The 43,092-nt window shown below is 54.7% G+C and carries 40 protein-coding genes, 3 tRNA genes and 1 pseudogene; 12 read left to right on the forward strand and 32 right to left on the reverse strand.

Annotation, left to right across the window (positions count from 1 at the left end; all coding sequences use genetic code 11):
- Window positions 1–893: 893 nt before the first annotated feature.
- Together IM300_RS21105 and IM300_RS22735 are read left to right on the forward strand one after the other, a co-directional pair.
- A complete protein-coding gene (locus IM300_RS21105) occupies window positions 894–1,454 on the forward strand; it encodes a tyrosine-type recombinase/integrase (RefSeq protein WP_193038208.1) in 561 nt (186 codons plus the stop codon).
- 5 nt (window positions 1,455–1,459) lie between these two features.
- Window positions 1,460–1,663, forward strand: a complete 204-nt coding sequence (locus IM300_RS22735) for a hypothetical protein (RefSeq protein ID WP_226842397.1) — start codon at window positions 1,460–1,462, stop codon at window positions 1,661–1,663.
- 659 nt (window positions 1,664–2,322) lie between these two features.
- Here the strand turns inward: IM300_RS22735 and IM300_RS21110 are convergent.
- From IM300_RS21110 to proB, 4 genes are all read right to left on the reverse strand, one after another.
- Complete coding sequence (locus IM300_RS21110; protein WP_193038210.1) at window positions 2,323–2,481, reverse strand: hypothetical protein; 159 nt, start codon at window positions 2,479–2,481, stop codon at window positions 2,323–2,325.
- Between the two features lie 568 nt (window positions 2,482–3,049).
- Window positions 3,050–3,125 (reverse strand) — tRNA-Thr (locus IM300_RS21115).
- A 111-nt stretch (window positions 3,126–3,236) separates the two neighbouring features.
- Complete coding sequence (proA, locus tag IM300_RS21120) at window positions 3,237–4,490, reverse strand: glutamate-5-semialdehyde dehydrogenase (protein ID WP_193038212.1); 1,254 nt, start codon at window positions 4,488–4,490, stop codon at window positions 3,237–3,239.
- Window positions 4,491–4,501: 11 nt separating this feature from the next.
- Window positions 4,502–5,605, reverse strand: coding sequence for a glutamate 5-kinase (gene proB, locus IM300_RS21125; protein WP_063451759.1), 1,104 nt, complete (start codon window positions 5,603–5,605; stop codon window positions 4,502–4,504).
- Window positions 5,606–5,910: 305 nt separating this feature from the next.
- On the opposite strand from proB, the gene phoE reads away from it, so the two are divergent.
- Window positions 5,911–6,963: a phosphoporin PhoE gene (phoE, locus tag IM300_RS21130; protein WP_063869149.1), complete on the forward strand. Its 1,053-nt coding sequence runs from the start codon at window positions 5,911–5,913 to the stop codon at window positions 6,961–6,963.
- 132 nt (window positions 6,964–7,095) lie between these two features.
- On the opposite strand, the gene crl is transcribed toward phoE, so the two are convergent.
- From crl to gpt, 3 genes are all read right to left on the reverse strand, one after another.
- On the reverse strand, window positions 7,096–7,497 hold the full coding sequence (gene crl, locus IM300_RS21135; protein WP_063451761.1) for a sigma factor-binding protein Crl: 402 nt from the start codon (window positions 7,495–7,497) through the stop codon (window positions 7,096–7,098).
- A 56-nt stretch (window positions 7,498–7,553) separates the two neighbouring features.
- Window positions 7,554–8,798: an esterase FrsA gene (frsA, locus tag IM300_RS21140; protein WP_063869152.1), complete on the reverse strand. Its 1,245-nt coding sequence runs from the start codon at window positions 8,796–8,798 to the stop codon at window positions 7,554–7,556.
- Window positions 8,799–8,902: 104 nt separating this feature from the next.
- Window positions 8,903–9,361, reverse strand: a complete 459-nt coding sequence (gene gpt / locus IM300_RS21145) for a xanthine phosphoribosyltransferase (protein WP_003863205.1) — start codon at window positions 9,359–9,361, stop codon at window positions 8,903–8,905.
- Between the two features lie 259 nt (window positions 9,362–9,620).
- Between gpt and pepD the strand changes: the two genes are divergently transcribed.
- Window positions 9,621–11,078, forward strand: a complete 1,458-nt coding sequence (gene pepD / locus IM300_RS21150) for a cytosol nonspecific dipeptidase (protein WP_193038214.1) — start codon at window positions 9,621–9,623, stop codon at window positions 11,076–11,078.
- A gap of 55 nt (window positions 11,079–11,133) precedes the next feature.
- Here the strand turns inward: pepD and dinB are convergent, their stop codons facing one another.
- Window positions 11,134–12,192, reverse strand: a complete 1,059-nt coding sequence (dinB, locus tag IM300_RS21155; protein WP_063869155.1) for a DNA polymerase IV — start codon at window positions 12,190–12,192, stop codon at window positions 11,134–11,136.
- 160 nt (window positions 12,193–12,352) lie between these two features.
- Between dinB and IM300_RS21160 the strand changes: the two are divergent.
- Window positions 12,353–13,217, forward strand: a pseudogene (locus tag IM300_RS21160) (glycerophosphodiester phosphodiesterase family protein).
- 30 nt (window positions 13,218–13,247) lie between these two features.
- On the opposite strand, the gene nqrM reads toward IM300_RS21160, so the two are convergent.
- From nqrM to IM300_RS21195, 7 genes are read right to left on the reverse strand one after another with little or no spacing between them, the layout of a single operon-like run.
- On the reverse strand, window positions 13,248–13,448 hold the full coding sequence (nqrM, locus tag IM300_RS21165) for a (Na+)-NQR maturation NqrM (RefSeq protein ID WP_102750182.1): 201 nt from the start codon (window positions 13,446–13,448) through the stop codon (window positions 13,248–13,250).
- 2 nt (window positions 13,449–13,450) lie between these two features.
- Window positions 13,451–14,674, reverse strand: coding sequence for an NADH:ubiquinone reductase (Na(+)-transporting) subunit F (gene nqrF / locus IM300_RS21170; RefSeq protein WP_193038216.1), 1,224 nt, complete (start codon window positions 14,672–14,674; stop codon window positions 13,451–13,453).
- A gap of 10 nt (window positions 14,675–14,684) precedes the next feature.
- Window positions 14,685–15,281 carry an NADH:ubiquinone reductase (Na(+)-transporting) subunit E gene (gene nqrE, locus IM300_RS21175; RefSeq protein WP_003863217.1) on the reverse strand — a complete coding sequence of 199 codons (597 nt, stop codon included), beginning with the start codon at window positions 15,279–15,281 and terminating at the stop codon, window positions 14,685–14,687.
- A gap of 6 nt (window positions 15,282–15,287) precedes the next feature.
- Window positions 15,288–15,926, reverse strand: a complete 639-nt coding sequence (locus tag IM300_RS21180) for an NADH:ubiquinone reductase (Na(+)-transporting) subunit D (RefSeq protein WP_003863219.1) — start codon at window positions 15,924–15,926, stop codon at window positions 15,288–15,290.
- Complete coding sequence (locus IM300_RS21185) at window positions 15,919–16,713, reverse strand: Na(+)-translocating NADH-quinone reductase subunit C (protein ID WP_193038218.1); 795 nt, start codon at window positions 16,711–16,713, stop codon at window positions 15,919–15,921. The genes IM300_RS21180 and IM300_RS21185 overlap by 8 nt, the downstream gene beginning before the upstream one ends.
- Window positions 16,706–17,941: an NADH:ubiquinone reductase (Na(+)-transporting) subunit B gene (locus tag IM300_RS21190; RefSeq protein ID WP_193038220.1), complete on the reverse strand. Its 1,236-nt coding sequence runs from the start codon at window positions 17,939–17,941 to the stop codon at window positions 16,706–16,708. The genes IM300_RS21185 and IM300_RS21190 overlap by 8 nt, the downstream gene beginning before the upstream one ends.
- A gap of 2 nt (window positions 17,942–17,943) precedes the next feature.
- Window positions 17,944–19,287: a Na(+)-translocating NADH-quinone reductase subunit A gene (locus IM300_RS21195; protein ID WP_107534763.1), complete on the reverse strand. Its 1,344-nt coding sequence runs from the start codon at window positions 19,285–19,287 to the stop codon at window positions 17,944–17,946.
- A gap of 300 nt (window positions 19,288–19,587) precedes the next feature.
- On the opposite strand from IM300_RS21195, the gene dpaA reads away from it, so the two are divergent.
- The gene (dpaA, locus tag IM300_RS21200; protein ID WP_063451772.1) at window positions 19,588–20,328 is read left to right on the forward strand and encodes a peptidoglycan meso-diaminopimelic acid protein amidase; all 741 of its coding nucleotides are present in this window, start codon (window positions 19,588–19,590) and stop codon (window positions 20,326–20,328) included.
- On the opposite strand, the gene IM300_RS21205 is transcribed toward dpaA, so the two are convergent.
- The gene (locus tag IM300_RS21205; RefSeq protein ID WP_102750185.1) at window positions 20,299–21,066 is read right to left on the reverse strand and encodes a class II glutamine amidotransferase; all 768 of its coding nucleotides are present in this window, start codon (window positions 21,064–21,066) and stop codon (window positions 20,299–20,301) included. The genes dpaA and IM300_RS21205 overlap by 30 nt on opposite strands.
- A 48-nt stretch (window positions 21,067–21,114) precedes the next feature.
- Window positions 21,115–21,693: a D-sedoheptulose 7-phosphate isomerase gene (gene lpcA / locus IM300_RS21210; RefSeq protein ID WP_063869169.1), complete on the reverse strand. Its 579-nt coding sequence runs from the start codon at window positions 21,691–21,693 to the stop codon at window positions 21,115–21,117.
- A gap of 239 nt (window positions 21,694–21,932) precedes the next feature.
- Here lpcA and fadE point away from each other — a divergent pair, with 239 nt between their 5' ends.
- Both fadE and IM300_RS21220 read left to right on the forward strand, forming a co-directional pair.
- On the forward strand, window positions 21,933–24,377 hold the full coding sequence (gene fadE / locus IM300_RS21215) for an acyl-CoA dehydrogenase FadE (RefSeq protein ID WP_107534761.1): 2,445 nt from the start codon (window positions 21,933–21,935) through the stop codon (window positions 24,375–24,377).
- 107 nt (window positions 24,378–24,484) lie between these two features.
- Window positions 24,485–25,255 (forward strand): amidohydrolase, encoded by a 771-nt coding sequence (locus tag IM300_RS21220; RefSeq protein ID WP_193038222.1) that lies wholly within the window; start codon window positions 24,485–24,487, stop codon window positions 25,253–25,255.
- 41 nt (window positions 25,256–25,296) lie between these two features.
- Here the strand turns inward: IM300_RS21220 and IM300_RS21225 are convergent, their stop codons facing one another.
- The 9 genes from IM300_RS21225 to dnaQ form a co-directional block, all read right to left on the reverse strand.
- On the reverse strand, window positions 25,297–26,898 hold the full coding sequence (locus IM300_RS21225; RefSeq protein WP_193038236.1) for a gamma-glutamyltransferase family protein: 1,602 nt from the start codon (window positions 26,896–26,898) through the stop codon (window positions 25,297–25,299).
- Between the two features lie 9 nt (window positions 26,899–26,907).
- On the reverse strand, window positions 26,908–27,783 hold the full coding sequence (locus IM300_RS21230) for an ABC transporter permease (protein ID WP_193038224.1): 876 nt from the start codon (window positions 27,781–27,783) through the stop codon (window positions 26,908–26,910).
- Between the two features lie 2 nt (window positions 27,784–27,785).
- Window positions 27,786–28,727 carry an ABC transporter permease gene (locus tag IM300_RS21235; protein WP_063451776.1) on the reverse strand — a complete coding sequence of 314 codons (942 nt, stop codon included), beginning with the start codon at window positions 28,725–28,727 and terminating at the stop codon, window positions 27,786–27,788.
- A gap of 18 nt (window positions 28,728–28,745) precedes the next feature.
- A complete protein-coding gene (locus tag IM300_RS21240; RefSeq protein ID WP_193038226.1) occupies window positions 28,746–30,260 on the reverse strand; it encodes an ABC transporter substrate-binding protein in 1,515 nt (504 codons plus the stop codon).
- Window positions 30,261–30,262: 2 nt separating this feature from the next.
- Complete coding sequence (locus IM300_RS21245) at window positions 30,263–31,345, reverse strand: ABC transporter ATP-binding protein (RefSeq protein ID WP_063869182.1); 1,083 nt, start codon at window positions 31,343–31,345, stop codon at window positions 30,263–30,265.
- On the reverse strand, window positions 31,342–32,355 hold the full coding sequence (locus tag IM300_RS21250) for an ABC transporter ATP-binding protein (RefSeq protein WP_193038228.1): 1,014 nt from the start codon (window positions 32,353–32,355) through the stop codon (window positions 31,342–31,344). The genes IM300_RS21245 and IM300_RS21250 overlap by 4 nt, the downstream gene beginning before the upstream one ends.
- Window positions 32,352–33,071, reverse strand: coding sequence for a FadR/GntR family transcriptional regulator (locus IM300_RS21255; RefSeq protein ID WP_063451779.1), 720 nt, complete (start codon window positions 33,069–33,071; stop codon window positions 32,352–32,354). Before IM300_RS21255 ends, IM300_RS21250 begins: the two co-directional genes overlap by 4 nt.
- Before the next feature lie 386 nt (window positions 33,072–33,457).
- Window positions 33,458–33,534, reverse strand: a tRNA-Asp gene (locus IM300_RS21260).
- Window positions 33,535–33,666: 132 nt separating this feature from the next.
- Window positions 33,667–34,398 (reverse strand): DNA polymerase III subunit epsilon, encoded by a 732-nt coding sequence (gene dnaQ, locus IM300_RS21265; protein ID WP_072201000.1) that lies wholly within the window; start codon window positions 34,396–34,398, stop codon window positions 33,667–33,669.
- Here dnaQ and rnhA point away from each other — a divergent pair.
- Window positions 34,352–34,930, forward strand: coding sequence for a ribonuclease HI (rnhA, locus tag IM300_RS21270; RefSeq protein WP_162196835.1), 579 nt, complete (start codon window positions 34,352–34,354; stop codon window positions 34,928–34,930). The two genes, dnaQ and rnhA, sit on opposite strands and share 47 nt — an antisense overlap.
- Here the strand turns inward: rnhA and IM300_RS21275 are convergent, their stop codons facing one another.
- Window positions 34,931–35,647 carry a class I SAM-dependent methyltransferase gene (locus IM300_RS21275; protein WP_193038230.1) on the reverse strand — a complete coding sequence of 239 codons (717 nt, stop codon included), beginning with the start codon at window positions 35,645–35,647 and terminating at the stop codon, window positions 34,931–34,933.
- Window positions 35,648–35,679: 32 nt separating this feature from the next.
- On the opposite strand from IM300_RS21275, the gene gloB reads away from it, so the two are divergent.
- Window positions 35,680–36,438: a hydroxyacylglutathione hydrolase gene (gene gloB, locus IM300_RS21280; RefSeq protein ID WP_107534746.1), complete on the forward strand. Its 759-nt coding sequence runs from the start codon at window positions 35,680–35,682 to the stop codon at window positions 36,436–36,438.
- A gap of 68 nt (window positions 36,439–36,506) precedes the next feature.
- Window positions 36,507–37,871, forward strand: a complete 1,365-nt coding sequence (mltD, locus tag IM300_RS21285) for a murein transglycosylase D (protein ID WP_193038232.1) — start codon at window positions 36,507–36,509, stop codon at window positions 37,869–37,871.
- 52 nt (window positions 37,872–37,923) lie between these two features.
- On the opposite strand, the gene IM300_RS21290 is transcribed toward mltD, so the two are convergent.
- The 3 genes from IM300_RS21290 to IM300_RS21300 form a co-directional block, all read right to left on the reverse strand.
- Entirely contained in the window at window positions 37,924–38,697 is a 774-nt protein-coding gene (locus IM300_RS21290; protein WP_193038234.1) for a class I SAM-dependent methyltransferase, read from the reverse strand.
- A 77-nt stretch (window positions 38,698–38,774) separates the two neighbouring features.
- Window positions 38,775–39,575 (reverse strand): endonuclease/exonuclease/phosphatase family protein, encoded by an 801-nt coding sequence (locus IM300_RS21295; RefSeq protein ID WP_063451802.1) that lies wholly within the window; start codon window positions 39,573–39,575, stop codon window positions 38,775–38,777.
- 137 nt (window positions 39,576–39,712) lie between these two features.
- Window positions 39,713–40,888, reverse strand: coding sequence for an MFS transporter (locus IM300_RS21300; RefSeq protein ID WP_112793276.1), 1,176 nt, complete (start codon window positions 40,886–40,888; stop codon window positions 39,713–39,715).
- A 104-nt stretch (window positions 40,889–40,992) separates the two neighbouring features.
- Between IM300_RS21300 and yafC the strand changes: the two genes are divergently transcribed.
- Window positions 40,993–41,898, forward strand: a complete 906-nt coding sequence (yafC, locus tag IM300_RS21305; protein ID WP_107534741.1) for a DNA-binding transcriptional regulator YafC — start codon at window positions 40,993–40,995, stop codon at window positions 41,896–41,898.
- Between the two features lie 28 nt (window positions 41,899–41,926).
- Here yafC and dkgB read toward each other — a convergent pair whose 3' ends face one another.
- On the reverse strand, window positions 41,927–42,730 hold the full coding sequence (gene dkgB / locus IM300_RS21310) for a 2,5-didehydrogluconate reductase DkgB (protein ID WP_107534740.1): 804 nt from the start codon (window positions 42,728–42,730) through the stop codon (window positions 41,927–41,929).
- A 160-nt stretch (window positions 42,731–42,890) separates the two neighbouring features.
- A tRNA-Asp gene (locus IM300_RS21315) sits at window positions 42,891–42,967 on the reverse strand.
- Window positions 42,968–43,092 lie beyond the last annotated feature (125 nt).

Below are 43,092 nucleotides of genomic sequence, written 5' to 3' on the forward strand. Positions count from 1 at the left end.
ACAAGTTATCTCTACAGGAAAATCTCTTCTCAACAATAACACTCTGTAGAGGTCACTTTCCTGTATAGCTATCTTCCATGCGCGTGATCAGCGCATACCAAATTGTACAGTCCACTTTATGGAGAATTAACCCTCCATCAATCCTGATTACGTGTTAATCGCGAATACTCGCCTCCATAGCGCCGGAAATTTCCCACGTTAAATACATTCTTAATACCCGTTAAACCCCAGGTATAGCAATGCTTAATCTATTCTAAATAACCCGCCTGTAACGCTCTCTGAGCGCCTTTCTCACTTTCAAAGTATCTTTCATCACTTATACGAAAGCCTTGCGCCGTGCGGCTCACAGCGATCATTGTCCACAATGTACACTTTCATGGTAGGTGCAATGCGCTTAACGCCTTTTCCTAAAATTGAAACATCGGTTTATTTTCATGCCGAAACCCACCAATTGGTTAGCATTCTAATCATTTCTTGGTGCAATCAAATCAGGTGAGAATCATTATCATCTACGGTGCAATATCTCTACCTCAAGGTTCTGTAGAAATGTGAGATAGAATGCCTAACCTATTGATTTATTTGACACTCTACGTTTTATCTTCGCCCTTCACCTCTCTGGTATGCAATGAATCTGCATAAACCGTGCATAGCCTCGCCAGGATTTGGCAACGTTCAAATATCTGTTTAGACTTGCCAACATCATGATTTTGTTCAAGATATTTGAAAATTGCTCGAATTTCAAACAGGAGTCCGTGCTTGTTCCTGCTCGATAGTGCTGGAAATGGCGCAACCTTCCACCACCCTTCAATAAAAATGTGAGATTGGATTGTTGTAACTTACTGAAAATGATCATAATCTTATTTCACAGTTACATTATTGATGGAGATAAGTAGATGGCGACCACGAAGATAATCACCCAGGCAGAGGCGTTTAAGCTGATAAGCTGGCTTGAGAGTCATAACAAACAGCTATTCGCAGATGTAGCGATCACTATGGCCTCTTTATGTTTACGGGTAGGTGACACGGTGAATTTGAAATTCAGCCAGTTCAAGGAGGGAAATACGCTGGAAGTGCTGGAGAGTAAGACGGGCAAGAAGAAAGAAATCATCGTCCCTGCGAAGGTGTGGGAGGTTGTAGAACGTCGCCGCCAGGCCTTCCCGAAAGACGATTATGTATTCACGTCACACAGCAACCGAGCATCAGGAAAATCCCCTGTCAGCCGTGAACAGGTGAACCGTGAGATCAAACAGGCTGCTGAGAATGTGGGGATTAAAGGAACAGTAGGCTGTCACAGCTTTAGAAAATTTGCATCCACACAAATTTTTGAGCAATCCAATGGCAACCTTGCTTTAGCAATGAAAGCACTTAACCATTCAGATCCTAAAGTCACCATGAACTATTTGAAGATTGACGTTAAGAGTGTGGGCGCTGCCCTTGCAAACATTTGGGAGTGATCAATATGAAACGCTTACTTTACGTGCTGGTACTGCTGCCGCTGGCGGCTCATGCAGGACAAATTACGATGACTCGCCCACAGGAGGAACGAACGGAGAACGGGAAAACGCTATGCACGTATCAGAACAGCATCTACTTGTTCACCTACGTAACTAAGGGGGATTGTCCCTATACGAAAACGTTCAATACAGAGGATTCGGAAGAGTGAAAAAGGAGGAAGAGCCGCTCATTAGCTTTCAGTGGAACTGACGCTACAGCGCCACCTCTTACCAATGAATTTACGTAACGCAGTGAATAGTGCTGTGCAGGATGCTGAGAACATCCCACACAGCGATCCGACAAACAACAAACCACCACGGAGTGTTAGGAATGCCAGACCATCAGATCATAACAATGAGCCTTCGATTACTGCAAGGGGAAAGCAGGTACGCCAGTACCGGAAAGGCTGACTCTCGTATACGTGTACCAGCGATGAAGGGTAGCCAACTGAAAGCCCTGCTTGATTACATACGGGCATTGAAATCTTGATCTGAGGGGGCGCAATGCCCCCTTTTTGCTACAAACCATAATAGATACAAGTAGTTAGATAATGGTTGACAGAGTATTAGTTTAGTATTATCATTGATATAGTCAAAATTGTTTGCCTAATCTTTTTGGCATGGTTACTATGATCTCGAAATCCACTTTCGGGAGATACTCATGCGCGGCAGCTTGATACTTATCTTATTCTTTTTCCTCAGCGCTTTGATAATCGTTCATTATGCGTTGAAGCCAGAAACTACAGCCAGTTCTCTCGCATTTCTTATCGGGTCTTTGACTACCTTTTTAAAGGTTATAGAAGCTAATTTAGCACCATGACAGCCCAGATCAGAACATCGCATTAGCGGCCCTGGCTAACTTAATCTCTGCCTCTTCTTGCTGCTTCTTAGCAAGCCAGGCTTTCCCTTCCGGCGTTGCCAGGAATTTACGGGCGTGAATCTTACGGTTGTTGCGCTTAGTGGCTGCTGTATTCGTGGCTTTTGACATGGTATCCCCTCCGCTGAATCTGCAAGCGCTCAACGTACAGCAGAGAGACAGTACAACGAAAGTTACAATGGTGCAGATAATAGATGACCATTACGTGCCGTGTTGGGCACATAAGAAAAGGCGGCGCGTAGCGCTTCCGCAGGGTGTAATCCCTTCGCAGGGAGGATAAAGCCTTAGCACGTTCTCTTATCAGGTGATCGTTATACTCCGGTGATCGAAACCGTGGCAGAGCCGGATTCTTTCCCGATCCGGTTAGTCTTCCCAACATTACGCCTGTTTATTCTCTGCGACCTTTCACAAGGTGTAGCATCATTGAGCGCCGCACGAAGCGCGGAACGTATCGCTAAGGGTTCAAGTGATGTGTTTAGAGAGTCCGGCAACTCTTTCAGCTTCAAGGGATGGCAAAATTTCTAATGCTGTTCGGGCTTGAGCCTGGTAACTACCCGCCATTACGTTGTACAATCCTTGAGCCGATACAACGCAAAGGCGTTTACCAAGTGTTATCAAGAATGATAATTGAAGATACAATCCGTTAGATTTTTTACGCTAAGTGATTGATTTTCTTAGATGGTGCCGATAATAGGAGTCGAACCTACGACCTTCGCATTACGAATGCGCTGCTCTACCAACTGAGCTATATCGGCCCTGAGAGGCCGGTTACGAGCGTAACCACGGGGCAAAAGAGTAGATCTAACCGGGTGATGCGTCAATGCCCTTTTGAATCAAACGGCTATTTTTGCATCACCCGTGATTATTTACGCACGAATGGTATCATCACCGAAGCCGATCCACTTGTAGGTGGTCAGCGCTTCCAGCCCCATCGGCCCCCGGGCGTGCAGCTTCTGAGTACTCACAGCCACCTCCGCGCCCAGACCAAACTGGCCGCCATCGGTGAAGCGCGTCGAGGCATTCACGTAAACCGCAGACGAATCCACTTCATTCACAAAACGATCGGCATTGCGCAGGGTGCGCGTCAGGATCGCATCGGAATGCTGGGTGCCGTGTTCACGAATGTGCGCAATGGCGTCATCGAGATCCGCAACCATCTTCACGTTCAGATCCAGCGACAAATACTCATCGTCGTACTGCTCCGCGTTAACCGGAACAACCGTCGCCGGGCCGTCCTTCAGCAGGGCGAAAGCCTTCTCGTCCGCATGCAGCGTGACGCCACTATCCGCCATCTGCTTGCTCAGCGCAGGCAGGAAAGTACTGGCGATGCCCTGATGCACCAGCAGCGTTTCCACCGTATTACAGGTGCTTGGACGCTGGGTTTTGGCGTTGACGATGATCTTAAGCGCAGGTGCGATTTCTGCGGTGTCATCCACCACGATATGGCACACGCCGATACCGCCGGTGATCACCGGGATCGTCGACTGCTCACGACATAGCTTATGCAGGCCCGCGCCGCCGCGTGGGATCAGCATGTCGATGTATTTGTCCATGCGCAGCATCTCGTTCACCAGTGCACGATCGGGACTTTCGATTGCCTGCACGGCACCCGCCGGTAAGCCGCACTCTTCCAGCGCCTGCTGGATGACGTTGACCGTCGCGGCGTTGGTGCGCCAGGTCTCTTTCCCGCCGCGCAGAATGGCGGCGTTACCGGTTTTCAGGCACAGGGTGGCGACATCCACCGTCACGTTTGGACGGGCTTCGTAAATCACGCCGATAACGCCGAGCGGCACGCGACGACGCTCCAGACGTAACCCGCTGTCGAGCACGCCACCGTCAATCACCTGCCCTACCGGATCTGCGAGGTTGCACACCTGACGGACGTCGTCGGCGATACCTTTCAGACGCGCCGGGGTTAGCGCCAGGCGGTCGAGCATCGCTTCGCTCAAGCCGTTGCGGCGCGCTTCCAGCAGATCCTGTTCGTTAGCGAGCAGGATCTCCTGCGACTGAGATTCCAGATAATCAGCGATTTTTTCCAGCACGCGGTTTTTCTCGCGGCTGGAAAGGAGCGCCAGTTTATAAGAGGCGGCTTTCGCAGCTGCGCCCATTTGTTCCAGCATGTTCAGGCTCCTTAACGAATAATCATGTCGTCGCGATGCACAGCAACCGGGCCATATTCATAGCCCAGGATGGCGTCGATCTGCTGGGAGTGATGACCCGCAATCCGACGCAGCGCGTCGCTGTTATAACGACTGACGCCATGAGCGATGTCGCGACCTTCAAGGTTACGGATTCGGATCACTTCACCACGCGAGAAGTTACCTGTCACGCTTTTAATTCCTTTTGGAAGTAATGAGCTTCCTCTTTCCAGAATAGCGGCAGTAGCGCCTTCATCCACAGTCAGTTCGCCAGCCGGAGGCGCGCCAAAGATCCAGCGTTTTCGGTTTTCCAGCGGGGAGGCCTGGGCGTGAAAGCGCGTGCCTACTGAGATGCCTTCCATCACGTCACCGATGACGCCAGGGCGGCTGCCTGCGGCTATAATGGTGTCGATACCGGCCCGGCACGCCACGTCCGCGGCCTGAAGCTTGGTGCCCATACCGCCGGTGCCCAGACCAGAAACGCTGTCACCCGCGATGGCGCGCAGCGCGTCATCAATGCCGTGCACGTCTTTGATCAGTTCTGCCTGTGGATTAGAACGCGGGTCAGCGGTAAACAGCCCCTGCTGATCGGTCAGAAGCAGCAGCTTATCGGCCCCTGCCAATATCGCCGCCAGCGCAGAGAGGTTATCGTTATCGCCTACTTTGATTTCAGCGGTGGCCACTGCGTCGTTTTCGTTGATGACCGGAACGATATTGTTATCCAGCAGCGCGCGCAGCGTATCGCGGGCGTTAAGGAAACGTTCTCTGTCTTCCATATCCGCGCGCGTCAGCAGCATCTGCCCCACGTGAATGCCGTAGATGGAGAACAGTTGTTCCCAGAGCTGGATGAGTCGGCTTTGTCCCACGGCGGCCAGCAGCTGTTTGGAGGCGATCGTCGCGGGGAGTTCGGGGTAGCCCAGGTGCTCACGCCCGGCGGCAATCGCCCCGGAGGTCACAATCACAATACGATGCCCTGCGGCATGCAACTGAGCACACTGACGTACAAGCTCAACAATATGGGCACGATTCAGGCGGCGCGATCCGCCCGTTAACACACTGGTACCGAGTTTTACCACCAGCGTCTGGCTGTCACTCATGATTCTCTGCCGTTCAACAATAAGGGAAAATGATGTCAGTCAGACGTTTTAACAGGTGTCAGCCCCGTTGCCAACTGCCTTAGCACATCACCCGTCACTTTGTTGCGCGGGATCAGGAAGCGTAGCGGCAGATTTTGACAATTTTATTACCGAAAAATTAAAACATACTTTTTTAGACATATTCTTACTTTGTCATAAAAGTTTCACCCACGGACGATAAAACCCTTCCTGTTTTTCACGGGGTAATAAGTTGAATCTCATTGCTCAGCGAATATTAGCGCGTTTGTATAAAATCAGGATTGAAAATGAAAAAGAGCACTCTGGCATTAGTGGTAATGGGCGTAGTTGCTTCCGCATCTGTTCACGCAGCAGAAGTTTATAATAAAAACGGTAATAAACTGGACGTGTACGGCAAAGTAAAAGCAATGCACTACATCAGTGATGATGACGCTAAAGATGGTGACCAGACTTACGTTCGTTTCGGCTTTAAAGGTGAAACGCAGATTAACGATCAGCTGACGGGCTACGGACGTTGGGAAGCAGAATTCGCGGGTAACAAAGCAGAAAGCGATTCTTCTCAAAAAACACGTCTGGCATTTGCTGGCCTGAAACTGAAAGACTTCGGCTCTCTGGATTACGGTCGTAACCTGGGCGCGCTGTATGACGTTGCCGCCTACACCGATATGTTCCCTGAGTTCGGCGGTGACGGCCTGGCACAGACCGATAACTTCATGACCAAACGCGCCTCCGGCCTGGCTACCTACCGCAATACCGACTTCTTTGGCATGGTTGACGGTCTGAATATGACCCTGCAATACCAGGGCAAAAATGAAAACCGCGACGTGAAGAAACAAAACGGAGACGGCTTCGGTACCTCCTTGAGCTATGACTTTGGCGGCAGCGATTTCTCTGTGATTGGTGCATATGCCAGCTCCGATCGCACCAACGAGCAAAACCTTCAGGCGCGCGGCGAAGGTAAAAAAGCAGAAGGCTGGGCCACCGGTCTGAAATACGATGCCAACGATATTTACCTGGCCGCTATCTATTCCGAAACCCGCAACATGGCTCCTATTTCCGGCGGCTTTGCGAATAAAGCACAAAACTTTGAAGTGGCCGCGCAATATCAGTTTGACTTTGGTCTGCGTCCATCTTTGGGCTATGTGCAGTCTAAGGGCAAAGATATCGAAGGTATCGGTGATGAAGATATCGTGAAATACATCGACGTCGGTGCGACGTATTATTTCAACAAAAACATGTCTGCGTTTGTTGATTATAAAATCAACCAGATCGATGACGATAATAAACTGGGCGTAAGCAGCGATGATATCGTTGCGCTGGGCTTGACCTACCAGTTCTGATGCTGTGGTAATAAAAAAACCGGCGTTGAGCCGGTTTTTTTGTGCCCGGTGGCGCTACGCTTACCGGGCCTACGGGAAAATACATTTTGCAGCCCGGGCGAGGCGTAGCCGCTACCCGGTGCGGTGACATCATCAGGCGGTCAACTTCACCGCTTCGCTGGAAAAATCATCCGCAGGTTCCAGCTTCAGATCCAGGGTGGCCAGCAAATCACGCGCCCTGCCGTGGAACTCTTTAAGCGTGTGTTCCAGGCGGTCAATCACCTCCTGATCCTTGATGGACGTCGCCTGCCAGTACCCGTCTTTATTAAACAGGCCAAACTGATAGCTATAGGTAAAACGGTTTTCCTGTGCTTCCATTTCCATCCACCAGCCCCAGAACTCACGTTTTTCGGGTGCAGGCTTCACGTTGACGCAAACAGCCAGGCAGTCGAAAAAAAAGCGATTCTCTTCACACTGCTCTTCTCGAATATACGGGCCAAGAGCCATGAACTTCTTAATCAGTCTACTTTTCGGGTGTCCACTCGGTAACGTCATTGCGATCTCCTTTTGTGAAGCACTGTTTTACCAAACCAACGAAATTTAGCAAACTATTAACACAATCTCTGCGTGATCCAGCGTGTAATCTCTTTCAGCGCTTTGTCAAAATTCTGGTACACCGGGCTGAAGGGTACCTCCAGCAATTTGCCATCCGAAGATGACGACGTGATTAAGCGTGACTCCTCTTCCGGGCTAAACGGATCGTTCTTCCAGAAGCCGGACATCATCGGGGTTGGGCACCGGCGGCCCAGTAAGCCCTGCGTTTTTAATGAGTACCGATTAAGTTCAATGCGTAACGCTTCATCTGAAGCATCATGCATGCCAAGCCGGCTCGCCAGCACGTCCAGATACATCTCAGGAACGTTACCCTGACGCTCGGGATCGCTTAACAGCGCATGCACCACCGGGCCAAGGCAGGCGACGGCCTTCAGGCGGGAAGATTCAAGGTAGGCCAGCCGAACCGCCACGTTAGCGCCGAAGCGGAAACCAAACGCGCCCACCCGTGTGTGGTCCACCCACGGAATATTCTCCAGCGCTTTTAACGCATGCTGGTGCAGCAGACTGGAATCCTGAGTGAGCTTCCACTTGGATGAAAAACCGATCGAAGGCATATCCAGCGTCAGCATGGCGATCCCGTTTGGTGCGAAGTAGCGCTCATAGAGGCTGTAATAATCGATTTGCAACGAATCCAGGCCGCCGCACATCAGAACCGTCGGGAACGGGCCTTCGCCTTCCGGCATATGCAGGAACCCGGTTACCGGGCTGCCGCCGGGAATGGTGAACTCAATTTCACGCATCCGGCCAGGCAAACGCTGGGCGGCCTCTTCATAGGCGCGGTTGGCCAGCGCCTGCGCCTGCTCCGCCAGCTCGTCGCCCTTAAGATGTGGGTAAGCAGCGATGCTGTACAGGTTGGCCGCATGCAGCCAGTGCTTGCCACTGAGCGCCGCGTCCTCTTCCTGGCTCGCTTTCTGCTGCCAGAGCATGGCCTGCTTCGACCATTCGTAGATCCAGTTCCCACCACGGTAGCCCACCACCGTATCGTAGAGATCGCTGTCGGTGCGCTCAGACTCGCTCATCACGATACGCGCCTGTACGTCGAGAATTTCACGCGGATCGATGCCGCGCCAGATCCACATCAGGCGGTTAATCATGCGGTACCAGTGAGGCACGTTCTTACCGTCTAACGCTGACTGGACAGCAGGCATTGTTCCCGGATTAAACCGACGCACCAGCGTCGACGTTTCAGGGTGCTTGAAACGAGGTTTGAAGAGAGTTTCGGTGAGATTCGCCTGCGTCATTGCGTTGCCTCCATGGATACGTCATATGTAGACCATTGTAACGCGTGGCAGGCCAAAAAGAACAACGCCCGGCATAGCCGGGCGTGTAAAGTTACGTACTGAAATTAACGGCCTGAGATAGGCGGTACGAAGACCACGCCCATATCCCATGGCTGTTCAATCCAGGTATCCTGCGGGATATCAATGACGTAATCATCAACCAGTGGGCGGCCCGCTGGCTTCGCGAAGATAGTGACGAAGTGCGCTTTTGGATACATTTCGCGGATGGCTACCGCGGTACCGCCGGTGTCCACCAGATCATCGATAACGATGAAGCCTTCACCGTCGCCTTCCGCGCGTTTCAGCACTTTCAGCTCGCGCTGGTTGTCGTGATCGTAGCTGGAGATACAGACGGTATCGACATGACGAATACCCAGCTCACGTGCCAGCAGCGCCCCCGGTACCAGACCGCCACGGCTGACGGCAATAATGCCTTTCCACTGTTCGGAAGGCATCAGACGCGCAGCCAGTTTGCGTGCGTGAATCTGCAACATGTCCCAGGTGACGACGTATTTTTCGCTCATGTGAAGTGTCCCAGCCTGTTTATATACGGCTTAAAAAAAATGAGGGTGAACCAGGTTGCGCGAGATTATAGAGATCTGACGCACTAAAAACCAGTGTTACGCGCCAACAGCCTGAGTTTTTACATGCTTTATGCTACCAGCCACGGGAGAAAGTGGTATTCTCAGTTGCATCTCGCAAGCCCGTCTTGTGGTAACAATCAACCTGCTAACCCTGTGACCTGCAACATTGTTTTGCAGCGCATCGACAAGGAGACCTATCGTGTCTGAACTGTCTCAATTATCTCCGCAGCCGCTGTGGGATATTTTTGCCAAAATCTGCTCCATTCCGCACCCTTCGTATCACGAAGAACAGCTTGCCGAACATATTATGGGCTGGGCAAAGGAAAAAGGTCTGCACGCCGAGCGTGACCAGGTTGGCAACATTCTTATCCGCAAACCTGCCACCGCAGGAATGGAAAACCGCAAGCCGGTTGTCTTGCAGGCGCACCTGGACATGGTTCCGCAGAAAAACAACGACACCGTTCACGACTTCACCAAAGACCCGATCCAGCCGTATATCGACGGCGAGTGGGTGAAGGCGCGCGGCACAACGCTGGGCGCGGATAATGGTATTGGTATGGCTTCCGCGCTGGCCGTGCTGGCTGACGACAGCGTCGAGCACGGTCCGCTCGAAGTGCTGCTGACCATGACCGAAGAAGCGGGCATGGACGGCGCGTTCGGCCTTCAGGCGAACTGGCTGCAAGCGGACATTCTGATCAATACCGACTCTGAAGAAGAAGGTGAAATCTACATGGGCTGCGCGGGCGGGATCGACTTCATCTCTACCCTGCCGCTGTCCCGCGAAGCGGTTCCTGCTGGCTTCGAAACCTTCAAGCTGACGCTGAAAGGATTGAAAGGCGGCCACTCCGGCGGTGATATTCACCTGGGCCTGGGCAACGCCAACAAACTGCTGGCACGTTTCCTGGCGGGCCACGCGGCTGAGCTGGATCTGCGCCTGGTGGACTTCAACGGCGGTACCCTGCGTAACGCAATCCCTCGCGAAGCCTTCGCGACCGTGACGGTACCCGCGGCGAAAGCGGACGAGCTGAAAAAACTCGCCAGCGCATATCTGAATATCCTGAAAAACGAGCTCTCTGAGAAAGAGAAGAACCTGACCGTGGTGCTGGAGTCCGTTACGTCGGATAAAGCCGCGCTGACCGCGCAGTCTCGTGACTCGTTTGTTCAGCTGCTGAACGCGACGCCAAACGGCGTGATCCGTAACTCTGACGTCGCGAAAGGCGTGGTGGAAACCTCTCTGAACGTGGGCGTGGTGACCATGGGCGACGACAGCGCGGAAATCATCTGCCTGATCCGTTCCCTGATCGACAGCGGTAAAGAGTACGTGGTGAGCATGCTGGAATCTCTGGGTACCCTGGCGGGCGCGAAAACGTCTGCCAAAGGCAGCTACCCGGGCTGGCAGCCGGATGCAAGTTCTCCGGTTATGGCACTGGTGCGTGAAACCTATCAGCGCCTGTTCAACAGCACCCCGAACATTCAGGTTATTCACGCGGGTCTGGAGTGTGGTCTGTTCAAGAAACCGTATCCGGACATGGACATGGTTTCCATTGGGCCAACCATCACCGGGCCACACTCGCCGGATGAGCAGGTTCACATTGAAAGCGTTGGGCATTACTGGACGCTGCTGACTGAACTGCTGAAGGCGATCCCTGCGAAGTAATTTGTCGTCTGTTGCCCGGCGGCGCTACGCTTGCCGGGCCTACGATGAGTGCAATCTACAGTCCCAAAACCAACTGACGCTCCAGCTGCGGATCCAGCAGCGTGACGTGCAGTCCCACCAGCCTCACCCCTCGCCCGCCTCGTCGCTCTTCCCACGCCTTTTTTGCTGTTGCGATAAGATCTTCTTTGTTCAGGCGCGGCCAGACGTGCTCCTGCGTCGTCTGCTGAAAGTCGTTGAATTTCAGCTTGATGCCCTGACGGGCAATCAGTAAATCCGGTTTTACTTTGATCAGCCGTCGCTCCAGCTCTGGATAGAGCTGTTCCGTAATGATGGTTTCACATGCTGACCAGTCATGAATATCTTCGCTTAACGTGCGTTCAACCCCGACCGATTTACGCAGCCGTTCGTTGTTTACATCGCGATCGTCAATGCCCTGACTGCGCTCCCACAGTACGCGGCCAAACTTGCCAAAACGCTTAAGCAGCAGGGCCAGATCGCTTCGCTGAACGTCTTCGCAGGTACGTAGCCCCATACTTTCCAGCTTCGCGGCGGAGACTTTACCCACGCCGGGGATTTTGCTGAGCGGCAGCGTTTTCAAAAACGCCGGCACCTCTTCCGGAGTGATGACGTACTGGCCGTTGGGCTTATTTAAATCGGAGGCGATTTTGGCGAGAAATTTGACCGGCGCGACGCCCGCCGATGCCGTCAGATTCAGCTCGTTAAAGATAGTCTGGCGGATCTCCTGCGCCATCAGGGTGGCGGAGCCGTGGCAGTGCAGGCTGTCGGTGACGTCCAGATAGGCCTCATCCAGCGACAGGGGTTCAATCAGCGAAGTGTAGCGAGAGAAGATCTCACGAATATGGCTCGACGCTTCTTTGTAGGCTTCAAAGCGCCCCGGCAAAAGGGTGAGGTGCGGGCACAGCTTCAGCGCCATCGCCGTCGGCATGGCGCTGCGCACGCCAAATTTGCGTGCAGGATAGTTCGCGGTGCTGATCACACCGCGCTGAACACGACTGCCGCCAATGGCGATAGGGATGTCCCGCAGCGCGGGGTTGTCACGCATCTCCACTGCGGCAAAAAAACAGTCCATATCGACATGGATTATTTTGCGCATTGATTACACCACACATGTATTTATATACAGTATAACAAAAGGCAAAAAATGCGTCAGCTATTTTCCTTTCTCACGATTGTCATAAATCCATGTTACAAATAACCCGAATAAAGTCTTTATATTCATAAACTTAAATAAAATACATAGAGGGTTATCATTGATGAGGAAAATACTTTCGGTGTCGTTACTGTTTCTGGCGAGTGCAGCATCGGCTCATCCCGAGATCGTTGCTCACCGGGGGGGGTACGGCGGATGCCCCTGAAAACACCCTGCCTGCAATTAAGCTCGCGCTCGAAAATAAAGCCGATATCGTCTGGATAACCGTGCAGCTTAGTCGGGATGGCGTGCCGGTTCTGTATCGACCAGCTGACCTGAAAGCGTTAACCCACTTGCAGGGAAAAGTATCACAGTTTACCGCTGAAGAACTGGCAAAGGCGGATGCCAGCGTAAAATGGAAAGATAAGGGCCTGGCGAAAGATATGCTGAATACGTCAGTACCAACGCTGAAGTCGGTACTGACGGCCTGGCCAGACACGCGGTTTTTTATTGATATCAAATCTCCGGACGCCGATCCGGCGACGATGGGCAACGCGCTGCTTAACGTACTGAAAGAGACCGACAGCCTGAATCGTGTTCGCGTTTATTCAACCGAAGATCGCTATATGGCAGCATTGCCCGTCGAAATCCCCCGCTTTGTCACGCGCAGTGAAACCCGTACACGACTGGCCACGGTATCATTGAGCCACGAATGCCTGCCTCCTTCCCAAAAAATGGACGATTACTGGTATGGGCTTGAGTTAAACCGAAAAGTAGAGGTGGTAGAGAAATTCACCTTGGGCGAAGGTGTTTCCCCCGCAACGTTAACGTGGGACAAAGAGGCCGTGGACTGCTTCCGCTCTCAGGGCAATGCCCATCTGATTTTTATCGGCGTGAACTCTGAAGAGGATTACCAGAAGGCGAAAACACTGGGTGCCGAAGGGGTTCTTGTAGACTCACCAGCCAAAGCCAAAAGCTGGGCAAAATAAATGATAAAGGCCGCACGAAGCGGCCTTTTTTTAGATGATCCTCTGCTGGTCCCGGGCCATTCGTTTTTTCCGCGCATCGCACGGTTCCGGACAGTCGCAAACTTTCTCCATTCCGATGGCAGAGATGCCTCCACAGCTGCCCTGAATGCTTTTACGCTTGATGATCCAGCCTAAAGACATCCCGAATATCACCAGCACAAACACCGCAAAGGTCGCCAGAAAGGTCAACATAATCAGCCTCCGAAATCATCGAGCATGATGTTCTCATCTTCCACGCCCAGCTCTTTGAGCATCTTAATCACGGCGGCGTTCATCATTGGCGGACCACACATATAGAACTCGCAGTCTTCCGGTGCCGGATGCTGTTTGAGGTAGTTTTCATACAGCACGTTGTGGATGAAGCCCGTGTAGCCTGTCCAGTTATCTTCCGGCTGCGGATCGGATAGCGCCACGTGGAAGGTAAAGTTAGGGTTATCACGCGCCAGCTGTTCAAACTCATCGTCATAGAACATTTCGCGCAGTGAACGCGCGCCGTACCAGAAGCTGATCTTGCGCTTGCTGCTAAGCCGTTTGAGCTGGTCAAAGATATGCGAACGCATCGGCGCCATACCCGCGCCGCCGCCGATAAAGACCATTTCCGCATCGGTATCTTTGGCGAAGAACTCCCCAAACGGGCCGGAAATCGTCACCTTATCGCCAGGCTTGAGGGACCAGATATACGACGACATCACGCCCGGCGGGGCATCGGGCACATTCGGCGGCGGCGTGGCGATACGCACGTTGAGCATAATGATCCCCTTCTCTTCCGGATAGTTAGCCATGGAATAGGCGCGCAGCGCGGGCTCTTTTACCTCGGAAACAAAGCGGAAGAGATTAAATTTATCCCAGTCGGCCCGGTACTCATCCGGCACGTCGAAGTCAGCGTACGCTACGGTATGTGCCGGACATTCAATCTGGATATAACCACCCGCACGGAACGGGACGCTCTCCCCTTCGGGAACGCGCAGCTTGAGCTCTTTAATGAACGTGGCTTTGTTATCGTTTGAGATAACTTCGCACTCCCATTTTTTCACGCCGAAGATCTCCTCCGGCAGCTCAATCTTCATGTTCTGGCGCACCGCGACCTGACACGCCAGACGGCAGCCCTCTTTCGCTTCACGCTTCGTGATATGCGACAGTTCCGTTGGCAGAATATCACCGCCACCCTCTTTCACCGTCACGCGGCACTGCCCGCATGAGCCGCCTCCACCGCAGGCTGACGAGACAAAAATCCCGTTGCCCGAGAGCGTATTAAGCAGCTTATCCCCTGCCGGAGTGCGGATCTGGTTCTGCGGATCGTCATTGATATCAATGATCACATCCCCGGAATTAACCAGCTTTGCGCGCGCCGCCAGAATCAGCCCTGACAGCACCAGTACTATCAGCGTGAACATCACCACGCCAAGAATAATTTCCATCTGTTAGCCCTTATAGCTGCACACCGGAGAAGGACATAAAGCCCAGCGCCATCAGGCCGGTGGTGATAAAGGTGATCCCTAAGCCACGAAGCCCCGCCGGCACGTTGGCATATTTCATTTTTTCACGGATCCCCGCCATGGTGACAATCGCCAGCATCCAGCCGATACCGGATCCGAAGCCATACACCACCGATTCACTGAAGTTGTAATCGCGCTGAACCATAAATGAAACACCGCCAAAAATGGCGCAGTTCACGGCGATCAGCGGCAGGAAGATCCCCAGCGCGTTGTACAGCGACGGGAAATACTTATCGAGGATCATCTCCAGGATTTGCACCAGCGCCGCAATCACTCCGATAAAGGTGATGAAGTTCAGGAAGCTGAGATCAACGCCCTCCACCAGCGCGCCATCGCGCAGTACGAAGTTGAACACCAGGTTGTTAATCGGAACGGAAAGCCCCAGCACAACGGTGACCGCCACGCCCAGACCAAATGCCGTCGAGACCTTTTTAGAAACGGCAAGGAACGTACACATGCCCAGGAAGAACGCGAGCGCCATGTTTTCAACAAACACCGCGCGCACAAATAAACTCAGGTAATGAGCCATTGTCGGTTACTCCTTTTCCTGCTGCTCAGGCTTCAGCGTACGAATCAGCCAGATCAGCAAACCGATAATGAAAAATGCGCTTGGGGCCAGCAGGAACAGGCCGTTCGGCAGGTACCAGCCGCCGTTCTGTACCGTATCCAGCACCGGAATGCCAAACAGCTTGCCGCTGCCAATAAGCTCGCGCAGGAAACCGACCGTCAGCAGGATCACGCCGTAACCCAGCCCGTTGCCGATACCGTCCATAAAGCTTGCCAGCGGCGGCATTTTCATCGCATAGGCTTCAGCACGCCCCATCACGATGCAGTTGGTGATAATCAGGCCGACAAACACCGAAAGCTGCTTCGAGGTTTCATAAGCAAAGGCGCGCAGGAGCTGATCGACCACAATCACCAGCGAGGCGATGATCGCCATCTGGACGATGATCCTTACGCTGTTGGGTATGTGGTGGCGAATCATTGAGATAAACATGCTGGAGAACGCCGTCACCAGCGTTACCGCCAGCGTCATCACCACCGCCGTTTCCAGCTTGGTGGTCACCGCCAGAGCCGAGCACACGCCCAGCACCTGAAGCGTTATCGGGTTATTGGCTAACAGTGGGCCAATCAGCACCTTTTTAACTTCTTTCAGTTCACCCGTATCAGCCATTGTTCAGCGCTCCTTCACGTACGTTCTTCAGGAAGGGACCAAAGCCCAGTTCACCCATCCAGAAATCAAAGCTGTGCTGCACCCCGTTAGAGGTGAGCGTGGCGCCGGAAAGACCGTCAACGGCGAACTCATCGCCGGGACGTGCGCCCCCTTTCACCACCTTGAGCGCAGGCTGGCCGTTGTCGTCGAGCACTTTTTTACCGACAAACTGCGCGCGCCAGTTAGGGTTTTCAACCTCGCTCCCCAGCCCCGGCGTTTCGCCCTGATCGTAATAAGTAATGCCTTTGACCGTACGGCCATCGGTATCCAGCGCCACAAAGGCGTACATCATTGACCACAAGCCGTTGCCGTAGATGGGCAACACGATTTCCTGTATGCGCTTTTGCTCGTCACGGACGAGGTATATCTCCGCGACATTGCTGCGGCGCTTAATGCCAGCCGGATCCTGCGAGGCGTCAAGCACGGTGCTCATCTGCGGATCCTTTAACGCCAGCGCCTGGTTATATTTCGCCGGGTCTTTATCCATCAGTTCGCCGGTTTTTAAATCCACCAGCCGGGCGGTAATGCGTTCTGCAAACACGGCCGCGACGTCGTCCTTCGTCATGCCTTCCTGCATCAGCCCGGCAACGGCCAGGATGTTACGCTGTTTATCCAGCGCGCGTTGCTCCTGCTGTAGCGGTTTTAACCCTACGGCAGAGCCGGCAACCACGATTGAGCAGACCAGGCACAGTACCAGCACCACCAGCAGCGTTTTGCTGATGCTGTCGTTATTTTTGATTTCAGCCACGCGCCTTCCTCCGCTTAATGTTGGCGCGCACGACCAGGTAGTCGAACAGCGGCGCAAACAGATTGGCAAACAGAATGGCCAACATCATCCCTTCCGGATAGGCCGGGTTGACCACGCGAATCAGTACGCACATCACCCCAATGAGCGCGCCGTAACACCATTTCCCCCTGTCGGTAAACGAAGCCGAGACGGGATCGGTGGCCATGAACATCATGCCAAACGCAAAGCCTCCCAGCACGAGGTGCCAGTACCACGGCATGGAGAACATTGGGTTAGTGTCTGAACCAATGAAATTGAACAGCGTGGCGGTGAGTACCATCCCGAGCATGACGCCTGCGACAATACGCCAGGAGGCCACGCGGCCAAAGAGGATGATGGCCCCGCCGATCACGATCATCAGGGTAGACACTTCACCGATAGAACCTGGAATATTGCCAAGAAACGCATCAAACCAGGTGACAGGCTGGCCGGTGGCATTATTGACCAGCGTTTCGCCGCCGCCTGCCGCCCACTGTGAAAGTGGCGTTGCACCCGAGAATCCGTCCGCAGCCGTCCACACCAGGTCGCCAGAGATTTGCGCCGGGTAGGCAAAGAACAGGAACGCGCGCCCCGCCAGCGCCGGGTTGAGGAAGTTACGTCCGGTCCCGCCGAAGATCTCTTTAGCAATGACCACGCCAAAGCTGATCCCCACCGCCGCCTGCCAGAGCGGTAGCGTGGGCGGAACAATCAGCGCAAACAGAATAGAGGTAACAAAGAAACCTTCGTTGATCTCATGCTTGCGAATGATAGCGAACAGGACTTCCCAGAAACCGCCCACGATAAAGACGGTCATATAGATCGGCAGGAAGAAGACGGCGCCCAGGGTCATCATGCTGACCCAGCCGGCATCTGCCGCAAAGCTTACGCCAAGAGACTGCGCCAGACGGTAGTGCCAGTCAGACTGAATCACCTGCGCCAGCTGCTCTGCATCGTACATATGGTGCAGCGCCGGGATCGTCTGCAATCCAACGTTATACATCCCCCAGAACATCGCCGGGAAGACCGCAAACCAGACCAGAATCATCATTCGCTTGAGGTCGATGGCGTCGCGAACGTGCGCCGCGCCTTTCGTCACCAGCCCAGGGGTGTAGAAAATGGTCGTTGTCGCTTCATACAGCGGGTAGTACTTCTTCAGCTTACCCTCGGTAAAATGCGGCTCAATTTTTTCGAAGAGGTGTTTTAAGCCCATGGTTATCCTTCCTGCTCAATGCGGGTTAACACCTCGCGCAATACGGGTCCGTATTCGTATTTACCTGGACACACATAGGTACACAGCGCCAGATCTTCTTCATCCAGCTCCAGGCAGCCCAGCGCCTGGGCACCGTCGGTATCGCCAGCCAGGAGATCGCGCAGCAGCACGGTAGGCAGAATATCCAGCGGCATAACGCGTTCGTAGTTGCCAATCGGGACCATGGCGCGCTCGCCGCCGTTCGTGCTGGTGGAGAAGTTAAACAGCTTATGACGCAGGAAGTGGCCCAGCGTGGTGCGGGTCACGGAGAATTTTTCCGCGCCAGGCAGCACCCAGCCGAACAGCTCTTTCTCGCGCCCTTCAAGCACTACGCTCACCTGAAGATGGAAACGCCCCAGCCAGGCCTTCGGGCCTGTCGCGTGCCTGCCGCTCAGCACCGAACCGGAAATAATGCGGTTTTCGCCCTCTTTCGTTTCGCCAGCCAGCAGCGCAGTTAAATCTGATCCAAGCAGTGTGCGAACCAGACGCGGCTGGGTTGCCTGAGGGCCACCGATGGCAATAATGCGTTCCGCGCACAGCTCACCCGTGGTGAACAGCTTACCGATAGCAATAACGTCCTGGTAATTGAGATGCCAGACCTGTTTCGTCAGGCTCACCGGCTCCAGGAAGTGAATATGCGTTCCCACCAGCCCGGCTGGATGCGGGCCGGCAAATTCATTAAAAGCGACCTGCCCCTGCGGATGCCCGCCCAGCTTGCCGCCGCTGGCCTGGCAAACATGCACTTTGCCCGGCGTCAGGCGCGTTAACACGGTGAGACCGGCATCGAAAGCTTTTCGTTCGGCCAGGATAATAGGCTGCGGATCCGCGCTGAGCGGGTTGGTGTCGATGGCCGTGACAAAGATAGCGGCGGGTACGGTGCCTGGCACGGGCGTTTTGCTATAGGGACGCGTGCGAAGCGCCGTCCACAGACCGGACTCCAGCAGTTGCGTCTGCACCGCGTCGTGGCTGAGGGTAGCGAGATCGGCGGCGTCAAAACGCGCAAACTCGCGTTTTTCGTCACCTTCAATTTGAATAACGACCGATTGCAGGACGCGACGCTCACCACGATGGATGGCCACGACGGTGCCGCTGGCAGGGGCTGTAAACATAACGCCAGGATTTTTTTTATCCTCGAAAAGCGCCTGTCCTTTTATTACGCGATCGCCTTCCTGTACCAGCATCGCAGGACGCATGCCCACGTAATCATCACCCACAAGAGCGACATGGTGAATACTGGCGCCGGTTGTTACGTGCTGTTCAGGCACGCCAGAGATTGGCAGATCGAGTCCTTTTCTGATTCTAAACATGTGGTTAGCAGGTATCCATGAACAACAATCCAGAGTGGCCGGAGTGTACCATTTCCCGCCCCTGCAAGGGCAGCAAATCCGCCGTCTGGCGCGCCGAAATGCGAGCTATTGCGCAAAGTTCCTGGAGTCACGGCAATTTGAATGGGTTATAAAGTAAAACTAATTTGTAAACGCAAAGGTTGGCTCTTGCGAAAATCTCCATCGGTGCTAATGTGAGCGCTCCTGTCCAGATTAGTCTGATTTCGGGTGTCTTTTGCCGTTCTGGCAAGTTGGTCATTGTTTTATCAAGGAACCAGTAGTATGCGTAAAATCGCATTGTTCATTGCGATGCTTCTGATACCGTGCATGTCGTTTGCCGGGCTGCTCGGCAGTAACAGTTCAACGACGCCGGTCAGCAAAGAATATAAACAGCAGTTGATGGGATCCCCGGTTTATATTCAAATCTTCAAGGAAGAGCGCACACTCGATCTGTTTGTCAAAATGGGCGAGACGTATCAGCTGCTCGATAGCTACAAAATTTGTAACTACTCTGGCGGGCTGGGGCCAAAACAGCGTCAGGGCGACTTCAAAAGTCCGGAAGGGTTTTATAACGTTCAGCGTAATCAGCTAAAACCGGACAGCCGCTTCTATAAAGCGATTAACATCGGTTTCCCTAATGCCTTCGACCGCGCTCACGGTTACGAGGGTAAATACCTGATGATCCACGGCGCCTGCGTGTCTGTCGGCTGTTATGCGATGACGGATTCCGGCATTGATGAGATTTTCCAGTTTGTTACCGGCGCTCTGGTCTTTGGTCAGCCGAATGTTCAGGTCAGCATTTATCCGTTCCGTATGACGGATGCCAACATGGCGCGCCATAAGTACTCTGTGTACACGGATTTCTGGAAACAGCTAAAACCGGGCTATGACTACTTCGAGCAGACCCATAAGCCGCCGGTGGTATCCATCGTCAATGGCCGTTACGTGGTGAGTAAACCGCTCAGCCACGAAGTGGTTCAGCCGCAGCTTGCGTCAAATTACGCGGTCCCCGAGGCAAAATAGCACCCACTCGCCTGGCATGATCTTTTGCCAGGTTTCGTTGCCCGTCAGCGGCTGCGTTGCAATGACGGTGACCACATCGTTCGGTGTGGTCTCCTTCTGAAAATCAATTTCCACATCCTGATCGAGCAACGTGGCGACGCCAAACGGCGCGCGGCGCGTGATCCAGAAAAGATTCGTGGAGCAAAACGCCATCACGTAACGCCCGTCTGACAGCAGCATATTGAAAACGCCCTTCTCGCGTAATTCCGACGCCAGCGATGCAATGTATTTAAAGACGGCGGCCATGTTGCCGGGCGTGCGCGGGTAGCGCTCGGTCAGCTTGTGCAGCAGCCAGCAAAACGCTTTTTCACTGTCGGTTTCGCCAACCGGTCGAAAATTCCCGGTTTCCAGCGATTTATAGCCCGTAAGCTGGCCGTTGTGCGCGTAGGTCCAGTTCCGGCCCCACAGTTCACGGGTAAACGGATGGGTATTTTCCAGCGCCACTTCACCGCGGTTGGCCTGACGAATGTGGGCGATCACCGAACAGGATTTAATGGGGTAGTCCTGCACCAGTTTGGCAATGGGTGAGTTAAAGCTGGGCTGCGGATCTTTAAATGTGCGACAGCCTTTGCCTTCGTAGAAGGTAATGCCCCAGCCGTCTTTATGCGGCCCGGTTCCTCCACCGCGCTGAACCAGCCCGGTGAAGCTAAAGCAGATATCGGTTGGCACATTGGCGCTCATCCCGAGCAGTTCGCACATAGATTACCTCCACAACAGCGGGGGGCACCGGCGCCCCCCAGCGAAGCCTTACTTAACCATCTCTTTTTCGATTAACTGAATCAGGATATGGATCACTTTGATGTGAATTTCCTGAATGCGGTCGGCATAACCGAAGTGTGGAACACGGATTTCAACGTCCGCCGTACCGTCCATCTTACCGCCATCTTTCCCGGTCAGGGTGATCACCTTCATGCCCTTCTCACGCGCCGCGTCAATCGCTTTGATCACGTTAGCGGAGTTACCGGACGTGGAGATCCCCAGCAGCACGTCGCCTTCGCGGCCTACCGCTTCAACGTAGCGGGAGAAGATGTGGTCGTAACCGAAGTCATTGCCTACGCAGGAGATGTGGCTGACGTCGGAAATCGCAATCGCCGGGTAACCCGGACGGTTTTCGCGATAGCGTCCGGTCAGCTCTTCTGCGAAGTGCATGGCGTCGCAGTGGGAGCCGCCGTTACCGCAAGAAAGCACTTTGCCACCGGCTTTGAAGCTGTCGGCCAGCAGGACCGCCGCGCGCTGAATAGCGTGAATATTGGCATCATCTTTCAGAAAGTTCGCCAGCGTTTCCGCCGCTTCGTTCAGTTCGTTACGAATAAGATCCTGGTACATGAGGATAATCCTTCAGTATTGATGAAATAACACAGTGGAGTGTACCGGATAGCGCTAAAAGCGAGAAGCTAAAGCCATGCGAATCGTCCGGCGTTTTGATTTTTTGTGCCGGCTAAAACGCGAACAATGTGAACCAGGTTGTAATTATTTTGTAAACACATTGCTAAAGGAAATGACATCAACTACAACCATATCATCACAAGTGGTCAGACCTCCTACAAGCAAGGGAGCTTTTCTTTATGATGATTTTGAGCATTCTCGCAACCGTTGTTCTGCTCGGCGTGTTGTTCTATCACCGCGTCAGTTTATTCCTGAGCAGCCTGATTCTTCTGGCATGGACGGCTGCACTTGGCGTCGCTGGCCTGTGGAATATCTGGGTCCTCGTCCCGCTGGCAATTATTTTGCTGCCGTTCAACCTGACGCCGATGCGTAAGTCGATGATCTCCGCGCCGGTGTTTAAGGGCTTCCGTAAAGTGATGCCGCCGATGTCGCGTACTGAGAAAGAAGCGATTGATGCCGGCACCACCTGGTGGGAAGGCGATCTGTTTCAGGGCAACCCGGACTGGAAAAAGCTGCACAACTATCCGCAGCCGCGTCTGACCGCCGAAGAACAGGCCTTTATTGATGGCCCGGTGGAAGAAGCGTGCCGCATGGCCAATGACTTTGCGATCACCCATGAAATGGCCGACCTGCCGCCGGAGCTGTGGGCATACCTGAAAGAGCATCGCTTCTTCGCGATGATCATCAAAAAAGAGTACGGCGGCCTGGAATTCTCCGCTTACGCTCAGGCTCGCGTCCTGCAAAAGCTGGCGGGCGTTTCCGGGATCCTGGCGATCACCGTTGGCGTACCAAACTCCTTAGGCCCGGGCGAGCTGTTGCAGCATTACGGTACGGAAGAGCAGAAAGATCACTACCTGCCGCGTCTGGCGCGCGGTCAGGAAATCCCGTGCTTCGCGCTGACCAGCCCGGAAGCCGGTTCTGATGCTGGCGCAATCCCGGATACCGGCGTGGTCTGCATGGGCGAATGGCAGGGCCAGCAGGTGCTGGGCATGCGCCTGACCTGGAACAAACGCTATATCACCCTGGCGCCTATCGCCACCGTGCTGGGCCTGGCCTTTAAGCTCTCCGACCCGGAAAAACTGCTGGGCGGCGAAGAAGACCTGGGCATTACCTGTGCGCTGATCCCAACCTCAACGCCGGGCGTGGAAATTGGTCGTCGTCACTTCCCGCTGAACGTGCCGTTCCAGAACGGCCCAACCCGCGGTCAGGATATCTTTGTCCCGATTGATTACATCATCGGTGGTCCGAAAATGGCCGGCCAGGGCTGGCGTATGCTGGTGGAATGTCTGTCTGTGGGCCGCGGCATTACCCTGCCGTCGAACTCGACAGGCGGTCTGAAGTCCGTGGCGATGGGGATTGGCGCGTACGCTCATATCCGCCGCCAGTTCAAAATTTCTATCGGCAAGATGGAAGGCATCGAAGAGCCGCTGGCGCGTATCGCGGGCAACGCTTACGTCATGGACGCCGCAGCCTCGCTGATTACTTACGGCATTATGCTGGGCGAAAAACCTGCCGTGCTGTCGGCGATTGTGAAGTACCACTGTACCCACCGCGCCCAGCAGTCAATTATTGATGCAATGGATATCGCTGGTGGTAAAGGCATTATGCTGGGCGAAGGCAACTTCCTGGCGCGCGGTTATCAGGGCGCACCGATTGCCATCACCGTGGAAGGGGCAAACATCCTGACCCGCAGCATGATGATCTTCGGCCAGGGGGCGATCCGCTGCCATCCTTACGTGCTGGAAGAGATGGCCGCCGCGCAGAATAACGACGTGGATGCCTTCGACAAACTGCTGTTCAAACATATCGGTCACGTCGGCAGCAATGAAGTTCGCAGCTTCTGGCTCGGCCTGACGCGCGGGCTGACCAGCGCGACGCCGACCCGGGATGCAACCAAACGTTACTATCAGCACCTGAACCGTCTGAGCGCTAACCTGGCGCTGCTGTCTGACGTCTCCATGGCCGTTCTGGGCGGAAGCCTGAAGCGCCGCGAGCGCATCTCTGCCCGTCTGGGTGATGTGCTGAGCCAGATTTTCCTGGCCTCTGCGGTGCTGAAACGCTACGACGATGAAGGCCGTCAGGAAGCGGATCTGCCGCTGGTGCACTGGGGCGTACAGGATGCGCTGTATCAGGCCGAACAGGCGATTGACGATCTGCTGGCAAACTTCCCGAACCGCTTTGTGGCCGGCGCCCTGCGCGTGGCGATCTTCCCTACCGGACGTCATTATCTTGCGCCGTCCGACAAGCTGGATCACAAAGTGGCGAAGATCCTCCAGGTACCGAGCGCAACCCGTTCCCGTATCGGCCGCGGTCAATACCTGGCGCCTACCCCGCATAACCCGGTAGGTTTGCTGGAAGAGGCGCTGCTGGACGTCATGGCCGCCGACCCGATTCATCAGAAAATCTGCAAACAGCTGGGCAAAAACCTGCCGTTTACACGACTGGACGAGCTGGCAAAACAGGCGCTGGCGGGTGGCATCATCGACAACAGCGAAGCCGCGCTTCTGGTGAAAGCCGAAGAGAGCCGTCTGCGCAGTATTAATGTGGATGATTTCGAACCAGAAGAGCTGGCGACGCAGCCGGTAAAGCTGCCGGAGAAGCACCGCAAACCTGAAGCGGCATAAGGCATCCCGCTCCCACAAACCCCGCCCCGCGCGGGGTTTTTTATTGCCACATTTTCTCGTAATGACGTGCTACAGTGTCAAAAGGTATTTTTTTAGGAGCCTGTATCGTGCCTGGTTTAAAGATTTCTGTTTTGCAGCAACCTTTAGTGTGGATGGACGGCCCCGCCAACCTTCGCCATTTTGATCGCCAGCTGGAAGAGATAACCGGACGCGACGTGATTGTTCTGCCGGAGATGTTCACCACAGGTTTCGCGATGGAGGCGGCAACACAGTCTATGCCGCAGGACGAGGTGGTGTCCTGGATGCACGCCAGGGCGCAGGATACCAACGCGCTGATTGCCGGAAGCGTCGCGCTCCAGACCGGGCGCGGAGCGGTTAACCGCTTCCTGCTCGTCGAGCCGGAAGGGAACGTCCACTTCTACGATAAGCGCCACCTGTTCCGCATGGCGGATGAACATCAGCATTATGAAGCCGGCAACGAACGCGTGGTATTTGAATGGCGCGGCTGGCGTATTCTGCCGCTGGTCTGCTATGACCTGCGCTTCCCGGTGTGGTCACGCAACCGCAACGATTACGATCTGGCGCTGTATGTCGCCAACTGGCCCGCCCCACGCTCCCTGCACTGGCAGGCTCTACTGACAGCGCGCGCGATTGAAAACCAGGCGTACGTCGTTGGCTGTAACCGCGTAGGAACGGACGGCAACGGGCATCACTATCGCGGTGACAGCCGGGTGATCAGTCCACAGGGTGAAATTATTGCCACCGCCGAGCCGCATCAGGCGACACGAACTGATGCTGAGATTTCGTTAACGGCGTTAAGGGAGTATCGGGAGAAGTTTCCGGCGTGGCAGGATGCAGATCCGTTTAGCATTGGCTGAATAAAAGCCGGGTGGCGGCTGCGCCTTACCCGGCCTATAAATCAGCTCACCAACGCCTGCCCGTCTTTGCGGCTCTCCGTCGCAGCCACGTAGTGCCCTTCCGGCATACGGTAAATCACCTGCGCGCCGCCAAAATTGTAATCCTGGAGCGGATCTTCCACCACGATCTGGTGTCCGCGCTCGCGAAGCGCCGCGATGGTATTGCGATCGAAGGTCGATTCAACAATCACTTCCCTGCCCTGCACCACGCGCCAGCGCGGGGCATCAATCGCCGCCTGCGGGTTTTGCCCGTGCAGCATAATGCGCAACGCCATCTGCATGTGCCCCTGCGCCTGCATCGGGCCACCCATCACGCCGAAGGACATCAGCGGCTTGCCGTTACCGTCCATCGCAAAACCCGGGATGATGGTGTGGAAAGGACGCTTGCTGCCCGCCAGCGCGTTCGGGTGTTTGGGATCGAGCACAAAGCCGCAGCCGCGGTTTTGCAGGCTGATTCCGGTATCCGGCACCACAATGCCTGAACCGAAGCCCATAAAGTTGGACTGAATAAACGAAACCATCATCCCGCTGGCGTCCGCGGTGCTGATGTAGACCGTGCCGCTCTGCGTCGGCGATCCGTACACAAAATCAGAGGCTTTATCGTGGTCGATAAGCGCGGCGCGCGACTTCAGATAATGGTCGCTCAGCAGCACTTTGGCCGCGAACTCCATATGCTCTTCATCCGCAACGTAGCGATCGAGATCCGCCAGCGCCAGCTTCATTGCCTCAATGGAGAGGTGCAGCCCCTGCACGGAGTCCGGGTGATGTTTCTCGATGCCGCACTGCTCCAGAATGCCGAGCGCAATCAGGGTGGCGATCCCCTGACCGTTTGGCGGCAACTCCTGCACCGACCCGCCCGCGAAGTCGCGCGACAGCAGTTCTACCCAGTCCACGCGATGGTTTGCCAGATCTTCAGCCGTCAGGTGTGCACCGTGTGCTTTGGCAAAGGCGGCAATTTTCTGCGCCAGTTCGCCACGGTAAAACGCGTCGCCGTTGGTTTTGGCGATCAGCTCCAGCGTGTTCGCCTGCGCGGGGTTACGGAAGATCTCGCCCACGCGCGGCGCGCGGCCTTCCGGCGCGAAGCAGGCGCTAAAGCCCGGCTGATCTTTCAGCTTGTTGTAACCGCGCTGCCACAGGTGCCCGATGAGCGGAGAGACGGGAAAACCGTTACGCGCATACTCAATGGCCGGCTGCGCCAGGGTGGTGAGCGGCAATGTGCCAAAACGTTCAGCCAGCGCTACCCAGCCCGACACCGCCCCCGGTACGGTTACCGCGTCCCAGCCGATTTCCGGTACAGCGGTTTTTCCGACAAACAGATCCGCATGCCAGCTGGCCGGCGAACGACCGGACGCATTCAGACCGTGAAGTTTTTCACCGTCCCAGACAATGGCAAAAGCATCGCTGCCGATGCCGTTGCCGGTCGGCTCGACAACGGTCAGCGCCATGGCGGTGGCAACCGCCGCATCAACGGCGTTTCCGCCCAGCTGTAGCATCTTCATTCCCGCCTGTGCCGCCAGCGGCTGCGAGGTGGCAACGGCGTTGTGGCCCATCATCGGCGGGCGTCGTGAATCGTAACCGGTTGTAAAATCGAGCGCTTTGGTCATCATGACTCCTTAGTCGTGGCGCGGATCGAGCGCATCGCGCAGCCCGTCGCCGAGTAAATTAAAGCCCTGAACGGCAAGGAAAATCGCCACGCCGGGGAAAACGGACATCCACGGCGCCTGCTCCAGAAACCCTTTGGCGGTGTTGAGCATGGAGCCCCAGGATGGGTTCGGCGGCTGTTGCCCTAACCCTAAAAACGAGAGGCTGGCTTCGGCGATAATCGCCGAGGCAATGGCCAGCGTGGCCTGTACCAGAATCGGTGACATCACGTTAGGCAGAACGTATTTGATAATGATCCAGCGGTCCGGCAGGCCAATCGCCCGCGCGCCGTCGATATACTCTTCGTTGCGAATGGCGATCACCTGCCCGCGCGTCAGGCGGGCGAAGATCGGCATCGCCGAGAGTCCAATGGCGATCATGGCATTCGTCAGGCTTGGGCCTAAAAATGCCCCCAGCGCGATCGCCATGATCAGGAATGGACAGGCCAGCAGTGCCTCGATAAAGCGGAAGATCACCCCGTCCCACATCTTCTGGAAATACCCCGCCACCAGCCCCAGCGGCACGCCGATGACAACCGCGATCGCCACCGACATACAGCCTGCCATCAGCGAGGTTCTCGCCCCCCAGATAATGCGGGACACGATATCGCGCCCCAGCTCGTCGGTGCCGAACCAGTAAATCGCCGAGGGCGCTTTGCGCACCGCGAGGAAGTTAGCCTTTACCGGGTCAAACGGCGCGATCCACGGTGCCAGCAGCGCCACCAGCACAAAAAAGCCCACCACAATCGCGCCAATCACCGCACTTTTATTGGCGAGGAATTTTTTCAGCACCCGGTTTTGCGCGCGCGGCAGCGCGGGCGCTACGGTTTGCGTCGTCAGTTCCGCCATGATTAACCTCGCATTTTCGGGTTGATAAGGACGTAGAGCACGTCAGCCAGCAGGTTGAGCATCAGGAAACCGATCGCCACGATCAGCACTACGCCCTGCACCACCGCGTAATCGCGGTTGAACACCGAGTCGACGATCATTTTGCCGAAGCCCGGAATGGTGAAGACCTGCTCGGTCAGCACCGCCCCGCCCAGCAGCTCGCCGAACAGCAGCGTGGTGAGGGTGATCACCGGCACCAGCGCGTTGCGAAAGGCGTGCTTCAGGACCACCGCTTTCGGCAGCAACCCCTTAGCGCGCGCGGTGCGGATGTAATCCGCTTTCAGCACCGCAATCATCGACGCACGGGTATGGCGCATCAGCGTTGCCGCCAGGCCGGTCCCGAGCACGGACGCGGGCAGCAGCAATGTCCGCAGGTTCTGGATCGGATCTTCACTGAACGGCACATAACCGGACGCAGGCAGCCATTGCAGGTTTACTGAAAAGACCAGAATCAGCAGGATCCCCAGCCAGAAGTGCGGTATTGAGATCCCCGAGATCGCCACAAAATTCGCCCCGTGATCGACCCAGCTGTTTTTGTTCACCGCCGCGAGGATCCCCATGCTGATACCAAACACCAGCGCGATAATCATCGCCAGCAGCGACAGCTCCAGCGTGACCGGCAGCTTGCTGGCAATCAGCTGCGTGACCGGCTCATGAGTGCGTAAGGAGACACCCAGATCGCCTTGCAGCGCGCGCGTCAGCCAGTTGAAATACTGCACGGGGATCGGCGCGTCCAGATTCAGCTCAGCACGCAGCTGGGCGATCACCGCCGGATCGCGCTCCTCCCCGGCCATGGCGATCAGCGGGTCGCCGGGCAGCAGCTTTTGCAGGCCGAACACCATCATGCTCACCAGCAGCAGAGTGGGAATAGCCAGCAGCAGACGTTTGCAAATCAGTTCCAGCATGGGTTCTCCTCAGGAGGTTTATTTCGCCAGCGTTAAGCCAGCCAGACGCACAATGCCGTCCGGGTACGCTTTGAAGCCCTGCACGCGCTTGTTCAGGCCAAAAATGCGCGGTTCGAAGTAGAGGTAGGCAATCGGCATGTCGGTTTGCAGCTGCTTCACCACCTTGTCATAGAGCGGCTGGCGGGCGGCCTGATCGGTACTCTGGCGCGCCTGCGTTAGCCATTCATCCACCTGAGCATTGCTGTAGCGGCCATCGTTGAGGGTGCCTTTGCTGTTGATAAAGCCGTAGATGCTGCCATCTGGATCCGGGCGACCCGACCAGCCGGAGAAGCTCAACTGGTAGTCACCGCTCTGCTGGCGATCCAGCAGCGTGGCGAACTCGGTCATTTGCAGGTTCAGGTTAAAGCCCGCCTCTGCCACCATCGCCTGCAATACCTGGCCCACCTGCTGCGAGGTTGGGTTGTTCGGCACCAGCAGATTGACGGTCAGCGGCGCGGTGACACCTGCGGCTTTCAGCAGCGCTTTGGCTTTGTCGACGTCACGCGGGGGAACCGGAAGATTGACGTGATACGGGCTTACCGGCGAAAACGCCTGGTTTGCCGGAGTGTAAAGTCCCTCGAACACCACCTGGTTTAAAGCATCGCGATCGATGGCCTGGGAAAATGCTTCACGCACGCGGGCATCTTTGAAGGGATCGTTCGCCGGGACTTTGCCATTGTTAATGTTGAAAGTGATGCCCTGGTATCCGAGGCCCGTTACCTTCGCCAGCGCCAGTTTGCTGTCGGCCTCGACGGTTTTGACGTCGCTGGCGGCAATGCCTTCGGTCAGATCGAGATCGCCCGCGCGCAGGTTCGCCAGGCGCACGGAAGCATCCGGGATCGGCAGATAGATAATTTTGTCAAAGTGGTAGGCGTCTTTGTTCCAGTAGTTGTCGAAGCGGGTCAGCACAATGCGGTCCTGCGACACGCGGCTGTCGAACTTATACGGGCCGGAACAGACTGGATGCGCGGCAAATTCGGCTTTTTTCGCGGCTTCCGGCGCCATCATTGCGCCTGCGCGATCGGTGAGCTGCATCAGAAGTGCGGCATCCGGCGTTTTCAGGTGCAGGGCTATCTGCATCGGGCCGGTGACCTCCACTGACTCAACGGAAGAGAGTTCACTTTTACGCAGAGAACCTTTTAACGTCAGGGCACGGTCGAGGTTGTATTTCGCGGCGGCGGCATCAAATTTTTCACCGTCGTGGAAGGTCACGCCATCACGGAGATCCAGGGTCAGCGTTTTACCGTCATTGCTCCACGCCCAGGATTTTGCCAGTCCCGGCACCACCTTGAGATGTTCGTCCACGTCCACCAGCCGGTCACACAGGGAGGCAAACACGAAGCGGCCATAATAGGTACGCGCCAGATGCGGGTCCAGCATGTCCGGGTCTGCGCCCAGGCCGATTCGCAGCACGCTTTCAGAATGGGCGGGCAGCGCCGCGCCAAGCAACATAACACTTCCCAGTACGGTCAAAAGAGAATTACGCATTGTCATTATCATGAGTTCCTTGAAGGAAGGGAGGAGTGAGTGGCCGCGTGTTCAAACAGCGCGCGGCGGCGCAAAAATGCGGCGGATGGCGGTGCGATCTGGATAACGCTGCGATCGCGGTTAATCTCCTGCCAGCGGTGGCAGGCGACCTGACGCCCGCCGTCGATGACCTGATTAATCGGCTCGACCTGGCGGCATTCATCGGTAACGTAGGGGCAACGGGTGTGGAAACGGCAGCCGGAGGGCGGATTAGCCGGGTTCGGTAAATCACCCTGCAACAGCGGCGCATCCCGCGCTACGCCTGGCTGCATCTGCGGTGCTGAGGCAATTAACGCCTGAGTATAGGGATGCAGCGGCGCGTCGAAGATGTCGTCGACGGTGGCCAGCTCGACGATTTGCCCAAGATACATCACCGCCACGCGGTCGCTCATATGACGGATAACCGCCAGCCCGTGGGCGACGATCACCATCGTTAGCCCCAGCTGGTGCTTCAGGCTTTCCAGTAAATTCACCACCTGTGCCTGAACGGAAACGTCCAGCGCAGAGACCGGTTCATCGCCCAGCAGCAGCGTTGGGCCCGACGCCAGCGCGCGCGCAATGCCGATACGCTGGCGCTGCCCGCCGGAAAATTCGTGCGGATAACGCCCGGCCCAGGCCGCGGGCAAGCCGACCGTCCTGAGCAGCTCGGCAACGCGGTACTGGCGATCCGCTTTTTTCATGTTCTGATGCAGCCACAGCGGCTCACCAACAATCTGCTCTACCGTCATGCGCGGGTTCAGCGAGGCGAAGGGATCCTGAAAGATGATCTGTAGCTCACGCCGAAGCTGGTTCAGACGAGCACCTGAAGCATGGGTGATCTCCTCACCCTGATAAAATACGCGCCCTTCGCTGGCACTCAGCAGGCGCAGCAGCAGACGACCGAGGGTGGATTTTCCGGAACCGGATTCGCCGACAATGGCCAGCGTTTCGCCTGGCATCACCGACAGCGAAACGCGGTCAACAGCTGTAACAAAGCGGGCCGGCGTAAACAGTTTTTTCGGGCCGGGGAAAAGCTTGCTCAGATCGCGGGCTTCAAGAATGGGCGTGGTCATGCAATTTCTCCCAGGGCAATGTGTTGTTCCAGCGGCACGCGGAAGCAGGCAACCTGATGGCCCGCGCCGAGCGGAGTGAGCGGTGGTTTATCAGCATGACAGCGCGTCTGCGCGAAGGGACATCGGGTGGCAAAGCGGCAGCCTTGAGGCATGGATTCCGGCAGCGGGACCGACCCGGGAATGGTGGAAAGCTGGCCCTTGCGTGCGCCAAGGGAGGGGATCGAGCCCATCAAGCCAATTGTGTACGGATGCTGCGGGTCGGCAAATATCGCCTCGACGCTCCCCTGCTCCACTACCTGTCCGGCGTACATTACCGCCACCTGCTGCGCGACTTCGGCCACCACGCCTAAATCGTGAGTGATCATCAGCACCGCCGTGCCGGTTTCTTCTTTTAAGGTATTGAGCAGGGCGAGAATTTGCGCCTGAATGGTCACGTCCAGGGCGGTAGTGGGTTCGTCAGCAATCAGTAATTTGGGGTGGTTTATCAGGGCCATCGCAATCATCACGCGCTGGCGCATACCGCCGGAAAGCTGATGCGGGTAAGCCTTGAGGCGCATCTCTGCGGCCGGGATCTGCACCTTCTCCAGGATCTGTAGCGCAACCGTCATCGCCTCAGCCCGGGAGATCGTTTGATGGCGCATCACCGCTTCACTGAGCTGATCGCCAAGCGTGAAGGCCGGGTTGAGCGAGGTCATGGGCTCCTGGAATATCATCGCCAGCTCGCTGCCGCGCAGATCGGCATACTCACGCGGCGAGAGCTTGCGCAGATCGTGGCGGCGGAAATGCATCTCCCCGCTGACGATCCGGGCGCTGGCAGGCAATAACCCCATCAGCGCCAGGGAAGTGATGCTTTTACCGCAGCCGGACTCGCCCACCAGCGCCAGCGTCTCTCCCGCCCTGACCGTCAGGGAGATGTCTTCGAGCACGCTTACCGGCGAGCCCGCGAATTTAACGTTGAGGTTTTGCAGCCGCAGTACGGGCGTGGAGTCCTTAAAGGGTATCGTCGTCATAGCGTGGAATCGTCCTCAAGGTGGATAGCCTGAATCAGGGCGGTTTGCAGGCTGAGCAGGTGTTCGCGCATGGCGGCGGCTGCTTCATTAGGCTGGCGATGAATAATCGCTGACATGATGTTGTGATGGTGGTCGTTGTAGCTATCGACACGTTCAGGGGTGCGGGCAAGCTCGCGCAAATGCTGCCAGCCGGGCTCCCGGCGGACGGCATCTATCGCATCGAAAAGCCCTAGCATCAGGCGGTTGCCTGCTGCTTCCGCAATGGCGCGGTGAAAGGCGCTATCCCACAGTTCGTTGAGATCGCGGTCATCCGGACTGACCTTATCAATGCGTTCCAGCATGCGCTGCATGAGCGCGAGGTTTTCCCTGGTGGCACGCAGTGCCGCAAGTCGGGCTAAGCCGGGTTCAAGCTGTAGACGAGCTTCCATGACTTCCAGCAGGTTGGTTTGCTGAACCAATCCCTGAAGCGCCAACGGCTCAACAGGGGCAGCCGGACCAATGAAGGTGCCCTTGCCCTGCTTGCGCCAGATACGCCCTTCCTCTTCCAGCACATCCAGCGCGCGACGCACTTCACGTCGCCCTACGCCGAGCGTGTCCGACAGCTCACGTTCAGTGGGCAGCGGAATGCCTGGTGTTGACTCGTGCTGGTTGATAAGCCCGCGCAACTGCTCAAGCGCGGTGCTGGAATTTGCTAAAAACCGTGAAGGCTTTTCCATATTGGTTCGCTCGCTTTCATCACAACTTTATATTTACCAACGATAAGTTATTGATATGACGCACTACTTATCGTGCTAATGATTAAGCAATAAGCGAACCAATAACGTATTGGTTCAGAAGTTTTCTGAAAAATGATCGGTAACCGAATGATTTCTTATGAATTATTTTTACATAATTATTACATAACTAAGTGAGATTCGGAGAGGGGATGGGCAAACAATGCACAAAGGCAGTGCAAATAACGCACTAAAACCGTGCAGATGTTAATAAATTGCACTGAATATATTAACTTTTTGTTAACAAAAATAAGAAGAGAGATAAGCGAGTGTAGGGAGTATAAAACGACGAAAGCCTGAATCATTTCTGATTCAGGCTTTCTAAATAGTGGCGGAACGGACGGGACTCGAACCCGCGACCCCCTGCGTGACAGGCAGGTATTCTAACCGACTGAACTACCGCTCCACTGTTCCCGTTTGGGGAACGAGGCGAATATTACGGTCTGCCTCGTAACTCGTCAACGCTTTTTCTCAGGTTTTGAATCGTTTGCTGCAAAAATCACCCAAACGGTGATTTAACAAACGTTTCCGCCTTTTTTCACCCACGCCACAGACAGCTTCCGCCCTTCTTCTGAACTAAATCGAGGCGAGATTCGTGGTTCATCAGCTCTTCATCACTGGCTAAAACAACCCGCAGGCGATTCGCCTGGCGCACGACCCGCTGAATACCGCCTTCGTCCCGCGTCTGCTGGGATTCATTTTCCATACTGAATTTTATCGATGTTTGCCCGCCGGTCATGGTCAGGTAAACATCGGCCAGGATCTGGGCATCGAGCAATGCGCCGTGCAGGGTTCGCTTGGTGTTGTCTATCTCATAGCGAGAGCACAGGGCATCAAGGCTGTTACGCTTGCCGGGAAACATCTTCCTTGCCAGCGCCAGGCTATCCGTAACTTTACAGAACGTATTGGTCTTTGGAATATCGCGGTTGAGCTTGCTGAACTCATAGTCCATAAAGCCGATATCGAACGATGCGTTATGAATGACAAGTTCCGCACCTCTGATGTAGTCGAGAAATTCATCCGCGACATCGGCGAAGGTGGGCTTATCCAGCAAAAACTCATCGGCAATCCCGTGAACGCCGAACGCTTCCGGATCCACCAGCCGATCGGGTTTGAGGTAAACGTGGAAGTTGTTGCCCGTAAGACGACGGTTCACTACTTCAACGGCACCAATCTCAATGATTTTATGCCCTTCGTAGTGGGCGCCAATCTGGTTCATACCGGTGGTTTCGGTATCAAGAACAATCTGGCGAGTAATTGCAGTGCTCATAGCGGTCATTTATGTCAGACTTATCGTTTTACTGAACGTTTCAAATACAGGAAGTCTACCAGAGATGCGTAAACAGGTAGAAATTTTCACCGATGGATCTTGTCTCGGTAACCCAGGGCCCGGCGGTTATGGCGCCATTATGCGTTATCGTGAGCATGAAAAAACCTTTAGTGAAGGCTATTTTCTCACCACCAACAACCGCATGGAGCTGATGGCGGCCATCGTGGCGCTGGAAGCGTTAAAAGAACATTGTGACGTGGTGCTGAGTACTGACAGCCAGTATGTCCGCCAGGGCATCACCCAGTGGATCCACAACTGGAAAAAACGCGGCTGGAAAACGGCAGAGAAAAAGCCAGTCAAGAATGTCGACCTCTGGAAGCGTCTTGATGCCGCCCTCGGTCAGCACGAAATCAAATGGGAATGGGTAAAGGGCCACGCCGGGCACCCTGAAAACGAACGCTGTGACGAGCTGGCTCGCGCGGCGGCATCCAACCCGACCCATGAGGACGCAGGTTATCAGCCTGAATCCTGATCACGGTTTTTTGTACTGCCGCGTGGCACCCACGGTCTGGCGGATCCGCGTTTTTGATTTGCTTTGCTTCATCGGGTTGAGCGTAAGGGGGATCGTCCTCTTACGCGCGACAATATACTGCATGCAGCCCAGCGCGGGTAAATGGGTGCTGAGTAAAACACCGCCTTTTCGCGTCCAGGGAATGACTTGAAAACCGCCGTAGCTCAGCACTTCAAAATTCAGCAGTGAAAGCCAGTCCAGCTGGCGCATCATAGTAAACATCCGGCTGTTATACGGCGGCGTGCGGCGAAGTACGGGTGTTAGCTTGCGTAGCCCCATCAGACTCAGCGGATTAAAACCGCTCAGGATCAGCCAGCCGTCGTCAATCATCACGCGGTCGGCTTCCCGCAGCAGACGATGGGGATCGCTACACCAGGGCAGCGCATGGGCGAGCAGACAGGCATCGATGGATTTTTCCGCAAACGGCAAATGCAACGGATCTGCTTTCACCTGAACCGGGGAACCCTTAAGCGATACGTTAACCTGATGCGAGATAGCGCAGCTTTCGGTATTGATTTCTGCGCTGAGATTGCCAATCTTAAGCAGGTGAAAACCATACATTTTCGCGAGCCAGGGTTTAAGCTGAAGTTCTAAAGCTTCGCGATAATATTCACCCCAGGGCAACTCTGCCCAACGATCCGGTGGTGCGACAGTCTGAGGTATCCTTGCCGGTTTCATCAAAACACCCGCCACGCTATAAGAGGTAATGCATGAATCTTATCAGTATTTCCGCCTTTCAGGACAATTACATCTGGGTTTTAGTCGACGACGATCGCAGATGCATCATTGTCGATCCCGGCGAATCCACTCCGATCCTGGACGCAATAAATGAAAACGGCTGGCAGCCGGAGGCGATTCTCCTCACCCACCATCACAATGACCACGTGGGCGGCGTTCCCGATCTGCTTGCGCAATATCCTGGTCTTGCCGTGTATGGGCCGGCTGAGACACAAAACAAGGGCACAACGCAAGTCGTTAGCGAGGGCGAAAGTGTCCAGATTCTTGGGTGGGAGTTTTCCGTATTTGCTACACCGGGTCACACTTCTGGACATCTCTGTTTCTACAGTAAACCTTATCTGTTTTGCGGCGACACGCTGTTTTCAGGGGGGTGCGGAAGGCTTTTTGAAGGCACGCCAGAACAAATGTATCAATCTTTACAAAAAATTAATGCATTGCCTGCCGACACCGTAATTTGCTGTGCCCACGAGTATACATTAGGAAATATGAAGTTTGCTGCGAGCATCTTACCCGAGGATCGGGCGATTCAGGATTATTACCAGAAAGTGAAGGAGTTACGTGCAAAAAATCAAAAAACACTCCCCGTAATTCTGAAAAATGAGCGCCAAATAAATTTATTTTTAAGAACGAATGACGTTGATTTAATTAATAAAATTAACCAAGAAACAAATTTGCAACAACCAGAAGCGCGTTTTGCATGGTTAAGGTCAAAGAAAGATAACTTCAGATAAATGCGGGTTGCCTTTTCAAAATTTCGCCGTTATCATCGCTCGTCTTTTAAGCAACTATTGACACACACATGAAGGCAAAAGCGATATTACTCGCCTCTGTCCTGCTTGTTGGTTGCCAGTCACAGAACGGCGGCAACGTACAGCAGCACGCACAGAGCCTTTCTGCGGCTGGTCAAGGGGAAGCAGGGAAGTTTACGAGTCAGGCGCGATGGTTGGACGATGGGACATCCTTCGCGCAGGAACAAGACTTGTGGGCCTCTATTGGCGACGAGCTAAAGATGGGAATTCCGGAGAACACCCGGATTCGCGAACAGAAGCAGAAGTATTTAAGAAATAAGAGCTATCTCCACGATGTAACATTACGGGCAGAGCCGTATATGTACTGGATAGCCGGGCAAGTTAAAAAACGTAACATGCCTATGGAACTGGTACTACTACCCATAGTGGAGAGCGCTTTTGACCCGCACGCGACGTCTGGCGCCAATGCCGCAGGCATTTGGCAGATCATTCCGAGCACAGGGCGAAATTATGGTTTAAAGCAGACCCGCAACTACGATGCGCGTCGTGATGTTGTCGCTTCAACGACAGCCGCTCTCGACATGATGCAACGTCTGAATAAGATGTTTGATGGCGACTGGTTATTGACTGTCGCAGCGTATAACAGTGGTGAAGGTCGTGTACTGAAGGCAATGAAAGCGAATAAAGCGCGTGGTAAATCCACAGACTTCTGGTCGCTCTCACTGCCACAGGAAACAAAGATTTACGTACCGAAAATGCTGGCCCTGAGCGATATTCTCAAGAACAGCAAACGTTACGGTGTACAACTGCCAACACCAGACGAAAGTCGTGCACTGGCGCGTGTCCGCCTCAGCAGCCCGGTTGATATTCAACAGGTTGCCGATATGACGGGTATGTCGGTAAGTAAATTGAAAACCTTTAATGCAGGTGTTAAAGGCTCTACGCTGGGTGCAAGTGGCCCGCGCTATGTGATGGTTCCGCAGAAACACGCAGAACAGTTACGTGAGTCTTTAGCTTCGGGTGAAATTGCAGCCGTTCAGTCCACGCTGATCGCTGATACGTCGCCAGTAAGCAGCCGCAGCTATAAGGTGCGTTCAGGTGATACGCTTTCAGGTATTGCATCACGTCTTGGCGTGAATACGAAAGATCTCCAGCAGTGGAATAATCTGCGCGGGTCGGGTCTGAAAGTGGGTCAAACGCTGACCGTAGGTGCAGGTAACAGCGCACAGCGTCTCGCTAAAAACAGCGATAGCATTACCTATCGCGTGCGTAAAGGCGACTCGCTGTCCAGTATCGCTAAGCGTCACGGCGTAAACATCAAAGATGTGATGCGCTGGAACAACGATACGGCCAACCTGCAACCTGGCGACCAGCTGACGCTGTTTGTGAAAAACAGCGCTACGCCAGATTCCTGATAGTACGATCGCTTGGTAAAAAGGCACCGATTCCCCTCGGTGCCTTTTTTGTTTATCCCGCTTTATGCGCTTCGGCCATGATGGTGTCGCTGGTAAATGAACCATCCTCATGCAGTTCAAAGTACGCCTTCACGTCAGCAGAGGCGCTCTCCTGATACAATCGGATCGCCTGCGTTAATGCCTCCGGTGTGCGCATCCGCGCAATCCATGACGTAAACTCCAGCGGCAAACGGTCGGTTATCAACGAGCGTGAAATCAGGCCGGCTTCGGTGATAAACGTAAGCCACTCTCCACTGGAGTAGTTTTGCACGTGCGAGGTATCACGCAGCGCTTCAACCGTCTGAAGCCAGATATTCCGCACCGGATGTCCGGGAGACATCACGTCCATGATGATGAAGATCCCGCCCGGTTTGAGCACGCGTTTCACTTCCCGTAATGCCTGACCCACATCATGCCAGTGGTGTGCAGAGTAACGGCTAATCACAACCTCAAACGACGCATCCTCAAAGGGTAAAGATTCAGCGTAGCCCTGGCGTGTCGTGACGTTATTCAGCCCTTTTGCTTTCGCCGCCTCAGTAACCACGTCCAACATCTGGCTCGATAAATCATACGCCGTTACCTGGCCGACATGCTGTGCGGCGGTAAAACTGGCGTGCCCGGCCCCGCAGCCTAAGTCCAGCACGTGCGCATCAGGAAAGGCGGCGAGCCGTTCGCCAAGATGCACCAGATCGCGGCCAGAAGCGTGCACGGCGCTGCTCAGATAGGCACTTGCCTGAGAACCAAACTGTTTTTCGACGTTGTCATGATGGGAGTGTGTTGTTGTCATGTTGCTGTCCTTTTATGGGTTAAATAATAAAGGGCAGCACCCGCACAGGCCTGCCCCACGGCAGACCTGACGCACCATTATTTATCAGGTTTGCCGGGACTGAATTCAACGAGTAGAGGATTATGATCGGAGGCGCGCGTCACCAGTACGGAGGCGTCGTGCACGCTTAAACCACGATAGAAAACGAAATCGAGAGGACGGCCAAACGCTTTCTTGCGCTGGTCATCGCCAAAACGCACTTCACGCAGCGACATTTCACGCGCAAAGCGGTACAACGCGTTCATGCGCGGACGGCTCCAGGCATTGAAGTCGCCGGCCATAATGATTGGCCCGCTGTGATGAGCAATCTGATCGCCAATGGGAAGTAACTGCTTACTATACACATCAACGCCCAGGCTGAAGTTTACCGCATGAATGTTTACCACCATCAGCAGACGGGTATCAGGCAACGGATAGACCGTGACCAGCGCCGATTTTGCCAGACGCAGGATCGGTTCACGTTCACGCAGCGGGCAGCAATAGACCGGATGTGCGGCTGAAAGGGTCATCACCCCAGATGGATGCTGTGGCAGAACAAAGGCAGGCACCTGATCGGCTGCAAGATAGTTTGTTGTTGCAAACCTTACCAGCTCAGGCGTGGTTTGCGCCTCCTGTAAGAGAACCAGATGCGCATCTTTGCCGAAATTTTGAAGTACGGATAACCACTCCGCGCGCTGTTGCTTGAAGATGTTCCACACCAGCACGCGAATTTTATCGTCACTGCTTAAGGGAGTGCCCGCAGGTAATGCCTGGCTGAGGCTCGCAAACGACCCCGGAGGCAAGATCCTCTCCGCAGGCATTCCGGCAACATAACGCATGGCATAGGTATTTTTTCGCACTTTTGGAAACGGCCTCTGTAACATGAACCAGCCCGGAAAACGGACTGGTTCTAATGTTATAGGGATTTTAGGTCACACTTTCAACGCAATTACTGAGAAACCGCTTTCCAGTTTTGTAAGCAAGCACTTACTGATACTCATCCCAGCGCGACGCGAGCAGGTTTATCAAGCCGTCCACTCAGAGCAATCAGGAAGAAAGCGACAAGCACAATCACTGCGCCAATCCACGGCGTCTGGGTTAATCCAACGTGTTCAACCGTCTGCCCACCGATAACCGAGCCGAGTGCGATACCGACATTGAATGCGGCGATATTCAGGCCGGATGCGATATCCACCGCATTGGGGGTATAGCGTTCAGCTTTCTGCACAACATAGACCTGCAATCCCGGTACGTTACCAAACGCGAATACCCCCATAACCAATACCGTTACCAGCGCGGCGTATTGCATCGATGCGGTGAACTGGAAAATCATCAGCAGAACAACCAGTGCGGCGAAGATGAACTTCAGCGCCGGTACCGCACCATGCTTATCCGCAAGCTTGCCGCCCCAGATATTGCCGATTGCGACGGAGATACCGTAGCCCAGTAAAATCCAGCTCACTGCCCCCGGGGAGAAACCAGCCAGCTCCTGCATCATCGGTGCAAGGAAGGTGAACGCAGTGAACACGCCACCATAGCCCAGCGCCGTTACGGCATAGATAAGCAGCAGGCGCGGGTGTGTTAGAACCTTAACCTGATCGCTCAGGCTGGCACTCGCGCGCCCCGGGATATTCGACGGGACCAACAGCAGGCTGGCCACCAGAGCAATGACGCCCAACAGCGATACCGCGAGGAAGGTTTCACGCCAGCCAAAATGTTGTCCGATAAACGTGCCTAACGGCACGCCAGTAACCAGCGCGACGGTTAAGCCACCAAACATAATCGCAATGGCTGACGCCGCTTTCTCTTTTGGCACCAGGCTGGTTGCAATCGTGGAACCGATAGAGAAGAAGACTCCGTGCGCGAGGCCTGTCAGCAGGCGAGCAATGACCAGCGTGGCGTAATCCGGTGCCTGCCAGGCCAGAATATTGCCGGCGGTAAAGAGCACCATCAGGGCGACTAACAGTTGTTTACGCGGGAATCGGCCGGTCAGCGCCGTCAGCACAGGCGCCCCAACAGCGACACCTAACGCATAAATAGATACCAGCAGCCCGGCAGAGGGCAGCGAAATGGCAAGTTGATGAGCAATGGTAGGGACCAGTCCTACAATAACAAATTCGGTCGTGCCAATTGCAAAGGCACTGATCGTCAGGGCAAGAAGCGCCAGTGGCATAAAATACTCCGTCTCTACAGGATTAAGATGACAGGCAGTATGCGCCAGTGTTTAAATAACAAAAATGGTTAGAATCTCAATAGAATTTTGCAGGTGGTGCAATAATGAAGGCAACATCGGAAGAACTGACTATCTTTGTCGCCGTGGTCGAAAGCGGGAGCTTTAGCCGCGCCGCCGAACAGCTCGGGCAGGCGAACTCAGCCATCAGCCGCTCGGTGAAAAAGCTGGAAATGAAGCTCGGGGTAAGCCTGCTTAACAGAACAACGCGCCAGCTCAGCCTGACGGAAGAAGGTGAGCGTTATTTTCGACGCGTGCAGTCCGTTTTGCAGGAGATGGCGGCGGCAGAAACGGAAATCATAGAATCACGCAGCACGCCGCGTGGGCTGCTGCGCATAGATGCGGCGACGCCGGTCGTACTGCATTTCCTGATGCCGTTAATCAAGCCCTTCCGGGAGCGTTACCCGGAGATGACCCTGTCGCTGGTCTCTTCTGAGACATTCATTAACCTGATTGAGCGTAAAGTTGACGTGGCGATCCGCGCGGGCACTCTGACGGACTCAAGCTTACGCGCGCGCCCCCTGTTCGCCAGCTACCGCAAAATTATCGCGTCACCGCAATATATTGCCGAGCATGGCAGACCGGAGACGGTTGAAGAGCTGAAGCAGCATCTCTGTCTGGGTTTTACGGAGCCTGTAAGCCTGAATACCTGGCCTGTCGCCTGCCATGACGGGCAGCTTCATGAAATTACCTGCGGCATCTCTTCTAACAGCGGGGAAACGCTGAAGCAGCTGTGTCTGCAAGGGAATGGGATCGCCTGCTTATCCGACTATATGATTGATAAGGAAATTGCAGCTGGCCAGCTAGTTGAGCTGATGGCTGATAAACGCTTGCCTGTAGAGATGCCTTTTAGCGCGGTGTATTACAGTGACCGAGCGGTAAGTACGCGCATACGCGCATTTATCGACTTCCTGAGTGAGCATATAAAAACAGCTCCCGGAGGAGCTGTGTGAGGGTTAAGGGCACAGAGGGAGGGTTTTATTAATCCCAGTCTGGTGCTAACCCTTCCGGGCTGACCAGACGATCGTTGCATTCCAGTGCTGCGATCGCTTTTTTATCTTCATCATCAAGCTGGAGATCCCACGCTAACAGGTTACTTGCCAGGTTTTCACGTTTGGTTGAAGACGGGATCACAGCATAACCTTCACCCATCGCCCATGCCAGGATCACCTGTGCAGCTGTCGCATTGTGTTTTTCAGCGATGCGCGCTATGACTTCATCTTTCAGGGCCTTACCATAAGCCAGCGTCATGTACGAGGTGATATGAATACCATGCTGTTTCGCCCAGTCCACTACGTTGCGGTTTTGCAGGTAGGGAGAGAGTTCAATCTGGTTAGTAGCAATATTCTCTTTACCCACTGCGGCAATGGCTTTTTCCATCAATGGGATAGTGAAATTCGAGATACCAATTTCACGCGTTAAGCCCTGCTCTTTTGCTTCCAGCAGCGCCTGCATAAACTCTTCTACGGAGACGGCATCGCCAGGTGATGGCCAGTGGATCAACGTCAGATCAACATAATCAGTACGCAGCTTTTTCAGACTTTCCTTCAGGCTTGGGATCAGCTTGTCTTTGCTGAGGTTCTCAATCCAGATTTTGGTGGTGATGAAAAGCTCGTGGCGCGGTACGCCGCTCTCTTCGATGGCCAGGCCTACGGCAGCTTCGTTGTCATAAATCTGCGCCGTATCAACGGCGCGATAGCCCAGTTCCAGAGCGGTTTTAACAGATGCGATAACAACGTCGTCCTTCAGGCGAAAAGTGCCGAGACCCAGTGCAGGGATAGTCATATGATTCCTCAATCGTTATGTTCGTAAACTGAGGAGGATTATCGCTGTGGTTGTTATGTCGAAAAAGATCGTAAAACGCAGAGGATTTTTGCTAATTTCGCAATAGTTAAACGACAGATAAGAAAAAAGCCCTGAGCGTTAGCTCAGGGCTTTTAATAAGTGGCGGAACGGACGGGACTCGAACCCGCGACCCCCTGCGTGACAGGCAGGTATTCTAACCGACTGAACTACCGCTCCACCGAATACTTCTGTAACCACCGGATTAATGCACCGGCTTACTACTTAATTTGATGCCTGGCAGTTCCCTACTCTCACATGGGGAGACCCCACACTACCATCGGCGCTACGGCGTTTCACTTCTG

It is taken from the genome of Enterobacter cloacae complex sp. I2, assembly GCF_014896205.1.
GTDB lineage: Bacteria > Pseudomonadota > Gammaproteobacteria > Enterobacterales > Enterobacteriaceae > Enterobacter > Enterobacter quasihormaechei.

Coding starts and splice junctions, on each gene's coding strand:
- IM300_RS21105 (WP_193038208.1), top strand. CDS start 894: ATGGCGACCACGAAGATAATCACCCAGGCAGAGGCGTTTAAGCTGATA.
- IM300_RS22735 (WP_226842397.1), top strand. CDS start 1,460: ATGAAACGCTTACTTTACGTGCTGGTACTGCTGCCGCTGGCGGCTCAT.
- IM300_RS21110 (WP_193038210.1), bottom strand. CDS start 2,481: ATGTCAAAAGCCACGAATACAGCAGCCACTAAGCGCAACAACCGTAAG.
- proA (WP_193038212.1), bottom strand. CDS start 4,490: ATGCTGGAACAAATGGGCGCAGCTGCGAAAGCCGCCTCTTATAAACTG.
- proB (WP_063451759.1), bottom strand. CDS start 5,605: ATGAGTGACAGCCAGACGCTGGTGGTAAAACTCGGTACCAGTGTGTTA.
- phoE (WP_063869149.1), top strand. CDS start 5,911: ATGAAAAAGAGCACTCTGGCATTAGTGGTAATGGGCGTAGTTGCTTCC.
- crl (WP_063451761.1), bottom strand. CDS start 7,497: ATGACGTTACCGAGTGGACACCCGAAAAGTAGACTGATTAAGAAGTTC.
- frsA (WP_063869152.1), bottom strand. CDS start 8,798: ATGACGCAGGCGAATCTCACCGAAACTCTCTTCAAACCTCGTTTCAAG.
- gpt (WP_003863205.1), bottom strand. CDS start 9,361: ATGAGCGAAAAATACGTCGTCACCTGGGACATGTTGCAGATTCACGCA.
- dinB (WP_063869155.1), bottom strand. CDS start 12,192: ATGCGCAAAATAATCCATGTCGATATGGACTGTTTTTTTGCCGCAGTG.
- nqrM (WP_102750182.1), bottom strand. CDS start 13,448: ATGTTGACCTTTCTGGCGACCTTTGCGGTGTTTGTGCTGGTGATATTC.
- nqrF (WP_193038216.1), bottom strand. CDS start 14,674: ATGGAAATTATTCTTGGCGTGGTGATGTTCACGCTGATAGTACTGGTG.
- nqrE (WP_003863217.1), bottom strand. CDS start 15,281: ATGGCTCATTACCTGAGTTTATTTGTGCGCGCGGTGTTTGTTGAAAAC.
- IM300_RS21180 (WP_003863219.1), bottom strand. CDS start 15,926: ATGGCTGATACGGGTGAACTGAAAGAAGTTAAAAAGGTGCTGATTGGC.
- IM300_RS21190 (WP_193038220.1), bottom strand. CDS start 17,941: ATGGGCTTAAAACACCTCTTCGAAAAAATTGAGCCGCATTTTACCGAG.
- IM300_RS21195 (WP_107534763.1), bottom strand. CDS start 19,287: ATGTTTAGAATCAGAAAAGGACTCGATCTGCCAATCTCTGGCGTGCCT.
- dpaA (WP_063451772.1), top strand. CDS start 19,588: ATGCGTAAAATCGCATTGTTCATTGCGATGCTTCTGATACCGTGCATG.
- IM300_RS21205 (WP_102750185.1), bottom strand. CDS start 21,066: ATGTGCGAACTGCTCGGGATGAGCGCCAATGTGCCAACCGATATCTGC.
- lpcA (WP_063869169.1), bottom strand. CDS start 21,693: ATGTACCAGGATCTTATTCGTAACGAACTGAACGAAGCGGCGGAAACG.
- fadE (WP_107534761.1), top strand. CDS start 21,933: ATGATGATTTTGAGCATTCTCGCAACCGTTGTTCTGCTCGGCGTGTTG.
- IM300_RS21225 (WP_193038236.1), bottom strand. CDS start 26,898: ATGACCAAAGCGCTCGATTTTACAACCGGTTACGATTCACGACGCCCG.
- IM300_RS21230 (WP_193038224.1), bottom strand. CDS start 27,783: ATGGCGGAACTGACGACGCAAACCGTAGCGCCCGCGCTGCCGCGCGCG.
- IM300_RS21235 (WP_063451776.1), bottom strand. CDS start 28,727: ATGCTGGAACTGATTTGCAAACGTCTGCTGCTGGCTATTCCCACTCTG.
- IM300_RS21240 (WP_193038226.1), bottom strand. CDS start 30,260: ATGACAATGCGTAATTCTCTTTTGACCGTACTGGGAAGTGTTATGTTG.
- IM300_RS21245 (WP_063869182.1), bottom strand. CDS start 31,345: ATGACCACGCCCATTCTTGAAGCCCGCGATCTGAGCAAGCTTTTCCCC.
- IM300_RS21250 (WP_193038228.1), bottom strand. CDS start 32,355: ATGACGACGATACCCTTTAAGGACTCCACGCCCGTACTGCGGCTGCAA.
- IM300_RS21255 (WP_063451779.1), bottom strand. CDS start 33,071: ATGGAAAAGCCTTCACGGTTTTTAGCAAATTCCAGCACCGCGCTTGAG.
- dnaQ (WP_072201000.1), bottom strand. CDS start 34,398: ATGAGCACTGCAATTACTCGCCAGATTGTTCTTGATACCGAAACCACC.
- IM300_RS21275 (WP_193038230.1), bottom strand. CDS start 35,647: ATGAAACCGGCAAGGATACCTCAGACTGTCGCACCACCGGATCGTTGG.
- gloB (WP_107534746.1), top strand. CDS start 35,680: ATGAATCTTATCAGTATTTCCGCCTTTCAGGACAATTACATCTGGGTT.
- mltD (WP_193038232.1), top strand. CDS start 36,507: ATGAAGGCAAAAGCGATATTACTCGCCTCTGTCCTGCTTGTTGGTTGC.
- IM300_RS21290 (WP_193038234.1), bottom strand. CDS start 38,697: ATGACAACAACACACTCCCATCATGACAACGTCGAAAAACAGTTTGGT.
- IM300_RS21300 (WP_112793276.1), bottom strand. CDS start 40,888: ATGCCACTGGCGCTTCTTGCCCTGACGATCAGTGCCTTTGCAATTGGC.
- yafC (WP_107534741.1), top strand. CDS start 40,993: ATGAAGGCAACATCGGAAGAACTGACTATCTTTGTCGCCGTGGTCGAA.
- dkgB (WP_107534740.1), bottom strand. CDS start 42,730: ATGACTATCCCTGCACTGGGTCTCGGCACTTTTCGCCTGAAGGACGAC.